Annotated in this window: 50 protein-coding genes and 2 CRISPR repeat arrays (1 of these 52 cut by a window edge); of the genes, 22 read left to right on the top strand and 28 right to left on the bottom strand. The window is 71.6% G+C overall.

From position 1 onward, the window contains the following. Window positions 1–27: 27 nt before the first annotated feature. Window positions 28–594, top strand: coding sequence for a hypothetical protein (locus ACWCWD_RS03800; protein WP_450769992.1), 567 nt, complete (start codon window positions 28–30; stop codon window positions 592–594). Window positions 595–716: 122 nt separating this feature from the next. On the opposite strand, the gene ACWCWD_RS03795 is transcribed toward ACWCWD_RS03800, so the two are convergent. The 5 genes from ACWCWD_RS03795 to ACWCWD_RS03775 all read right to left on the bottom strand — a co-directional run bounded on the left by ACWCWD_RS03795 (window position 717) and on the right by ACWCWD_RS03775 (window position 7,022). Further along, entirely contained in the window at window positions 717–2,009 is a 1,293-nt protein-coding gene (locus tag ACWCWD_RS03795; RefSeq protein WP_450769990.1) for a cation:proton antiporter, read from the bottom strand. Window positions 2,010–2,011: 2 nt separating this feature from the next. Continuing rightward, window positions 2,012–2,482: a cation:proton antiporter regulatory subunit gene (locus ACWCWD_RS03790; protein ID WP_450769988.1), complete on the bottom strand. Its 471-nt coding sequence runs from the start codon at window positions 2,480–2,482 to the stop codon at window positions 2,012–2,014. A 538-nt stretch (window positions 2,483–3,020) separates the two neighbouring features. After that, entirely contained in the window at window positions 3,021–3,722 is a 702-nt protein-coding gene (locus ACWCWD_RS03785) for a tectonin domain-containing protein (protein WP_450769987.1), read from the bottom strand. A 651-nt stretch (window positions 3,723–4,373) separates the two neighbouring features. Beyond that, window positions 4,374–4,541, bottom strand: a complete 168-nt coding sequence (locus ACWCWD_RS03780; protein WP_450769985.1) for a hypothetical protein — start codon at window positions 4,539–4,541, stop codon at window positions 4,374–4,376. 978 nt (window positions 4,542–5,519) lie between these two features. Beyond that, window positions 5,520–7,022, bottom strand: coding sequence for a tetratricopeptide repeat protein (locus ACWCWD_RS03775; RefSeq protein ID WP_450769984.1), 1,503 nt, complete (start codon window positions 7,020–7,022; stop codon window positions 5,520–5,522). 388 nt (window positions 7,023–7,410) lie between these two features. On the opposite strand from ACWCWD_RS03775, the gene ACWCWD_RS03770 reads away from it, so the two are divergent. The 6 genes from ACWCWD_RS03770 (at window position 7,411) to ACWCWD_RS03745 (ending at window position 12,312) form a co-directional block, all read left to right on the top strand. After that, complete coding sequence (locus ACWCWD_RS03770; protein WP_450769982.1) at window positions 7,411–7,803, top strand: hypothetical protein; 393 nt, start codon at window positions 7,411–7,413, stop codon at window positions 7,801–7,803. 231 nt (window positions 7,804–8,034) lie between these two features. Further along, window positions 8,035–8,532 carry a sortase-dependent protein gene (locus ACWCWD_RS03765; RefSeq protein WP_450769980.1) on the top strand — a complete coding sequence of 166 codons (498 nt, stop codon included), beginning with the start codon at window positions 8,035–8,037 and terminating at the stop codon, window positions 8,530–8,532. Continuing rightward, window positions 8,529–9,215, top strand: coding sequence for a class F sortase (locus ACWCWD_RS03760; RefSeq protein ID WP_450769979.1), 687 nt, complete (start codon window positions 8,529–8,531; stop codon window positions 9,213–9,215). The genes ACWCWD_RS03765 and ACWCWD_RS03760 overlap by 4 nt, the downstream gene beginning before the upstream one ends. Continuing rightward, window positions 9,212–9,730 (top strand): RNA polymerase sigma factor, encoded by a 519-nt coding sequence (locus tag ACWCWD_RS03755; RefSeq protein WP_450769978.1) that lies wholly within the window; start codon window positions 9,212–9,214, stop codon window positions 9,728–9,730. The genes ACWCWD_RS03760 and ACWCWD_RS03755 overlap by 4 nt, the downstream gene beginning before the upstream one ends. Next, window positions 9,714–10,340 carry a hypothetical protein gene (locus ACWCWD_RS03750; RefSeq protein WP_450769976.1) on the top strand — a complete coding sequence of 209 codons (627 nt, stop codon included), beginning with the start codon at window positions 9,714–9,716 and terminating at the stop codon, window positions 10,338–10,340. Before ACWCWD_RS03755 ends, ACWCWD_RS03750 begins: the two co-directional genes overlap by 17 nt. Window positions 10,341–10,722: 382 nt before the next feature. Continuing rightward, window positions 10,723–12,312, top strand: a complete 1,590-nt coding sequence (locus ACWCWD_RS03745) for a hypothetical protein (RefSeq protein WP_450769975.1) — start codon at window positions 10,723–10,725, stop codon at window positions 12,310–12,312. Between the two features lie 96 nt (window positions 12,313–12,408). On the opposite strand, the gene ACWCWD_RS03740 is transcribed toward ACWCWD_RS03745, so the two are convergent. The 3 genes from ACWCWD_RS03740 to ACWCWD_RS03730 form a co-directional block, all read right to left on the bottom strand. Further along, window positions 12,409–13,884: a flotillin family protein gene (locus tag ACWCWD_RS03740; RefSeq protein ID WP_450769973.1), complete on the bottom strand. Its 1,476-nt coding sequence runs from the start codon at window positions 13,882–13,884 to the stop codon at window positions 12,409–12,411. Window positions 13,885–13,946: 62 nt separating this feature from the next. Beyond that, window positions 13,947–14,471, bottom strand: coding sequence for a hypothetical protein (locus ACWCWD_RS03735; protein ID WP_450769972.1), 525 nt, complete (start codon window positions 14,469–14,471; stop codon window positions 13,947–13,949). Between the two features lie 343 nt (window positions 14,472–14,814). Further along, on the bottom strand, window positions 14,815–15,300 hold the full coding sequence (locus tag ACWCWD_RS03730; protein ID WP_450769971.1) for a peroxiredoxin: 486 nt from the start codon (window positions 15,298–15,300) through the stop codon (window positions 14,815–14,817). A gap of 190 nt (window positions 15,301–15,490) precedes the next feature. Here ACWCWD_RS03730 and ACWCWD_RS03725 point away from each other — a divergent pair, with 190 nt between their 5' ends. After that, window positions 15,491–16,207: an alpha/beta hydrolase gene (locus tag ACWCWD_RS03725; protein WP_450769969.1), complete on the top strand. Its 717-nt coding sequence runs from the start codon at window positions 15,491–15,493 to the stop codon at window positions 16,205–16,207. A gap of 161 nt (window positions 16,208–16,368) precedes the next feature. Further along, window positions 16,369–18,150, top strand: a complete 1,782-nt coding sequence (locus ACWCWD_RS03720; RefSeq protein ID WP_450770363.1) for a SpoIIE family protein phosphatase — start codon at window positions 16,369–16,371, stop codon at window positions 18,148–18,150. 13 nt (window positions 18,151–18,163) lie between these two features. On the opposite strand, the gene ACWCWD_RS03715 is transcribed toward ACWCWD_RS03720, so the two are convergent. Both ACWCWD_RS03715 and ACWCWD_RS03710 read right to left on the bottom strand, forming a co-directional pair. Further along, on the bottom strand, window positions 18,164–19,018 hold the full coding sequence (locus ACWCWD_RS03715; RefSeq protein WP_450769967.1) for a GNAT family N-acetyltransferase: 855 nt from the start codon (window positions 19,016–19,018) through the stop codon (window positions 18,164–18,166). An 89-nt stretch (window positions 19,019–19,107) separates the two neighbouring features. Next, the gene (locus ACWCWD_RS03710; protein ID WP_450769965.1) at window positions 19,108–19,425 is read right to left on the bottom strand and encodes a hypothetical protein; all 318 of its coding nucleotides are present in this window, start codon (window positions 19,423–19,425) and stop codon (window positions 19,108–19,110) included. 598 nt (window positions 19,426–20,023) lie between these two features. Here ACWCWD_RS03710 and ACWCWD_RS03705 point away from each other — a divergent pair. The 3 genes from ACWCWD_RS03705 to ACWCWD_RS03695 all read left to right on the top strand — a co-directional run bounded on the left by ACWCWD_RS03705 (window position 20,024) and on the right by ACWCWD_RS03695 (window position 22,755). Next, window positions 20,024–20,404 carry a MerR family transcriptional regulator gene (locus ACWCWD_RS03705; RefSeq protein ID WP_450769964.1) on the top strand — a complete coding sequence of 127 codons (381 nt, stop codon included), beginning with the start codon at window positions 20,024–20,026 and terminating at the stop codon, window positions 20,402–20,404. A gap of 279 nt (window positions 20,405–20,683) precedes the next feature. After that, a complete protein-coding gene (locus ACWCWD_RS03700) occupies window positions 20,684–20,887 on the top strand; it encodes a cold-shock protein (protein WP_266706811.1) in 204 nt (67 codons plus the stop codon). Between the two features lie 281 nt (window positions 20,888–21,168). Further along, a complete protein-coding gene (locus tag ACWCWD_RS03695; RefSeq protein ID WP_450769962.1) occupies window positions 21,169–22,755 on the top strand; it encodes a DEAD/DEAH box helicase in 1,587 nt (528 codons plus the stop codon). Between the two features lie 76 nt (window positions 22,756–22,831). On the opposite strand, the gene ACWCWD_RS03690 is transcribed toward ACWCWD_RS03695, so the two are convergent. After that, window positions 22,832–25,123 (bottom strand): MMPL family transporter, encoded by a 2,292-nt coding sequence (locus ACWCWD_RS03690; protein WP_450769961.1) that lies wholly within the window; start codon window positions 25,121–25,123, stop codon window positions 22,832–22,834. A gap of 178 nt (window positions 25,124–25,301) precedes the next feature. Here ACWCWD_RS03690 and ACWCWD_RS03685 point away from each other — a divergent pair, with 178 nt between their 5' ends. From ACWCWD_RS03685 to ACWCWD_RS03670, 4 genes are all read left to right on the top strand, one after another. Next, complete coding sequence (locus ACWCWD_RS03685) at window positions 25,302–26,126, top strand: hypothetical protein (RefSeq protein WP_450770362.1); 825 nt, start codon at window positions 25,302–25,304, stop codon at window positions 26,124–26,126. Window positions 26,127–26,274: 148 nt separating this feature from the next. Beyond that, window positions 26,275–27,786 (top strand): alpha/beta hydrolase, encoded by a 1,512-nt coding sequence (locus ACWCWD_RS03680; RefSeq protein WP_450769959.1) that lies wholly within the window; start codon window positions 26,275–26,277, stop codon window positions 27,784–27,786. 125 nt (window positions 27,787–27,911) lie between these two features. After that, window positions 27,912–29,138 carry a cation:proton antiporter gene (locus ACWCWD_RS03675; protein WP_450769957.1) on the top strand — a complete coding sequence of 409 codons (1,227 nt, stop codon included), beginning with the start codon at window positions 27,912–27,914 and terminating at the stop codon, window positions 29,136–29,138. Window positions 29,139–29,360: 222 nt separating this feature from the next. After that, on the top strand, window positions 29,361–30,164 hold the full coding sequence (locus ACWCWD_RS03670) for a peptidoglycan recognition protein family protein (protein ID WP_450769955.1): 804 nt from the start codon (window positions 29,361–29,363) through the stop codon (window positions 30,162–30,164). 78 nt (window positions 30,165–30,242) lie between these two features. On the opposite strand, the gene ACWCWD_RS03665 is transcribed toward ACWCWD_RS03670, so the two are convergent. The 3 genes from ACWCWD_RS03665 to ACWCWD_RS03655 form a co-directional block, all read right to left on the bottom strand. Continuing rightward, window positions 30,243–30,620 (bottom strand): VOC family protein, encoded by a 378-nt coding sequence (locus ACWCWD_RS03665; RefSeq protein ID WP_450769953.1) that lies wholly within the window; start codon window positions 30,618–30,620, stop codon window positions 30,243–30,245. 84 nt (window positions 30,621–30,704) lie between these two features. Continuing rightward, window positions 30,705–31,070, bottom strand: coding sequence for a PH domain-containing protein (locus ACWCWD_RS03660; RefSeq protein WP_450769951.1), 366 nt, complete (start codon window positions 31,068–31,070; stop codon window positions 30,705–30,707). Window positions 31,071–31,478: 408 nt separating this feature from the next. Continuing rightward, window positions 31,479–31,997: a CRISPR direct-repeat array (repeat unit 29 nt; unit sequence GGGACCATCCCCGCACGCGCGGGGAGCAC). 153 nt (window positions 31,998–32,150) lie between these two features. Continuing rightward, the gene (locus ACWCWD_RS03655) at window positions 32,151–33,515 is read right to left on the bottom strand and encodes an XRE family transcriptional regulator (RefSeq protein ID WP_450769950.1); all 1,365 of its coding nucleotides are present in this window, start codon (window positions 33,513–33,515) and stop codon (window positions 32,151–32,153) included. Between the two features lie 226 nt (window positions 33,516–33,741). Between ACWCWD_RS03655 and ACWCWD_RS03650 the strand changes: the two genes are divergently transcribed. The 3 genes from ACWCWD_RS03650 (at window position 33,742) to ACWCWD_RS03640 (ending at window position 36,668) form a co-directional block, all read left to right on the top strand. Continuing rightward, on the top strand, window positions 33,742–34,194 hold the full coding sequence (locus tag ACWCWD_RS03650; RefSeq protein WP_450769948.1) for an ATP-binding protein: 453 nt from the start codon (window positions 33,742–33,744) through the stop codon (window positions 34,192–34,194). 273 nt (window positions 34,195–34,467) lie between these two features. After that, window positions 34,468–34,683 (top strand): hypothetical protein, encoded by a 216-nt coding sequence (locus ACWCWD_RS03645; RefSeq protein WP_450769946.1) that lies wholly within the window; start codon window positions 34,468–34,470, stop codon window positions 34,681–34,683. 839 nt (window positions 34,684–35,522) lie between these two features. Beyond that, a complete protein-coding gene (locus ACWCWD_RS03640; protein ID WP_450769944.1) occupies window positions 35,523–36,668 on the top strand; it encodes a Fic family protein in 1,146 nt (381 codons plus the stop codon). 37 nt (window positions 36,669–36,705) lie between these two features. On the opposite strand, the gene ACWCWD_RS03635 is transcribed toward ACWCWD_RS03640, so the two are convergent. The 9 genes from ACWCWD_RS03635 to ACWCWD_RS03595 form a co-directional block, all read right to left on the bottom strand. Beyond that, window positions 36,706–38,478 carry an NlpC/P60 family protein gene (locus tag ACWCWD_RS03635; RefSeq protein ID WP_450769942.1) on the bottom strand — a complete coding sequence of 591 codons (1,773 nt, stop codon included), beginning with the start codon at window positions 38,476–38,478 and terminating at the stop codon, window positions 36,706–36,708. Window positions 38,479–38,634: 156 nt separating this feature from the next. After that, window positions 38,635–38,889: a CRISPR direct-repeat array (repeat unit 27 nt; unit sequence GGGACCATCCCCGCACGCGCGGGGAGC). 688 nt (window positions 38,890–39,577) lie between these two features. Beyond that, the gene (locus ACWCWD_RS03630) at window positions 39,578–40,393 is read right to left on the bottom strand and encodes an enoyl-CoA hydratase/isomerase family protein (protein ID WP_450769940.1); all 816 of its coding nucleotides are present in this window, start codon (window positions 40,391–40,393) and stop codon (window positions 39,578–39,580) included. Between the two features lie 4 nt (window positions 40,394–40,397). Continuing rightward, complete coding sequence (locus ACWCWD_RS03625; RefSeq protein ID WP_450770360.1) at window positions 40,398–41,537, bottom strand: cytochrome P450; 1,140 nt, start codon at window positions 41,535–41,537, stop codon at window positions 40,398–40,400. A 244-nt stretch (window positions 41,538–41,781) separates the two neighbouring features. After that, window positions 41,782–43,170, bottom strand: coding sequence for a cytochrome P450 (locus ACWCWD_RS03620; protein ID WP_450769938.1), 1,389 nt, complete (start codon window positions 43,168–43,170; stop codon window positions 41,782–41,784). A 58-nt stretch (window positions 43,171–43,228) separates the two neighbouring features. Next, a complete protein-coding gene (locus ACWCWD_RS03615) occupies window positions 43,229–43,819 on the bottom strand; it encodes a GTP-binding protein (RefSeq protein ID WP_358761401.1) in 591 nt (196 codons plus the stop codon). Further along, window positions 43,794–44,168: a DUF742 domain-containing protein gene (locus ACWCWD_RS03610; protein WP_450769936.1), complete on the bottom strand. Its 375-nt coding sequence runs from the start codon at window positions 44,166–44,168 to the stop codon at window positions 43,794–43,796. The genes ACWCWD_RS03615 and ACWCWD_RS03610 overlap by 26 nt, the downstream gene beginning before the upstream one ends. Continuing rightward, on the bottom strand, window positions 44,165–44,569 hold the full coding sequence (locus ACWCWD_RS03605) for a roadblock/LC7 domain-containing protein (protein ID WP_327176957.1): 405 nt from the start codon (window positions 44,567–44,569) through the stop codon (window positions 44,165–44,167). Before ACWCWD_RS03605 ends, ACWCWD_RS03610 begins: the two co-directional genes overlap by 4 nt. Then, window positions 44,566–45,795 carry an ATP-binding protein gene (locus tag ACWCWD_RS03600; RefSeq protein ID WP_450769934.1) on the bottom strand — a complete coding sequence of 410 codons (1,230 nt, stop codon included), beginning with the start codon at window positions 45,793–45,795 and terminating at the stop codon, window positions 44,566–44,568. The genes ACWCWD_RS03605 and ACWCWD_RS03600 overlap by 4 nt, the downstream gene beginning before the upstream one ends. Before the next feature lie 750 nt (window positions 45,796–46,545). Continuing rightward, the gene (locus ACWCWD_RS03595; protein ID WP_450769933.1) at window positions 46,546–47,346 is read right to left on the bottom strand and encodes a DeoR/GlpR family DNA-binding transcription regulator; all 801 of its coding nucleotides are present in this window, start codon (window positions 47,344–47,346) and stop codon (window positions 46,546–46,548) included. A gap of 362 nt (window positions 47,347–47,708) precedes the next feature. Between ACWCWD_RS03595 and ACWCWD_RS03590 the strand changes: the two genes are divergently transcribed. Together ACWCWD_RS03590 and ACWCWD_RS03585 are read left to right on the top strand one after the other, a co-directional pair. Beyond that, entirely contained in the window at window positions 47,709–48,599 is an 891-nt protein-coding gene (locus tag ACWCWD_RS03590; RefSeq protein WP_450770359.1) for an SIS domain-containing protein, read from the top strand. A 164-nt stretch (window positions 48,600–48,763) separates the two neighbouring features. Next, window positions 48,764–49,678: a class II fructose-bisphosphate aldolase gene (locus ACWCWD_RS03585; protein ID WP_450769931.1), complete on the top strand. Its 915-nt coding sequence runs from the start codon at window positions 48,764–48,766 to the stop codon at window positions 49,676–49,678. Between the two features lie 60 nt (window positions 49,679–49,738). On the opposite strand, the gene ACWCWD_RS03580 is transcribed toward ACWCWD_RS03585, so the two are convergent. From ACWCWD_RS03580 to ACWCWD_RS03560, 5 genes are all read right to left on the bottom strand, one after another. Further along, a complete protein-coding gene (locus ACWCWD_RS03580) occupies window positions 49,739–50,077 on the bottom strand; it encodes a P-II family nitrogen regulator (RefSeq protein ID WP_390958887.1) in 339 nt (112 codons plus the stop codon). Further along, window positions 50,074–51,480, bottom strand: coding sequence for an ammonium transporter (locus ACWCWD_RS03575; RefSeq protein WP_450769929.1), 1,407 nt, complete (start codon window positions 51,478–51,480; stop codon window positions 50,074–50,076). Before ACWCWD_RS03575 ends, ACWCWD_RS03580 begins: the two co-directional genes overlap by 4 nt. A 595-nt stretch (window positions 51,481–52,075) precedes the next feature. After that, complete coding sequence (locus tag ACWCWD_RS03570) at window positions 52,076–53,206, bottom strand: NADH:flavin oxidoreductase (RefSeq protein ID WP_450769928.1); 1,131 nt, start codon at window positions 53,204–53,206, stop codon at window positions 52,076–52,078. 233 nt (window positions 53,207–53,439) lie between these two features. Then, the gene (locus tag ACWCWD_RS03565; protein ID WP_450769926.1) at window positions 53,440–54,666 is read right to left on the bottom strand and encodes a right-handed parallel beta-helix repeat-containing protein; all 1,227 of its coding nucleotides are present in this window, start codon (window positions 54,664–54,666) and stop codon (window positions 53,440–53,442) included. A 383-nt stretch (window positions 54,667–55,049) separates the two neighbouring features. After that, entirely contained in the window at window positions 55,050–55,886 is an 837-nt protein-coding gene (locus tag ACWCWD_RS03560) for a siderophore-interacting protein (RefSeq protein WP_450769925.1), read from the bottom strand. 421 nt (window positions 55,887–56,307) lie between these two features. On the opposite strand from ACWCWD_RS03560, the gene ACWCWD_RS03555 reads away from it, so the two are divergent. After that, on the top strand, window positions 56,308–56,739 hold the 5' end (the start) of the coding sequence (locus ACWCWD_RS03555) for a glycosyl hydrolase family 28-related protein (RefSeq protein ID WP_450769923.1). The gene runs 1,683 nt beyond the window's last position; the window shows 432 of its 2,115 coding nt (coding positions 1–432); the start codon lies at window positions 56,308–56,310; the stop codon falls past the right edge of the window.

Below are 56,739 nucleotides of genomic sequence, written 5' to 3'. Positions count from 1 at the left end.
GGACGCCCTTCCCACGGGAGCAACACCATGGCTTCGGCCCTCCGCACCAAGACCGCCGTCCTCGTCGCCGCCGCAGTCGCGGGCACCCTGCTGCTGACCGGCTGCCAGGGGGACGACTCCGACGGAGGCTCCGACACCGGCGCGAAGGACACGAGCAGCAGCGCCGCCGCCACGCTTCCGGCCGAGACCCCTGCGGCGCAGGAAGCCCCGTCCGCCTCCGCCACCGCCGACAGCACCGGCGGTGGCAGCACCGGCTCGGGCGGGGACGCTTCGGACGGCTCCGGCGACCGGGAGACGGCCATCGAGGGCATCGACCAGGGCAAGGGCGTCAACGGCACCTGGAACGGCAAGGTGCGTTTCCTCGCCCCCGGCAAGTACACGGTGACCGGCTCGGACGGCACCGACCAGCAGTTCTTCGTCTCGGAGGACACGGACATCGAGGGCACCGGCGACATCTGCGGTACGGAGGACGGCCAGGCCGCCATGCCGTGCAGCGAGGAGATGCTGGAGGCCGCGACCAAGGGCGACGGCGTGGACGCCGAGGTCGTCGTCGCGAACGGCATCGCCAAGAGCATCGTCGACGACCACAGCTGACGCGGATCACCGCACGCGGGCCCGCCGCACGCAGAACGATCTCGCACGAAGAACTCCCCGTCCGGAGACAGCCATTGGCTGCGGACGGGGAGTTCTTCGTGCGAGGGGTGGGGGCGAGGGTCTCAGTCGCGGCCCTCGCCGACGGGCTCCGGCGTGAGGTCGTCGTGCGTGGGCCGGGTGGTGGTGGCCGGGGCGGCCTTGCTCGCGCGGGCGCGCGTCCCGGCCCCGGCGCTGGTACCCGTACCCGTACCCGTACGGGTGCCGCGCAGTGCCTTGATCCGGGTGACGGCCGGTTCGGTCCAGCGGGCGGTGAGCGGGCCGAGGATGACCAGGATCAGTACGTACGCGGTGGCGATGGGCCCGATGCGGGGCTCGGTCGCCACGGCCAGACCGGCGATGACGATGGAGAACTCGCCGCGCGCCACGAGCGTGCCGCCCGCCCGCCACCTGCCGCGCGACTTGATGCCGGCGCGACGGGCCGCGTACCAGCCGGTGAAGATCTTGGTCAGCATGGTGACGACGGCGAGCAGCGCGGCCGGGAGCAGGACCGGCGGAATGTCGGCCGGGTTGGTCGAGAGGCCGAAGAAGACGAAGAACACCGCCGCGAAGAGGTCCCGCAGCGGGGTCAGCAGCTTGCGCGCGCCCTCGGCGACCTCGCCGGAGAGCGCGATGCCCACGAGGAACGCGCCGACGGCCGCCGACACCTGGAGCTCCTGCGCCAGCCCGGCGACGAGCACGGTCAGGCCGAGGACGACGAGGAGCAGCATCTCCGGGTTGTCGGAGGAGACGGCCCGGCTGATGATCCGGCCGTGGCGCAGCGCCAGGTAGAGGACGAACCCGACCGTTCCGAGCGCGATCAGCAGCGCGATGCTGCCCCCGGCGAGACCGACTCCGGCGACCATGGCGGTGAGCAGCGGCAGGTACACCGCCATCGCCAGGTCCTCGATGACGAGGACGCCGAGGATGACCGGGGTTTCCCGGTTGCCGAGGCGTCCGAGGTCCGTCATCACCTTGGCGATCACCCCGGACGAGGAGATCCAGGTGACTCCGGCCAGCGCCACGGCCCCGGCGGGACCCCAGCCGAGTATCAGCGCGGCGACGGCGCCGGGGGTCGCGTTGAGGACGAAGTCGACGAGGCCGGAGGGGTACTGGGTCTTGAGGCTCGTGACCAGTTCGGAGGCGCTGTATTCGAGCCCGAGGAGAAGCAGCAGCAGGATCACGCCTATCTCGGCGCCGACCGCGGTGAACTCCTCACTGGCACCGAGCGGCAGCAGCCCGCCCTCGCCGAACGCCAGACCCGCCAGGAGGTAGAGGGGGATCGGCGAGAGGCCTATCCGGCCGGCGAACCGCCCGATGATCCCCAGCCCGAGAATGACGGAGCCGAGCTCCACCAGCAGTGCGGTCATGTCGTGCACGATCAGCCCTCCGCAATGATCTCGGAGAGCGCGTCGACGCCCTCACGGGTACCGACGACGACGAGCGTGTCACCGATGGCCAGCCGGAAGTCGGGTCCCGGCGACGGATGCGCACTGTGCGTCCGCAGCACCGCCACGATCGATGCCCCCGTCCGGGTCCGCGCCTGCGTGTCCCCCAACACCCGCCCGCCGTACGGCGATCGGGACCCGAGCGGGATGTGCTCGGTGACCAGGTCGATGCCCTCGGTCCGTACGGCGTCGATCGGCGCGGGATCGATGAGGTGGGCGAGCGCGGTCGCCTCGTGCGTCGTCAGGGGGACGGTCAGCCGGCACGAATCTGGGTCGTCCTGCTCGTAGAACCCGATGAACCGCCGCCCGTCGTGGTGGACGACGACGGAGATGTGCTGGCCGGACTCGGTGATGAAGTCGTACTGAGCCCCGACTCCGGGCAGCGTGGTGCGGCGGGTTCCCATGGCTTCCTCCCGAGTGGAGCGCCGGTGCGTGCGGCGCCCCTTGTCAGCTCTTGGTGATCTCTTTACCTTTCAACACCTTAACGCGATCCATACGCGTCGTGGGGGGTCGGGGGAGGAGGTGGGGTGGTATGGGGTGCGGGTGTCCCGGGTGTGGTGGACCGGGGTTGGGCGTTGGGGTGTTGGGTCGTTTGTGCGGTTTGTCTGTTATGCCGGAATCGGCGAAGTTGGCCCGGAGGCTTGCTGATGCTGGATGAACCCGCAGGTCGGGAAGGTGCTCCCCGCGCGTGCGAGGGCATGGCTGCTACGTGTACCAGCAGGCCTCAAGCGGCTGGCTTCCTTGGCTTCGCAGTGCTGTGAAGTGGAGGCGAGTAACAGACGTTCGTGGCGGGTGCGGCTTGTCGCTGGTCATGCGGCCGCGCCGGTGCCGGCGGGCCTGGCGGTAGGTGTGGTCGACGGCTTCGCCAGGTATCCGGAGTGAAACAGCTGCGCCCCGTCACCGGGTCCGGTGACGGGGCGCACAGGCTGGGGGCGACTCACCTCACGGCTGGTCGCCGGTGTAGCGGTAGATCTCGGCGTTGGCGTTGACGCCCCAGACGGTGCCGTCGGCGGCCGCGCTGATGTCGGTCAGGCCGCCGGGGACGTTGTGCCAGGGTGTGGCGTCGTCGTTGGTGAACCGGTAGATCTTCCCTTCCGAGTTGACGCCCCAGACGTTGGAACGCGAGCCCGCGGAGATCTTCACCAGGCCGCCGGCGATCTTCTTCCAGTGGCCGGTGGTGCCCTGGTCACCGATGTAGCGGTAGATCTCGGCGTTGGCGTTGACGCCCCAGACGGTGCCGTCGGCGGCCGCGCTGATGTCGGTCAGGCCGCCGGGGACGTTGTGCCAGGGTGTGGCGTCGTCGTTGGTGAACCGGTAGATCCGCCCCTCCGAGTTGACGCCCCAGACGTTGGAACGCGACCCCGCAGAGATCTTCACCAGGCCGCCGGCGATCTTCTTCCAGTGGCCGGTGGTGCCCTGGTCACCGATGTAGCGGTAGATCTCGGCGTTGGCGTTGACGCCCCAGACGGTGCCGTCGGCGGCCGCGCTGATGTCGGTCAGGCCGCCGGGGACGTTGTGCCACGGCGTGGCGTCGTCGTTGGTGAACCGGTAGATCCTCGCGTCCGCGTTGACGCCCCAGACATTGGAGCGCGACCCTGCGGAGATCCCCGTCAGACCACCCGCGATCTTCTTCCAATGAGCCATGTCGACCTCGTTCCACTTGCTCGTGCCGCCTTCAGTGCGAGCTTGAGATTAGGTCCGCCAAATGGGCCAATACTAGGACTGGTCAAACAAAATGATCCGGAAATGGACGTTTGACACTGATCTCTCCTGGCGCCCCTGAACACCGGACCAGCCAGCCGCGGGCATGTTGGCCTGATATGCCGTCCCACCTGCGGGGGATGGACGCAATGACACGGGATGTGCGGAGTCGGATTGCGCCATCTTTTCGCCGACCGGGCATGGTCTACCGAGTCTTCGGCGAGACACCTGAACCCAATCGGAGAGACACCTGAACCCAATGAGACACGGATCGCAGACGCTCACCCATGGTCGGGCCGGGCGGGCTCGGCTGGGTGTCAGGCGCCCGAGGAATGGGACGGCCGGTGCAGCCGGCAGCGTCACCTCTCGCGGCGTCGGAGGGGAGACCCTTCGCACCCTGCTGCCAGGAGCGCTGAGTCTCTTGTCGGCCGGAGCATCGCCGTCGCCGTAGTGGCTCTCGATCTCGCCGAGAAGTGTGGCCGCCGGCTCGGTGCCCGCCTCAGTCGCCTGGCTGATCTGCACCGCTGCCTCGCTCGATGGGGTGCTGTGCCCATGTCCCCATGTCTTGCGGGGCGTTGGTACGGCAGGCAGAGGTCAACAGAGGAAGTCGAGTATCCGGGCGACGAACGACACCATCCGGTACTTCACCTGGTGCCAGTGATTGCAGAACGGACGCGGCAGCCACCACTGGCGTGACGCTACGGGCCGTCTGCACCACCGGCAGACCGGCGGTTCCCTCACCAGTTCGAACGAGACCCCCATGCCGCGACTTTAGCGGCGCTCCCCGCGTGCGGTGCTCGCCTCCTGCAGGGCTCGGCGGCCGACCGCTCAAGCGCTGTCCAGACCCCTTTGCGCCTCCGCTGTCCGGAGAGGGCAGCAGGAACAGTGCGGCGTAAGTGAACGAGAAGTCGGTTTACCGTGTGTCCGCCGAGGAGTCCCGTGGGGCGTTGGCGGGCGCAGGAGTTGCGAGAAGGGGGCTCCTCGCGCGTGCGGGGATGGTCCCGCGATGATCACGTTGGCCATTGCTATCGTCTGGTGCTCCCCGCGCGGGCGGGGATGGTCCCGCCGTGGCCGTCGCGTCCGTCCCGCGCAGTACGTGCTCCCCGCGCGCGGGGATGGTCCCGAGATCGACATGGACGGCAACGTCAACGTGCAGGTGCTCCCCGCGCGCGCGGGGGTGGTCCCGGGAGGATGCGCGGCCAGTCCACGCCGGAGGAGTGCTCCCCGCGCGCGGGGATGTCCTGAGGACCATCCCCGCGCGCGGGGATGGTCCTCAGGAGTACACCGCGTCGGAAGTCCAGACGCAGTGCTCCCCGCGCGCGCCGGGATGGTCCCGTGTTGATGACGATGCGCGCCGCGTCCGTGAAGTGCTCCCCGCGCGCGGGGATGGTCTCAGCTGGTTCGGCCACGCGGGTATCCCGCCTCCGTGCTCCCGGCGCGCGCGGGGATGGTCCCGTTCCGAAGGTGTTCACCATGGCGGTGTACTCGTGCTCCCCGCGCGCGGGGATGGTTCCGCCAAGATGGTTGCCGAACTTGCCGTTGATTCGTGCTTCCCGAGCGCAGGGATGGCCCCAGCCTGTCACCATCGGCGAAGTCGACGGGCCTGCGCTCCCCACGCCCCGTAGGGACGGTCCCCCGTCAGTAACGCGCTCGACCGTGGCCCGCCGCCACGGCCCACCCGCCCAGGGATCACCCGCCCGGGACCACCACCCGCTCACGGACCAACCCACCAGGCCCCCGTCACCCGCCCCCCGCCGTCCCGCCAGAGGCCCCGCCCTCGCTCCCGGCCGACGCTCCCGCTCCTGCCGACACCGACACCCCCGGCCCCGCCCCCGCCCCCGTCATCACGTGGTTCTCCGCGCGGGTCCGTAGCTCCTCCACGCCCGGGACCTTGCGGTACTTGTCCAGGCGGGTGCGCATGTCCTCGGTCGCTTCGGTGACCTTGACGGAGCGGATGCCGTCGGCGCAGTCGAGGAAGTCGGTCCAGGTGGCGAGGGCGGCGTCGAGGTGGCCTCGGCGGAGGTGGATCTGGCCGAGGTCGGCGAGGATGATGGCGCGGCTGCGGCGGCGGTCGATGCCGTGGATCTCCAGGGACTCGTGGAGGTGGCCGGTGGCGCTGTCGAGGTCGCCGAGGCGGGCGAGGATCATGCCGGAGTGGTGGGCCCAGCGGCCGATGCTGAAGTGGGAGGCCCAGGATTCGCCCGGGGCGGCGTCGGGGGTCTGTTCGATGGCGGTCTGGGCGGCGGTGAGGGCCCGGGTGGCGAGGCGGTGGTCGCCGTCGAGGGCGGCGGCGTCGGCGAGGGTGGTCTGGAAGTACGAGACCGCGCGCGGGTCGTCCAGGGACTTCGCGCTGTCGACGCAGCGTTCGGAGAGGCGCAGAGCCATGGCACCGTACCGGGGGCCGAGGTCGATGGCCTGAACGGCGAGGCCGCGCAGGGCGGTTGCCGAGAGCTCGGCTTCGTCGGCGGCGACGGCGAGTCCGTAGGCGTGGGCGTAGTACTGCTGGGCCATGCCCTGGTTGCCCTCGTCCTGTGCCATCCAGCCTGCCAGGTGGACGAGTTGGGAGGTGGCGGCGTACAACTGCCTGCCGATCTCCTCGGTGTAGGTGCCGTCCAGCCAGGGGGCGACGTCCTCGGTGAGGTAGCGGACGGCGAGGTGGCGGGCGTGGCCGCCGCCGAGTTCGGCGGCGGTGTCGCCGAGGGCGCGGGTCATCTGGCGTACGGCGGCCACCTCGCCGGTGCCGACGCGTACGCCGCCGACGCGGCTGGTCCGGCGGGTGACGCTCTCCGGGTCGGGCAGGTTGAGGGCAGCCAGTGCGTGGGCGCCCGAGGCGGCCAGGAAGTTTCGCCGAAGCACGTCGTTCCTCCCCAACTCGACGACTGACGCCACGGTATCGAGGCCCGCAAGGGGGCGGGAGGCGGATCGTTGAGCGGGGACGCCGGGGGTAACGGGCAGGGCAGGTGCGGCCAGTGCGGCGGGGGCGGCGGGGGCGGCGGGGGCGGCCGGACCACCGGGTGCCTGGAGCGGCGGGTTCGTGTCCAGGCCGAGTACGTCGGCGATGTACGGGAGCCAGTAGTCGGGTTTCCGGCGGCCGGCCATCCATCGCCGGACCGACTGGCGGTCGAGGCCGTTCGGGCCGCGCCCCTCGGCGATTCCCAACTCCCGGGCGAGTTTGGACGGCCCCCAGCCACGTGCCGCGCACGCCTGGCGGATCAGCTCGCCGATCTCCTGGGATTCGGGCACCTTGTGCTCACTCCTTCACCAGGGCGGTCCTCCCGGCCTGGCCTACGCGGGACTACATGTGGCCCACAGCCTGGCATCTCCTCACTGTGCGTGTTCAGGAGTTCACTGAACGCCATCCCTCCGGGAGTTCAGATCCACCCTTCGCACCGAAAGAGGTGAGTCCGCAATGAGCTCAGCCAGCGGAACGAGCGGAAACAACGGGACGAGTGGAGCCGGCGCCAACTGCACGGCGAGTGGCAGTGGCAGTGGCAGCGGTGGGTCGGGCGGCGCCGGCAGTCCCGGTGCGGCTCCGGGGCATTGCGCGCCGCCCGGGGCGTGCGGATCGTACGGTGGTACTGCGTACGGGAGTTCGGGCGGGAGTGCGGCCGGGGGAGCCGGGTACGGCGGGGTGACGTACAGCGTCCCCCTGTACGTCGGCGGTCCGTCGAACACGGGTGTTCCGGTCAGCCGGGCGGACCTGGCGGCCGATGTTCAGCTGGCGCTCGACCTCGCGCGGGGGCGGGCGACGGGCGAGGCGGCGGATGCGCTGCGGGCCCGGCTGCGCCGCGCCATCGTCGCGTACGCCCCGCTGGCCGACGCGTACGCCGCCCAGCTCGCGGACTCCCGGGCGCGGGAGATCGTGACGCACATGGTCTGCCACGCGTGGGCCGTCGCGCAGGATCCGGGGCAGGATCCGGCGGTCAACCTCCGGTTGCTGGCGAAGGCGGTGGACCACCTCGCGCGGTACGCGGCGGCGGCACGCCACATGGCCCCGACCGACCTGGATTCGGGGGCTTGCTGACCGGGCCCGACCTGCTGGCCGGGCCGCTGAGCGGCCTTCTGAGCGCTCCGCTGACCGGCCGGCTGACCGTTCTGTCCGACGGAAGGCCGGCCGGCCGCGGCGGCCCGCCCGGAAGGCGTCGAACGACTTTGCCATTGCTTTACAACCCGGGGTGCCGCTGCCTCGTCTCTCCGCACGTTCCGTTTCCCGGCCCGCCCCTTCCGGCGGGCCGATGACGAAGGAGAGCAGTTCATGCGCCGAACCACCATCAGTCTGCTGACGCTTGCCTGCGCCGCCGTACTCGCTACCGGCGCGAGCCCCGCCTTCGCGGACACCGCTGCCCCGGTCGCAGCCCCGGCCGCTGCCCCGGCCGCCGCCCCCGCCGCTGCGCCGGTCGCGGCCGGGACCGAGGCGCCCAGCGCCGCCCCGGCTCCGACGCAGCCTCCGACCGAGGCCCCCAGCGCGGCGCCCAGCGCGGTGCCCGCCGAGGTGGCCGAGGCCGCGCCGACTGCAGCGGCCCAGCCGGTGCCCTCGGAGGCCGGGACGGCGGGTTCGGGCGAGGGGGCGCAGGTCTCCGCCGTACCGTCCGGGGCGCCGAACACCGGAGTCGCCTCCGCCGCCGCGCAGTCGGGCGGCGGGAACGGGGCGCTGGCGGGCGGGGGCATCGCCGCCGTGGTCCTCGGGGCGGGCGCGGCCGTGTTCCTCGTGCGCCGCCGGGGCGCCGGGGCGAATGGGGCGACCGGGGCGTGACCTCGTACTCCAGGCGGGCCTTCGGCGCCGCCGTGCTGGCCTCGCTGCTCGCCGGTTGCGGCGTCGGGAGCGAGGACGGGAACGGGCGCGAGGACGGGGGTGGGGGCAGGGGCGGAGAGACCGGGCGGCCGGAGGCGTCCGCCCCCGCGGCGGCGCCTGCCCGTCGGTCCGAACCGGCCTCCACCGCAACCCCGTTGGCGCGTTCGGTGCCGCTGCGGCTCGAGGTTCCGGCGATCGGGGTGGACACCCCGGTCGTACGGCTCGGGCTCGCGGCGGACGGCACCGTGGAGGTTCCCGCGATCACCGCGCACGACCGGGCGGGCTGGTACGAGCACGGCCCGACCCCCGGCCAGACCGGCCCGGCCGTGCTGCTGGGGCATGTGACGGTCGGGTCGTACGGTGACGGGGTCTTCCGGCACCTCGCGCGACTCCGCGCGGGGGACCGGGTCGTGGTGCGCCTGGAGGATTCGACGGCTGCGGAGTTCGCCGTCTTCGCCACCCGTACGGTGGCGAAGACGGCGTTCCCCACCGAGGAGGTCTACGGCAATGTGGACCGCCCCGAGCTGCGGCTCATCACCTGCGGCGGGGGCCGTGACAGCGACGGCGGCTACCAGGACAACGTGATCGTCTTCGCCGCCCTGGTGCCGAAGGTCCAGGAAACGTCCGACTCGGGAGATCGGTGAAGCGGGCCCGCGAGAGAAGCGACCGGCGAGGCCGGCAGGCGCAGGCGGCGTCCGAGCTGTTCGCCGTGCTCTACCCGGCCCTCGCCGGGTGGTGCCGCCGTCTCGTGGACGACGACGGGACGGCGCACGAGATCGCCTCGGAGGCGTTCACGCGGCTCTGGGCGCGCTGGACGAAGGTCGAGGAGCCGCGCGGGTACCTGTACGTCACCGCGGCCAACCTCGTACGGGACCACTGGCGTTCGCTGGAGCGTGAGCGCCGGGCCGTACGGCGGGTGGTGACCGAGGAGGTCGTCGGCGGGCATGCCGAGCCGGCCGACCCCTCGGTGCGGATGCTGGTGCAGTCGTTGCCCGAACGCCTGCGCGTGCCGATCCTGTTGCATTACTACGCGGACATGCCGATCCGGGAGGTGTCCGCGCTGACCGGGCGGAAGGAAGGGACCGTCAAGGCCGATCTCCACGCGGCCCGTGAACTGCTCCGCGCCCACCTGAGGAGAAGCCTTGACCACTCGCGCTGACGAGGAGCCGGAGTTCGGCGCCGACGACCCGCTCGCCGTCATCCTGCGGCCCGGCCACGACCGCCTCGCCCCGCCCCCGGGCCGGTACGAGGAGCTCCGCCGGGGCGCCGCCGGCCGGAGGTACCGCAGGGGCGCCGCCGTGGTCGGCATGGCCTGCGCGGTGGCCGGACTCGCGGTGCTGCCGTTCCGGCTCGCGGCCGGGCCGGGCGCACCGGCGATGCCCGCGTCCCCGGTGGCCCCCGCGTCGACGGGTTCCGGGTCGACGGGTTCCGGGTCGACCGGACCGGGGCCCGCCGCGTCGCCGACCCCCGGGGCGACGGGCGTCCCGCAGGAGGTGCCGTCCCCGGCGCCGACCGGACCGGCCGTGACCGGGGAGTCGGGCGCTCCCGAGCCTGCGACCGAGGCCCCTTCCACGGCTGTGCCCGAGCCCACGGCCCCGGTGCCGTCGGACGTCTCCGGGGCGGGCGGCTCCGGTGCGGGCGGTTCCGGTGCGGCGCGGGCCGTCCCGTCCGCCTCCGCGGCCGGGCCGACGCCGACCTCCGTCCCGTCGGGAGCGTCCGCCGTGCCGAACTCGACGGTGACGCCCACCAGGACCGCGTCCGGAGGCTGAAACGCGCCTGGTTCAGGGTGCGTTCGCGATGCGTTCGCGAGGCGTGCGCGGCACGTGCGCGTCACGCTCACGAAGAGGGGTGATAGCTCGAACTGATGAGCCGTCCGATACCGCATACCAAGCGGCAGTTGGGGTGTATGGACGCGCACGGGTGGTACTCCCGCATTCATGTGCAGAGGCATGTTTCGGGCGTTGTACCGTGATCGCGTCATCACGCTCCGTGCGCCTCCGTACGCGTGGGGCGGCCCCCGGTGGTGTGACAGCACCGATGCCGAGGGCCTTCACCACGAGTGGAAGGAAGTCCACGGCGATGCTTTGGCATGCTATCTCTCCGGTGTCGGACACCGAGCGACGTTCGAAGGCACTGGTGCGCTCGCGCCGCATGAACAGTGACGCGAAGATCATCCTGTTGTACGTGGAGAGCCTCCCGGCCGAGCAGCTCACCGGGTTGATGGGCCCGCTCTGGGACTACGCGCGTGCGGCGGGAGTCGAGACCGGTCCGTACAAGAAGGCCAAGAAGTTCCTGCAGCGCGAGGGTCATCTCCACCAGTGGTCCTACCAGTTCGGCCCCGGACGGTGGGCGACCGCGCAGCTCCTGTCGAACGCGCCGATCACTTCGCAGGAGGCGAAGGCGGTCTGGGCGAGCCGGGAGCAGGAGACGGTCTGGTCCGGAGAGGGACCGTGGGACGGGGCGGGCGGCGGCTCGCACCGTGGGCCGGGCAGGCGGTCGAGCTGGGGACCGGGCTGGGGACCGGCCGGGGACGTGGCGCCCTGGGGTGCATCGCCGCAGGTCGCGCCGAGTGACGTAGGTCCGGCCGTCGGTCGGCGGGGAGGGCGGCGGGACGGCGGCTACCTACCTGACGGACAACTTACGGCGCACTCATCCCACCTACCTACCTGCGTAGGTGAGGTTTCGAACAGCGAACGAGCGGCGTTCGAGGTCCAGTTCGAATGGGGCCCGCTGCTGGCGGACGAGGACGACAGTGGCTTCTGGGCGGAGCCGCCGGAGTGGCTGGTCGAGCAGGACCCGGTGGGCACCCGGGCGACTCCGCCGGTTGCCGGTCCCGCTGCGGACCCCACTGCCTGTCCCGTACCCGCTGGCGGTTCCGTACCCGCTGGCCGTCCCGTACCCGAAAGCGGCCGCGTACCCGAACGCGTTCCCGTTCCCGTTCCCGTCAACGCCACCGTTCCCGTCACCGGTCCCGTTCCCGCCGCCGCGTCCGTCGCGACGGACGCGGGGGAGGAGCCGGAGATGGGCTGGACCTCCCACATGGTGCTGGCCGAGGAGGTGCTGCTCTCCTTGGGCAAGGAGTCGAGGCAGCTGCGTCTCGGGGTGCCCGAGGCGCGCAGGCTGGTGGACAAGGCGGCGGAGTGGCTGCGGCGCGGTGTGTCGGCCGCCGACATGCGGTACGTGCTGAGTTCGCGGCTGCCGGTGAAGGGGGTGAGGACGCCCGTCGGGTTCCTGTGGAACCGACTGGTGGAGGGGATGCCGCCGGAACCGGGCCGCAGGCGCGCCGTGACGGCGGTCGAGCCGGGTGCTTCGCGCCCCCAGGGGGTGGACCGGACCGGTGTGGACGGCACCGCGTACGTGGACCTCAACCGGACCGCGGACCTCGACCGGATCGCGGACCTGTCCCGGGAGGCGGTCGCGCAGGTGCCGCTGGTGGAGTGCGAGGGGCCCGGAGACGTGCACATGTTCCGCGCGCACGAGAACCACACGAAGTGCGGTGACTGCCGACAGGACGAGGCGTTCCGGCTGTGGGCGGCCAAGCAGGCGACGGCGGCGCGGGACCGGGGCGAGGTGCTGACCGGGGACGGCAAGGGCGGCTGGCGCGACCGCCTCGCCGCCATCGCCGCCGAACAGGAGGAAGAGGCCGCGCAGGAGGCCGCGCAGGCGGCCGCGCAGCCGGGCGCGGAGCCAGGCGCGGAGACGGGCCGACAGGCTGCCGCCGCTCCCGATTCCGTCGGCTGAACCCGGCCCGCCCCGCCCCCGCCCCCGTACGCCGTGAGGCCGCCCACGCACTCGGCGTGGACGGCCCCGGGCTTCGGGAAGCAGAAGCAGGCTGCCTCAGTCGGTGACCTCGATCTTCCCGTCGATCTTCGCCGTCGTCGGTGCGCCCTCGGCGGCGGGAGCGGCGGGAGTGGCGACCTCGGCGGACGCGGCGGGGGCGCTCGTCCGCGAGGCGGTGAGGCTCTTGAGCAGCGAGCCCAGGTCGACGCCGGTGGTGGAGGTGAGCAACTCCATGCCCTGCGCGACGTTGTCGGTGACGGTACGGGCCAACTGGCTTGCGCCGTCCGTGGAGATGACCGTCAGTTTGTCGATCGCGCTGAGCGGCTCGGCCGCCTTGGCGACGACTTGGGGCAGGACCTCCACCAGCATCTGGAGGACGGCCGCGTCGCCGTACTGCGCGAAGGCGTCGGCCTTCTTCTGCATGGCCTCGGCCTCCGCCGCACCACGGGCGGCGATGGCGGCGGCCTGGGCCTCGCCCTCGATGCGTACCGCCGCGGCGAGCGCCGAACGCTGGAGCTTCTCGCCCTCACCGGTGAGCCGGGCGCGGTCGGCGGTGGCTTCCGCCTCCTTGACCTGGGCGATGCGGCGGGCCTCGGCCTCCTGCTCGGCCTGGTACCGGGCGGCGTCGGCGGGCTTGCGGACGCGGGTGTCGAGCTCGCGGTCGGTCAGCGCCGCCTGGCGCGCGGCGACCTTCTCCTGCTCCTGGAGCACCTCCTGCTGACGGGCGGCCTCGGCGAGCGGGCCCGCCGCGTTGGCCTTGGCGGCCGCCACCTCGGTCTCCACCCGGATCTCCGCCTGCTTCAGGTAGAACGTCCGCTCGGCGATGGCGACGTCCTCGGCCGCCTTCAGCCGGGCCTGCTCGGAGGTCCGCCGCGAGTTCGCCTCGGCGATGTCCGCCTCCTGCTTGGCGCGGGCGGCCTCCGGCCGGCCCAGGTCCTCCAGGTAGGTGCCCTCGGTGGTGATGTCGTGGATCTGGAACGCGTCCAGGATCAGCCCCTGGCCGGAGAGGCTGGCCTCGGCCTCCTCGGCGACCTGACTGGCGAAGGCGGCCCGGTCGCGGATGATGTCCTCGACCGACATCCGGCCGACGATCGCGCGCAGCGAACCCGACAGGACCTCCTGCGTGAAGCCCGCGATCCCCGCCTGCTGGCGCAGGAACCGCTGGGCGGAGGCGCGGATCGCGTCCTCGCTGCCGCCGACCTTGACGATCGCGACGCCTTCGAGGTTGGCCTTCACCCCGCGCAGGGTGACGGCCCCGCGCACCTTGACCGGGATCTGCCGGCTGGAGAGGTCGAGGGTGTACCGCTGCTGCACGAACGGCACCACGAAGACGCCGCCGCCGACCACGACCTTCTGGCCGGTGTTGTCGATGCTTGTCTGGCCGGTGACCGGGTCCGTGTGCTTCTTGCCCCGGCGGCCGGTGATGATGAACGCCTCGCTGGGACCCGCGACCTTGTAGCGGGTCACGACGGCGAGGCCGAGAAGAACGAACAGTACGACGATGCCGATGACGGCTATGACCACTGGACTCATGCGGTGATGCCCCCCTGGACCGCTGCCCGCGTGGGCGGCGGATTGTTCAACGACCGTATGTTTTAAGGTCGTTCCACCGGGCGCACGGTGACCGAGGAGGAGGACAAGGTGGCCTCGACCCAGATCTCGGTGCCCTGCGCGACGGGTGCGGCGCTTTTCGCCGCGTACTTCACGGTGTGCCCGGCGAGGCGCACCAGCACCTCGCCGTAGCCGTCCGCCGGGATCGCGGTGACGACGGAACCGGTGGTGCCGATCAGGTCGTCGCCGCGCGGCGCGGGGTCCGTCCGGTCCTGCATCAGCGCCCGGCTGAACCTCAGGGTCAGCCAGGCCGCGACCAGTCCCGCCAGGCCCCCGCTCGCGAGGGCCACGGCCAGGCCCACGTCGGTGGTCCCCTGCACGATCGCCCCGCCGAAGCCGAGCATCGAGAGGAATCCGGCGATCACGGGGAGCGAGAGCAGGCCGTCGAAGAGGCCGTTGAGCAGGCCCCCGAAGAGGCCGCCGAAGATGCCTTCCAGGATGCCGTCGAAGAGCAACGACAGGGCGAGCAGGGCGAGTCCCGCCGCACCGAGTGCGAGGAGAAGCGTCACGTCGTACCCCCTTGAGCTGTTCGGGCCCCCCGGCCCCGCTCCATGGCGAACCGGACGGCTGGAACCGGCCGGCGAACCGACCGGAGGGTCTCATGGGCCGGGGCCCACCGTCACTGCCGGGAACCGGCAGACTTCGGACGATCTTGATGCCGGAAACTGCCGTCCGTTGGGGTGGACGACCGCGCCGCACGGCTGGTTCCGCGCCGGGACGCTCCCGGCGGCACGCGCGTCGCCGCGTACGCGGCCGCCGTCGCCGACGGCCGCGTCACCCGCATGTCGGTGGTCCGCCACCCGGAGGAAGCCGCGGCCGTGGCTGGACGGTGTCCGGGAGTCCCCAAGGACCTCAGACGGGGGCGATCTCGGCGAGCTGGGCGGCCAGGGTGTCGACGGACTGGAAGGTCGCGCCGACCAACGCCACGTGCTTCCACCGCAGTACGCCGTCGGGTCCGATGAGGAACACCGAGCGGCGCACCCCGATACCGGGTGCTGCCACCCCGTACTGCCGGGCCACCGCCCGGTCCGCGTCGACCAGCAGCGGCATCCGCAGCCCCCGGACCCGGGCGAAGTTCTCGTGACTGTCCACACCCTGTGGACTGATTCCCCAGACGTCCGCCCCGAGCCCCTCGAAGACCTCCAGGCCCGAGGAGTACGAGCAGAGCTGCCGGGTGCAGACGGTCGTGTTGTCGCCCGGGTAGAAGGCCAGGATCAGGGCGCGCCCCGGCGCGTCCGCCCGGACGTAGTCGCGCCGTACGAACTCCTCACCCACGAGCGCGCCGCCGGAAAGAGTGAACTCCGGTGCGGGGGCGCCGATCTGAGGGCCTGATGCCATGATGTCTCCTTCGTTCGGGGAATGTTCCCGGCGAGGTGCCCGCCAGGAGGACGTTCCTACGAGAATGTGCCCAGGTGCTCGGCACGAGCATGCTCCTCGTAAGGGCGAACCGTTCCACGACCAGTCCACGACCAGTCCACGACCAGCCCACGAACCGGTACACGACCGGTCCGCGACCCAGGAGGTGTGCGTGGCCCCGCAGATGCCCTCGGCGGCGGTGCTCGTCCTGCACGGCGGCCGGGCCCAGGGGACCGGACCGCCCCCGCCCGGTCTGCTCAACCTGCCCGGCCTCCGGATGTGGCCGTTCATCCGGTCCCTCGTCCGGGCGACGGTCGACCACGGGACCGGGGGAGCGGCGGGCCCCGTACTCGTACGCGGCGTGCGGTACGGCCACCGGGGGTGGAACGGCGAGCGCGACGACGCCTTCCACGACGCGGTGCACGCCCTCGACGTGCTCCAGGACGAGGCCGGGGACCTGCCGGTGATCCTGCTCGGCCACTCCATGGGCGCCCGCGCCGCCCTGCGCGCCGGCGGACACCCGCTGGTACGCGGGGTCGTCGGCCTCGCCCCCTGGTGCCCGCCCGGCGACCCGGTCACCCAGCTGTCCGGCCGTGACGTGGTGCTGCTGCACAGCACCCGCGACGGCGTCACCAGCCCGCAGGCGACCCAGTCCCTCGTCACCCGTGCCCGTCGCGCCGGAGCCCGTACCTGCCTGATCACCATGCGGAACAGCGACCACGCGATGATCCGCCGCGCCTCCGCCTGGCACCGCACCACGACCGAGCTCGTCACCGGCCTGCTCGGGCTGACCCCGGTGCCCTGGCCGGTCGCCGAGGTGCTGCGGCTCCCCGCAGGCGCGGAGGCGACAGCCGGAACGCTGGACTTCGACGGGCTCCCCGCACGCTGAACCCCCCCGGGGTGCCGTCCGTCCCCCGGATGCGGGGCCCCCGGGCGCGGCAGAGGATGGGGTTCCGGCAGGTCACGAGCGAGCGGGCGGGCCGACCAGGGCGACGACGGCGACGGCGGGAGGTTCCGGTGCAGGGCAGATCCGACGAGGAACCGCCGCCCGTGCGCCCGGACGCTTCAGCTCCCGGCGCCGGTGCCGCCGTCCCCCCGGTCGACCTGGCAGCCGTCGCCGCCTTCGCCGACGGCTCCCCCGCCGGGATCGCCGCCTTCGACACCCGCCTGCGGTACGTCTACGTGAACCCGGCGCTGGAGGAGTTCAACGGCCTCCCCGCCGCCGCCCACCTCGGCCGTACGGTCCAGGAAGTGCTGCCCCACCTCGATGCGCGTGACCACGTCATGCGGCTGGTGCTCCTCGACGGAGTGCCCCGCGTCTCCGTCACCCAGGGCCAGTCCTGGGGCATCTCCCTCCACGACGAGCGCTACTGGCAGGCCGCGTACCACCGGCTGGAGCAGAACGGCGAACCGGTCGGGGTCGTCGCGATCCTGCTGGAGATGAGCGAGGTCAAGAACGAGGAGCGGCAGCTGGCCCGAGCCCGTAGGCACCTCAGCCTCCTCGCGACCGCCGCCGTCAACATCGGCACCACGCTCGACATGGACACCACCTGCCAGGAACTCGCCCGGTTCGTCGTCCCCGCCCTCGCCGACTTCGCGGCCGTGGACGTCTTCCCGCCCGAGGTCGGGCACACCGTCCGGCAGGCACCGGCCGGGATCCTGCGGATGCGGCGCGCCGGGTACGCCGCCGCCCCTCCCCACGAAGAGGGGGCGGCGCTCTTCACCCACGCGGGTGAGTACATCGACTTCGAGGAGGACGCGGTCGTCTCCCAGTGCCTGGCGACCGGCCGTCCCCTCGCCAGGGATCTGGGCGACGCCAACGAGTACGGCCGCGCCGGGGCCACCGCCGAGATGATCGCCGCCTACCGGGCCTCCGGACTGCGCTCCGCCCTGGCCGTCCCGCTGGCCTCCCGGGGGGTGTCGGTCGGGGTGCTGAGCCTGGTCCGGTCGGAACGGTCGAGCCCCTTCGACGACGAGGACATCCTCGTCGCGAGCGAACTCGCCAACCGGGCCGCGACCGACCTCGACCACGCCCGCCGCTACGACCGCGAGCACACCATCGCCCGGGAGCTCCAGGCGTCCCTGCTCTCCGAACCCCGGGGCGCCCACCCGCACGTGGAGGTCGCCACCCGCTACCTGCCCGCCGACCGGGGCGCGGTGGTCGGCGGCGACTGGTTCGACGTCGTACCGCTGCGCGACGGCCGCCACCTCAAGGCCATGGGCGACGTCATGGGCCACGGCGTCGAGGCGGCCGTCGCGATGAGCCACTACCGCTCGCTGCTGCGGATGCTCGCGGGGGAGGACCTGCCCCCGCACCGCATCCTGGAACAGCTCGACGCGATGGTGCAGCGCTCCGGCGTGGACCGGGCCGCCACCTGCCTGCTCGCCGTCGTCGACCGCTACAACGGGTGGTGCGAAGTGGCGAGCGCGGGCCATCTGCCGCCCGTCTTCATCGACCCGGACGCACAGCGGTCCCGAGTGATCCCCGTGCGGCCCGGCCCACCGCTCGGCATGGGCTTCGGCGGCTACCGCACCCAGGTGGTGCCCTGCCGCCCCGGAACGGTCCTCTTCATGTACACCGACGGGCTGGTGGAGCGCCGGGGCGAGGACATCGACGTCTCCCTCCAGCGGCTCACCACCCTGACCATGCCGGAGAGCGGGGATCTGGAGGACCTGCTCGACCAGGTCCTGGACCGGTTCGGGGCGGACGCCGACGACGACATCGCCGTGCTCGCCTCCCGCATCCGGGAGGACGTCGGCATCGACCACCTCATGGACGGCCCCCGCCCTCCCTCCGGACCCCGCCTGATCCAGGGCGGCGGCACTCCCTGAAGCGGGACACCGGTCAGCCCAGCTCCAGACTGGTGAGCCCGTAGACCCCGCCCCGGTCGAACTCCGGAACCGGCCCCGCGTACATCCGGGACGTCCCGAACGCAGGCCGCAGCCCCAGCTGCTCCGCGAGCCGCACCCCCACCGGGTTGATGTCGGGCACGTCCACCGCCACCGGCACCCCGGGCACGGTGGCCGCGAGGGCGCCGAGCAGCGCCGCCGCCACGTCCGGCGAAGGCGCGTAGAGCGGACCGACCCGGGCGGCGGCACGGCACGCCCGCACCACCCCGAACCCCTCGACCGCGCCGTCCTCCTCCCGCACCACCGCGAGCGCGGTGCGACGCGGCGCGGTGATCCACGCCGCGAGGAAGGCGTCACGCGGCGCCGGGAAGAACCGCCGGTCGTACGCCGCCAGCCGGTCGAACGGCACCGAGCGGGCATCCACCAGCCGCAGCCCCGGCGGAAGCCGCGCCCCGGCTGCCGGGAACCCCTCGTACCGCGCGTTGCTCCACTCCGTACGGAAGCCGGACCTGCGGTAGTTGGCCTGTTGGTCGGGCACCCCGTCGAGCCCGATGGTGCGCCCGCTCAGGCGTGCCGTACCGGCCCGCCAGGTGCGCAGCCCGTAGCCCTGTCCGCGCAGGTGGGGGCGGGTGAGGTAGAAGCCGAGGAAGGCGTAGCCGGTGCCGTAGCGCACGACCGACACCGAGGTGACGGGCTCCCCGTCGAGCCGGCCGATGAGGAAGCCGCAGGGATCGGCGGTGAAGAACGGGCCCTCGTCGGCGAGGCCCGGGTTCCAGCCCTCCTCGTGGGCCCAGGCCGCCAGGGTGGGCATGTCGTCGGCGCTCGCGGTGGTGATCTCGAAGGTGGACACGGACCAGTCGTACCCCGGACGGGCGGGCACACCGGGGCGGCTTCGCGGGATTACGGCCCCGATGAGCCCGACGCGCCCCGGAAACTGCCCTAAGGAGTGGCGTGCGCGGACGGCGGTTTACGCCGCAGCTGGCGCACCACGATGGCCACCGAGGTGATCATCGGCAGCAGACCCGCCACGGAGTCCGCGGCGAGCAACTTGTCGGCCCGCCCGGTGGTGCGGCGTACCCGCTTCACCGCGCGGACCACGGCGAGGCTGCCGGTACCGACCTTGAGCAGCAGGCGCACCTTCGACGGACCCGACGCCGCCTGCTCCCCGGACTCCTCGAAGCCGCCGGAGTCGGATTGCTCGTGCCTGCTGCCGTGCTTCCCGGACTTCAGGGCCTTGTGGGACCTCTTTCCGGACATCTCGCGTCCTTCCTGTGGCACCGGCCCGGACCCGTCGCGCGCGGCCCGGAGTCGTACCCGTTCCACGTAACCGGCCTTGCGGACGGCCCGCAAACGCAGCCCGCCCCGCCCGCTTCCGGTGCGCCTCCGGCCTGGTGGCAGGCGCTCGGACGCCTCTGACGTGCGGTGATCCCGGCCGCGTGGCGGTCGTCAAGTCGCCCTCGGCGGGGCCGGGTTAGGGGCCGGAACATGACGTAGCCCCTCACGACGGGGGATGCGTGAAGGGCTACGTGTGCATTATGGCCCCGCCCCGCCCTTGGCGACAACTGACCGGTAGGTCAGCTCACTTCGACCGGTCGATCGGTCGTCCGGTGTGCCGGGCGGGAGCGGTGGGGCCCGTGGAGGGTGGTTGCGCGAGTAACCCCGTACGGCCCAACGGGTGCGTGCAGGGGGCACGCGGGCGGCGGAGAAAGCCTCGCTCCACGAGACGGGAAAAACTGTCGCGGCTACGATAGAGCTGACTGATCTGGACACAAGTGTTCTGGGACCCGCAGGTGTCCCCGGGGAGCGGACAGGCCGCCTCCCGGGTCTCGCCCCAGGTGGTCCCGGAAGAGGTGCTATGCCCCCGGAAGCCACACAGCACGTCGTCGACCGTCTGGACGACGACGACTACCCCGCGTACACGATGGGGAGGGCCGCCGAGATGATCGGCGCGACACCCGCCTTCCTGCGGGCGCTCGGAGACGCCCGGCTGATCACGCCCCTGCGGTCCGAGGGCGGCCACCGCCGCTACTCCCGCTATCAGCTCCGCATCGCGGCCCGTGCCCGGGAGCTGGTGGACAGCGGAACACCGGTCGAGGCGGCCTGCCGGATCGTGATCCTGGAGGACCAGCTCGAAGAAGCGCTCCGCCTCAACGAAGAGCTGCGCGCGGCCCGGGGCGGGCGCCGCCCCGACGGGCCCGGCGGGTCCCAGGGCCCCGAGGGTGCCGGCGACTCCTGAATATCTGCCCCCGCCGAGGCAGATTTACGGACAATGCGCGAGGAGAATTTATGGCGCCCCGGGCGGAACGTAATTACGTACCGCCCTCTTTTGCTTGCATCGTGCTACGGTTGTTGTAGTTGCAGTTGTGGTTCCCAAGAACTTCACGCGCTCTTGCCGGTCGTACACCGGTGGGTGCGGTTTTGTATTTCCGGTATTCATCCCGGACGGGGTAATCATCACGGCGACGTTGGATACGCACAGTGCGTGTCCGCGGGTTATGCCCCCAAGGAGACTGACATGGCTACTGGAACCGTGAAGTGGTTCAACTCGGAAAAGGGCTTCGGCTTCATCGAGCAGGACGGTGGCGGCGCTGACGTCTTCGCCCACTACTCGAACATCGCCGCCCAGGGCTTCCGCGAGCTGCAGGAGGGCCAGAAGGTGAACTTCGACATCACCCAGGGCCAGAAGGGCCCGCAGGCCGAGAACATCACTCCTGCCTGATCTCGCGCAGACGTTCCACGCAGCTGGGGCCCGCACCTTGGGGTGCGGGCCCCGGCTCGTTGGCGTTTCCGGCCGTGCGGGATGATGTCCCTGGGGGCCGGATTTCTTATTCGCCTGTTCATCCGGCGTTTCTTGTTCTTCGACAGGAGTTCCGCTCCCGGTTCTCCTGTTTTCCGTATTTGTCCCGTTCATCGGCTCGTTCTTGCGATTCTGGGCGCCCTTTCGGTCGCCGCTCTTCACAGAGAATCCCTCGATACGTGCCCATCGAGGAAAGGTTCTCCATGAACCGCGATCGCACGCCCCGCTCGAACGACAGGTTTTCCCGCACCCGATCCGGTGGTTCCTCCTCCGGCGGCTCCGGTTTCGGAGGCGGCCCGAGGTATTCCGGCGGGGGCCGTCCCGGCGGCTCCGGCGGCGGACCGCGCCGCTCCGGCGGCCAGGGCAGCCGCAGGCCCGCGGGCAAGAGCGAGTTCGCCCTGCCCGTCACGATCAACCCGGGCCTCCCGGCGGTCGAGACCTTCGACGCGATGGAGCTGCCCGCGCCCCTGAAGGCGACCCTCGTCGCCGAGGGCGTCACCGTGCCGTTCCCGATCCAGGCGGCCACCCTCCCCAACTCGCTCGCCGGACGCGACGTCCTCGGCCGCGGCCGCACCGGTTCCGGCAAGACGCTGGCCTTCGGCCTCGCCCTGCTGGCCCGTACGGAAGGCCGCCGGGCGGACGCCCGCCGGCCGCTCGCCCTGGTCCTCGTCCCCACCCGTGAGCTGGCGCAGCAGGTGACCGACGCGCTCACCCCGTACGCCCGGTCGCTGAAGCTGCGGCTCGCCACCGTCGTCGGCGGCATGTCGATCGGCCGGCAGGCCAGCGCGCTGCGCGGCGGTGCCGAGGTCGTCGTCGCCACGCCGGGACGGCTCAAGGACCTCATCGAGCGCGGCGACTGCAAGCTGGACCGGGTCACCATCACGGTCCTCGACGAGGCCGACCAGATGGCCGACATGGGCTTCATGCCGCAGGTCACCGAGCTGCTCGACCAGGTGAACCCGGAGGGGCAGCGGATGCTCTTCTCGGCGACCCTCGACAAGAACGTCGACCTGCTGGTCCGGCGCTACCTGCACGACCCGGTCGTGCACTCCGTCGACCCGGCCGCCGGTGCCGTCACCACGATGGAGCACCACGTGCTCTACGTGCAGGGCGCCGACAAGTACGCCACCACCACGGAGATCGCCGCCCGCGAAGGCCGCGTGATCATGTTCCTGGACACCAAGCACGCCGTGGACCGGCTCACCGACCACCTGCTGGCCAGCGGTGTCCGCGCCGCCGCGCTGCACGGCGGCAAGTCGCAGCCGCAGCGCACCCGCACCCTGGAGCGCTTCAAGACCGGGCACGTCACCGTGCTGGTCGCCACGAACGTCGCGGCGCGCGGCATCCACGTCGACAACCTCGACCTCGTGGTGAACGTCGACCCGCCGAGCGACCACAAGGACTACCTGCACCGGGGCGGCCGTACCGCGCGCGCCGGCGAGTCCGGCAGCGTCGTCACGCTGGTGCTGCCCAACCAGCGCCGCGAGATGACCCGCCTGATGCAGGACGCCGGCATCACCCCGCAGGTCGCCCAGGTCCGGTCCGGCGAGGCCGAGCTGAGCCGGATCACCGGCGCCCGGACCCCGTCCGGTGTCCCGGTCACCATCAGCAGCCCGCCGTCCGAGCGGCCCAAGTCCTCCGGCAAGTCCCGCGGCGGTGCCTTCATGGGCCGCGGCCGCGGTCCGGGCGCCGGTGCCCGCTCGGGCTCCGGCCGGGGCCGCCGTACCGACCTGCCGACGCCCGAGGCGCGCGCCGCCGCCGCGGTGCGCCGCGCCAACCGCGCCGCGTAACCCGTACAGCGGGACAAGCGCCCCCGTCCCCGGTCTTCGCGACCGGTGGGCGGGGGCGCCGTCGTACGTACCGCCGTCAGGGCTTCCGGGCGGGCGCCGCGTCCGTGGCCGTGCCCTCCGCGTCCACGTGCGGCAGCAGGCGGTCCAGCCACCGGGGCGTCCACCAGGCGGCCCGGCCCAGCAGCGTCATCACGGCGGGCACCAGCAGCAGCCGTACGACCGTCGCGTCGATGAGCACGCTGGCGGCGAGGCCCAGGCCCAGCATCTTCACCACGATGTTGTCGCTGATCAGGAACGCCGCGAAGACGCTCACCATGATCAGCGCCGCGCAGGTGATGACCCGGGCGGTGATCTCCAGCGCGTGCGCCACGCTGCCCCGGGGATCCCCGGTGCGCAGCCAGGCCTCGTGGATGCGGGAGAGCAGGAAGATCTCGTAGTCCATGCTCAGCCCGAAGACGATCGCGAACATCATCATCGGGACGTAGCTCTCGATCGGCACGTCGCCCGACACACCGAGCGCCGGACCGCCCCAGCCCCACTGGAAGACGGCGACCACCACCCCGTACGAGGCGGCGATCGACAGCACGTTGAGCACCGCCGCCTTCACCGCGACGAGCAGCCCCCGGAAGACCACCAGGATCACCAGGAACGCCAGCCCGACGACGACCAGGATGATCAGCGGCAGACGGCTGGAGACGATGTCCAGGAAGTCCACCTGGGCGGCGGTCGTGCCGGTGACGTACGTCTGCGCCTGGTAGCCCGCCACGGCCTTCGGCAGCACGGTGTCGGTGAGGTCGTTGGTGAGGGCGGTGGTCCGCTCGTCCTGCGGGGCGGCGACGGAGTACGCGGTCGCGGTCAGCACGTCCCCGTCCGAGGTGGCGGTGAGCTGCGTGATCTTCGCGGCGTCGGTCACCCCGGTGAGGGCCTGCTGCGCCTGCGAGGAGAGCGCCGCCCGGTCCGCCTGCGACACGTCGCTCTGGTCGATCACCAGGGTCAGCGGGCCGTTGGAGCCGGGTCCGAACGCGGACGACATCAGGTCGTACGCCCGCCGGTCGGTGAACGACTTCGGGTCGGCGCCGTCGCCGATGTGCCCCAACTGGATGAAGAACAGCGGGAACGCCAGCACCGCCAGCACCACCACCCCGCCCACCAGGAACCACCACGGCCGCCGCTCCACCCGCTCCGCGTACCGGTGCCAGCCGCCGTGCGCGGTCTCGCCCGGCGCCGCGTCCGTCTCGGCGATCGGCCTGCGCACCCGGACCCGGTCGATGTGCCGGCCGATCAGCCCGAGCAGGGCGGGTACGAGGGTCAGCGCGCCGATCACCGCGGTGACCACGGTGACCGCCGCCGCGAGCCCCAGCTTCCCGATGAAACCGATGCCGGACACCCAGAGCCCGGAGAGCGCGATGATCACCGTGCACCCGGAGAGCAGCACCGCCCGCCCGCTGGTCGCGGCGGCGTTCCCGGCGGCGGTGGCCGGATCCTCGCCGTCCATGAGGTTCTGCCGGTGCCGGGTCACCAGGAAGAGCGCGTAGTCGATGCCGACCCCGATGCCGATCATCGTGGCGAGCGTCGGAGACACCGTGGCGAACGTCCACAAGGACGCCAGCAGCCCCAGCAGCGCCAGCCCGCACACCGCGCAGAACAACGCCGTGACCAGCGGGAGGAGCGCGGCGAGCAGGCTGCCGAAGCCGATCAGGAGGACGAGGATCGCCACGCCGAACCCGATCGCCTCGCTGGTGCGGTCGTCGGCCTCGGGGCGCGCCAGCTCGCCGAGCGGACCCCCGTACTCCACCTGCACCCCGGCCGAACGCAGCGGCTGCACCGCCTGGTCCACCCCGTGCAGGTAACCCGAACCGAGCGTCGAGGGCTGCACGCTGAAACGGACCGTGATGTACGCCGTCTTCCCGTCCGTGGAGAGCGGCCCCGTGTTCGGCGTCCCGGTGAGCGGCGGGGTCGGCTGGGTACCGGGCGGCGGCAGCGGGTTCTGCGCGGAGAGGACGTCCGGCAGCTTTTCGAGACTGCCGACCGCCGAGGAGACCTGGCCGGAGAAGTCGGTGAGGGGCTTGTCCGCGTCGTGCAGGACGATCTGGCTGCTGTACCCCCCGGCGGACGGCGCGTGCGCCTTGAGGACGTCCAGCCCGTCCTGGGACTGCGTGCCGGGGAGCGAGAAGTCGTCGGAGTAGTCACCGCCGTACGCGTGGACCAGCGCCTGGAGCCCCGCCAGCGCCACCACCCACACCACCAGCACGATCACGAAGTGCCGGGCGCACCACGACCCGAGACGGCGCAGCCCCCCGGTCGGGCGCCGCGCCCCGCCCTCGCGGCGCGGGGCCGGAACGGACTTCGCGGCCGGTGACGACGGCATGGGACCTCCCGATGGCCTCCTGGACGGCACTCCAAGGCGCTTCATTCAATGCGTGTTCGGACGGGGAGGCACGCGGGGGCGGGGGGAACGGGTGACGGCGGGGCGGGGGCTGTCGCAGTGTGACGGAGCGGGCTACTCGGTGGAGCCTGTTCAGCGCGTCATCTACGGTCGGTCCGTGATGATCAAGAAGAGCGCCACCCGCAGCCTCGGCGTCCCTGCCTCCGAGGCACGGTTGCGCTTCGGGACGGAACTGCACGACAGCGGCGGGCCGCGCCGCCGCTTGCTGATGGTCGACGACAAGCCCGCCTTCGAGCTCAGCTTCTACTGCGGAACCTGCCCGTTGCTGTTCCGCCGGCTGGAAGGCGCGACGGAGAAGCTGTCCCTGGAGAGCGTGCAGGAGCGGCTCGCGGCCGCACTGGACGATCCGGACGACGGCGGCGTGATCGACGCGTTCGGCGCGCTGCTGCCGGAGGGCGAGTACCTTCCGCTGCTCCTCGACGTGGAACCCACGCTGGTCATCCCCGGCGGAGACGGTGACTACTTCAGTGGCGAGCAGGTCACGACGTGGGGCGTCGACCAGTTCTGGGGCCTCCCGGAGTACCCGCACACCCCGTACTACCGGACCTTCGAGACCCCGGTCGACGAGGACGCCCACCTCTACGAGTTCATCGTGCCCATGGTCCCCCCGACCTGGAACGAGAGGGACCGGGTCGAGGAGTACGCCGCGCTCATGGAGCGGGGAACGACCCCCACGGCGGTGGCCGTCTCCACGCTGGACGTGTGCCGGCCCGCCCTCGGCCTGGCGGACGACCCGTCCGCTCACTGGGGCCTGACCCACTTCCTCCTCGACGGCCACCACAAGGCCGAGGCCGCCGCCGCGGCCCGGCGGCCACTGCGGCTCCTCTCCCTGCTGGCCCTGGGAGAGAGCCTGGCCGAAGCGGACGACAGCGCCCGCCTGCCCGCTCTGCGCGCCCAGCCCCGATCGGCCCGCAGGACCGCGTAGCCGACGCGGCTCCGGCCGGCCACGGTGCTCAGTGGCCGACCGGAGCGCTCGGCCACCGTAAGGGGGGCCACCCGGCGGGGGCTTGCCCCACCCCGGGTCTCCCGGCTGCCGGATGGGTGTGCGGCGCCCCGTCAACCACCCTTCTGCCATGGCTACTTACCGGAACAACGCACGGTCGGCCGCAATCCTCGCCGCCGCCCTCGCGGTGACCCTGACCGCCGCCGTCACCCCCTCGGCCCAGGCCGCCGCCCGCCCCGCCCGCACCGCCTCCCCCACCCTGGAGTGGCGGCCCTGCACCGGCGGGCTCGCCGGACAGGAGTGCGCGGACCTCCCCGTACCCCTGGACTACGCCCGCCCGGACGGCCCCACCCTCACCCTGGCCGTCTCCCGCCTGCGCACCGACCGGCCCGGCGCCCGGCGCGGCACGCTGATGGTGATCCCCGGCGGGCCCGGCAGCTCGGGCGTCCAGCGGCTGACGCAGAAGGGCGCGGCCCTGCGGGAGTCCACCGAGGGCCGCTACGACCTGGTCTCCCTCGACCCGCGCGGGGTCGGCGGCTCCACCAAGGCCGGCTGCGGACTCGCCGAGGACGACCGCATGCTCACGGCCCTGCGGTCCTGGCCCGCCGCCGACGGCTCGATCGACGAGAACATCGCCCGGTCCCGGCGTACCGCCGAAGCCTGCGCGCGCAACGGCGGCGAGGTGCTCCGCAGCTTCACCAGCGCCAACCAGGTCCGCGACCTCGACCGGTTCCGGCAGGCCCTCGGCGAACGGAAGGTCTCGGCGTGGGGCGTCTCGTACGGCACCTACATCGGGGCCCAGTACGCGCAGGCCCACCCCGAGCGGGTCGACCGGCTGGTGCTCGACAGCAGCGGCGACCCCGATCCGGCACGCGTCGAGCGCGGATGGCTGGCGAACATGGCGCGCGGCGCCGCCGACCGCTTCCCCGACTTCGCCGCATGGGCCTCCGACCCGGCCCGCGAGACGGACGGGCTGCGGCTCGCCGAACGCCCCGAGGACGTCGGCCCGCTGCTCCTGGACCTCGCCGCCCGCCTGGACCGCTCCCCCCGGGAGTCCAGCGTCCCGGGCGCCCCGCTCACCGGGAACGGGCTGCGCCAGACGCTCCAAAACGCCCTGTACTCCGACACCGCGTTCGCCGGGTTCGCCGCGCTGGTGCGGTCGGTGGAGAACCCGGCGGCCGTCCCCGTACTGCCGCCGGAGCTGGTCCACCCGCTGCCGGACCAGGACGCGGCGCTGATGGTCGCGGTCATCTGCAACGACGTGCGGTGGCCCGCCGACACCGACGCGTACCGCGAGGAAGCCGCCGCCGACCGGGAGCGGTACCCGCTGACCGCGGGGATGCCCGCCAACATCACCCCCTGCTCGTTCTGGCAGAACCCGCCGGCCGACGAGCCGGCCGCGCTCACCCACGACGGTCCCTCGAACATCCTGATGATCCAGAGCCTCCGCGACCCCGCCACCCCGTACAGCGGCGCCCTGAAGATGCGCGCCGCGCTCGGCGCGAAGGCCCGCCTGGTCACCGTCGAGCACGGCGGCCACGGGATGTACCTCGGCAACGGCAACGCCTGCGGCGACCGGACCGTGAACACCTTCCTCACCACGGGACGGCGACCGGCGCGGGACACGTACTGCGCGGACTGAGGCCTCAAGGGCTCCCGTGGGCGGGGACGGCGCACCTGCGGACCCGCGGACCCGCGGACTCACGGGTCTACCGGGGCGCGTGTCCGTCCCCCGCCCGGGCGGCGGGCTCTTGCAGGATGCGAACGGTGGACAACCCCGGCACCCTCATCCTGATCATGGCCATGGCCGCCCTGGCACCGCTGCTCGCCGCCTCCGTCTCGCGGCTGCTCTCCGTACCCGTGGTGATCTTCGAGATCCTGCTGGGCATCCTGATCGGCCCGGACGTTCTCGACTGGGCCCACCACGACCAGGTGATCGACGCCCTCTCCGACCTGGGCCTGTCGATGCTGATCTTCCTGGCCGGGTACGAGATCCGGTTCGCGGACGTCGGCGGCCCGGTGCTGCGGCGGGCGGGCGGCGCCTGGGTGGTCTCGCTCGCCCTCGGGCTCGGCATCTCCCTGGCGATCAACGGCGGCGACCTCGCCCGGAGCCTGGTCATCGGCACCGCCCTCACCAGCACCGCGCTCGGAGCCGTCCTGCCGATCCTGCGCGACTCGGGGCGGCTGGAAGGCCGGTTCGGGATGGTGGTCACCGGGTTCTGCGCGGTCGGCGAGTTCGGCCCGATCATCGCGATGGCCCTGCTCTTCAGCGGGCGCAGCCCGGGAGCGGCGAGCGTGGTGCTGGCCCTGTTCGCCGTGGTGACGGCCGGCGCCGTCTGGTGGGCGTCCCGGCCCCGGCCGCCCTGGTTCGGCCGCCTCGTCGCCGGAACCCTGCACAGCAGCGCCCAGTTCGCGGTCCGCTACGTGATGCTGCTGCTCGCCGCGATGCTCGGCCTCTCCGAACTCTTCGGCCTGGACACCCTCCTCGGCGCCTTCGCCGCGGGCATGCTGACCCGGATCATCCTCACGGGCGCGGTGCCCGAGAGCAGCGGGACGATCCTCTCCAAGATCGAAGCCATCGGCTTCGGATTCCTCGTACCGTTCTTCTACGTCGTCACCGGCATCGACTTCGACCTGCGGGCCCTCCTCGACGGCGGACGCCCCCTGGCCCTCCTCCCCGCCTTCCTGCTCCTCTTCCTGCTGGTGCGCGGCGGCCCCGTGTTCGCGCTCGCCCCGGCCGACCTCTCCTCGGGCCCGGAGCGCGGCGCGCTCGCCCTGTACGCGGCGACCTGCCTCCCGCTCGTCGTCGCGATCACCACCATCGGCCTCGACGAGAAGGTGATCGATACGGGCGAGGGCGCGGCGCTGGTCGGCGCCGCGATGGTCTCCGTCCTGGTGTTCCCGCTGCTGGCGCCGTGGGTCCTGGCCCGGAGGGAGGGGCCGGGCGCGGGGGCCGGGGGAGCCCGGGCGGAGCGGGGCGGGGAGGCGTGGTGAGGGGCGTGGCGAGGGGAGTGGCGAAGGGGCGTGGTGAGGGAGGCGGGGGTGGGCCTCGCGACCCGTTCCCCGTACAACCGCGCAGGTCACCGGGGGCGGGCGGTCCCTGTGTCGACTCCGCTGCCGACTCCGGTGCCGACTCCGGTGCCGACTCCGGTGCGCGACTTCACCCGGTTGCCCGGCTCTCCTGCGAAGTCCGGCGCGGCGACGCAGGGTGGACCCATGTGGTCCCGCCGATTGGCCGCAGGAGCCGTACTCCTGACGCTGGCCTTCCTGATACTCCGGGACGGTCCCGCGGTGCATGCTCCCTCCTCGGAGCGCGCCGCGGCCGTCGCCCCGGAGCGGATACGGGTGCCCGCCGAACCCCGGATCGTCAGCCGCGCCGCCTGGCACGCCGACGAAACGATCGTGAAGGAGAAGGCGCAGTACACCGGGGCAGCCCGGGCCGTCTTCATCCACCACACGAACAACGGCAACCGGTACGACTGCGCCGACGCCCCCGAGATGCTGCGGGCCGTGCAGTCCGACCACGTCAACGACGAGGGCTGGGACGACATCGGCTACAACTTCGTCGTCGACCGCTGCGGCACCATCTACGAAGGCCGCGCGGGCGGCGTCACCCGCTCGGTGCGCGGCGCCCACACCAAGGGCTTCAACGCCGACACCGTAGGCATAGCCGCCCTCGGCACCTTCACCGACCCGAACACCCCCGTACCGCAGCCCATGCTGGACGCCATCGAGCGCATCGCCGCCTGGAAACTGCGCCCCGGCACCGACCCGCGCGGCATGGTCACCCTCGTCTCCACCAACAGCGAGAGCCTCTACCCCAAGGGCAACTCCGCCGACCTGAACGTCATTTCGGGCCACCGCGACAGTTACGGCACCGACTGCCCCGGCGACGCGCTGTACGCCAAACTCCCCGAAATCCGCGAGAAGACCGCCGCCCTCCGCAAGGCCGCCAGCGGCAGCGCGGACCTCCTCCCGGCGAAGACCCAGGCGACACGGAAGCGAACAGCGGGTCGGTGAGCGGCACTTGCTGCTTCTCTCAGCCTTTCGCCCGCTCCTCCGCGTCCTTCAGCTCTTCGCCCGCTCCTCCGCGTCTTTTCAGTTCTTCGCCCGCTCCTCCGCGCTGCGCTCGACGCACAGCTCGTTGCCCTCCGGATCGTGCAACGTCACCCACCCCGCACCGCCCGGCTTCCGGTGGTCCTCGTGGAGCGTGGCCCCGAGACCGATCAACCGGGCCACCTCCTCGTCCCGGGTACGGTCCTGCGGCTGGAGGTCGAGGTGCAGCCGGTTCTTCACCGACTTCCGGTCCTCGACCGCGATGAACAGCAACGCGTGCGGCCCCGCCGCGACCGACGCCTCGGGGTCCCCCGGAAAGTCGTCCTCGGCGAGCTTGCCGCCCAGGACGGCGGCCCAGAAACTCGCGAGGGCGTGCGGATCGGCGCAGTCGACGGTGATGTGGCGAATCGCAGAAGTCATGGGCCTCACCCGATCACGGGGGAGGGCCGGTGCGCAGGGGTTTGTTACGTGCGGTTCGGGTGCGGGGATCGTTCGGCCGGCCGCTCAGCGCGCCACGAACTGCGTGAGAATCGCCTGCACTTCGTAGATGTCGACGCCCTTCGTGAAGGTCTTCTGGATCGGCGCCGGCATCCCCGAGATCCAGATCTTCAACTCCGCGTCCAGATCGAACGTCCCGGCCGTCTCCACCGAGAAGTGCGTGATGCTGCGGTACGGGACGGAGTGGTACTCCACCTTCTTCCCCGTGATCCCCTGCTTGTCGACCAGCAGCAGCCGGCGGTCGGTGAACAGGATGGTGTCCCTGATCAGCAGATACGCCGCCTGGATCTGTTCGCCTGGGCCCATGAGGCGGGCGTAGTCCTGCTGCGCGGTGGCGGGGTTGACGGTGTGGGCGTTGCCGAAGAAGGCCATGGGGGTCCCGGGGTGGTGGTGTTGGTGGTGGGTGCGGGGCGTGGTGGCGGTGGTGCGTGGCGTGGTGGCGGTGCCAGATGGTGGTGCCGGGGAAGTGGGCGGATCGGGTTCGGCGGTCGGTCGTTCCTATGGTTGCCCGGATCGGGTGGGTGATCCCCGGACGACATGAATCCGTTCGCGGGGGGCGTGCGGGGGAGCACCACTACTTCGGCTTCTACGAGTACGGCATGGAGGGGCCATCCCCGCACGCGCGGGGAGCATTCCGCGCTAACGGAGGGGCCGACCGAAGACACGGGACCATCCCCGCACGCGCGGGAGCACCCGCAGTATTACGCCGTAATGGTCGGCCACCTGCTCCCCGTACGCGCGGGGAGCACGCGATCAGGGGCCGGACCAAGGTGGGAAGGCTGGGACCATCCCCGCACGCGCGGTGAGCACCGCACGGCGGCGGCGTCGGTGATGGTGCAGGCGGGACCATCCCCGCACGCGCGGGGAGCACCAGACCGTGCGGGCCGCGGGCGGCGACCCTGCGGGACCATCCCCGCACGCGCGGGGAGCACCGACAGTTTCGCGTCGCCCGTGACCCCGGTCGAGGGACCATCCCCGCACGCGCGGGGAGCACGCCTGCCCCTTCGGGTCCATCGCCAAGAGGTCGGGACCATCCCCGCACGCGTGGGGAGCACGCCTGCCCCTTCGGGTCCATCGCCAAGAGGTCGGGACCATCCCCGCACGCGCGGGGAGCACAACCGGTCGACGGGCGTCCGGGTGTCGGGCAGGGGACCATCCCCGCACGCGCGGGGAGCACGGACGGTTGCCCTCTCGGCGCTCGGAGCCCCGGGGACCATCCCCGCACGCGCGGGGAGCACCTTCCGGACTTCAACAGCCCGGGAGCCGTCAAGGGACCATCCCCGCACGCGCGGGGAGCACTCTTCCTGACCTGCGGTTCTACCTCGGCAAGGCACCGGATTCGACCAACTTCACCGACTCGGACATTTCACCCTCCGTGTAAGCATCCACCGCGAATGTCAAGTCAACCTCAACAGAGCGGACTTCCGCCGGGGAACCGCGCGTGTGGGCGCCTCACCGGATCGCTGTGGTGGCCACGGACGGTGCGGAGTGTGGTGAGGACGCGCAGTTCGATCGCGGGCGCAGTGGGAATGCCTCCACGCTCCACGCGGCGGTGTGCTCGGCCCACGACTGGGCGGACGTGCTGCGGGGGGCGGTTGAACGTAGCGCGGCATCGAACTTCTGGAGCATGCGTGAGACGCGTGGGTGACGGAGGGCCACCTCGACGGGGATCTGCATCGCGCTGGCCGTAGCGGCGTCGGCCGCGCCCTGCCCTAGCTGGGCGTGCGCGAGGCGTGCGAAGTTGATGGCTCGGTCCCGCCCGGCAAAGACGGGGAGCAGGGTCAGGCTCCGGTGCCCGTGTGACTCGGCCTGTCCAAAGGCGCCAAGGCGTAGGTAGGCGGAGAGCGAAAGCGTTTCGAGTTCGGCTCCGCTGAGAACGCCGGCCATCCAGATCGGACGAGCGAGATTCAGATCGGCGCGTTCGAGCGCATCCTGAGCGCAGCCGAGAGCGTGCCGTACTGCCGCGGAGTCGCCGATGAGACCGAGAGTGGATGCCTGGCGGGCGTGGCCCAGGCAGGCGAACAAGGAGTCTCGGCGTGCGAGGTTGAGGTTGCGGGCCACGTCGTTCGCCGCCAGGGCGTCGGTCGCGCGGCCCATGTGGCGGTACAGGGTGCCCGCGTGGCTCCAGATGCGGAACTTGATTGCCTGGTCACCTGACATCTCGGCGAGAGCCTGAGCCTCGCGCATGTGGGCCTTGGCCACATCGAAACGCCGACCGTCGATTGCCGCCCACATCGCCGACGAACGGAAGGCGGCCGCGGAAGCGTAGAGACTATTGCGTACCCGCTGGGTGGCACTGCCCACCTTCTGGAGAGCGAGTGCTTCGTCGGCGAGCGCAGCGGCTCGATGCTCGGTTGCGAGTCGACTGCCGTTGCGGTGGTCACTCGTGACGATTTCGGTGAAGCGCCTATTGAGCCGGTTGACGTCGCTCATGCCGATTCGCTGCGGTGATGGTGTGCCGGACGCGGCTGTCGCCACGGCTACTGCTGCGATACCGCCCACGAGACTGCGGCGCTTCACGCCGGGCTCGCTCTCGTGTTGCCGTGGTGATGCAGGGGAGGGCGAATGCTGCCCCCGGGGTACGAATCCCAAGGCCACGGCGGGTAATGCAGTGACGTCCTCAAGCGCTCTGCGCGTTGCTGACTTCGGCCAGGTGACGCGGCCTGCCTTCCACGCTCGAACCGATGCTCCGTCGAGCCCGCCCGAGCGGCCGGTCAGTCGCCCGATGGCCAGGTTGACGGCATCGGCAAGGGCGTTGGAGCTGTAGCCGTGCTCGGTCATCCATGTCTCAAGGACTTTGTTACGGATGGCGTCCATGGGCGCACGGTAGCCCGCGCACAATCCCATCGGCAGGTAAAGAGGCGGCCAAAACGCCCTATGCAGGTCTGCTGAGCGGGGCTTTAACGCCCTAACCGTGTCGCGGCGCAATGGAGTTGCCTTGGGTTCGGCCACCTCTTGCGAGCGGCTGTTGACTGCTTGACTGGCCCCGTAGATGCCACGTGTGGGCGAGTCGAGCGCCGAGACCACACAAAGGCTCCAGCCCATGCCATTGCCGCTTCCCCAAAGGTCCGTTGAGGTTGTGCCCGTCGACCGGGCCACGTACAGCGAGGTTCTTCCGTGCCGGCAGTCCACGGCCGATACCGGCCGCAGGGTCGTCCGGGACGTCCTCGCCATATGGAATCTCGACGCCCTCGTCGACCGGGCCGAGCTGATCATCACGGAGCTGATCGCGAACGCCTCTCGGCACACCCTGTGCCCCGAGATCCGTCTCGTCGTCGAACGACCGGGGGCGTCATGCGTACGGGTCGGGATCGTGGACGAGGAACCGTCGCGCCTGCCGAGGCTCGGCCACGCGGGCGACGAGGACGAGTCGGGCCGCGGGCTGCTCCTCATCAACGCCGTCGCCGACCGCTGGGGCTGTGACATCCAGGGCACGGGCAGACGCCCGCAGCGCAAAGAGGTATGGGCCGAGCTTCGCACGCAGGAGGAGAATTGAGAACCCCATCCCGGTTACGGCGCTCACGGGCCCTAGGGTACCGTCGCGGCCTGCCGCTCCCACCCGCTGCGGCGAACCGCGAGACGCCGGTGGCGTGCGGGTTGCTCCCCGAGGGGGTGACCACCCGATGAGTACACCCGCCACGCCGGACACCGACGGCGACCGGGCTTACCGGGTGTGGCTCCTGCATACGGCAGGGTGCGCACGGTGTCGAACCAGCGCCACCTGCCCCGTCTCGGTCCGGCTGGGACGTGTCTGGAAGGCGGTGCGGCGATGACGTTCCCCCGAATCTGCGTCGACTGCGACCGGTCCATCACGGGCGACTTCATCGTCGCCTCCGAAGGCTTCAGCGCCTCCGGGGCCCGCGAGGACATGTACGCCCACGCCCCGGACGACCCGGCCTGCACCGCGCGGACGGCCGCGCGGGGTCTGCTCCACTGGGCGCTCGACGCCGAGCCGATGGCTCCTCGGGGGCGGCTGCGGCGCTGAGTTGATGGGTGTTGGTGCGGTGGTGGTCGTCCCCGCATGCGCGGGGAGCACAGGCTCTGCGTGGTGACGACCACCGGCAGGTCGGGACCATCCCCGCACGCGCGGGGAGCACCTTTCGGCGTCCCCGGCGGCTCCTGTGTCCACGGGACCACCCCCGCACGCGCGGGGAGCACGGAGGCAGCATGAGCACCCTCACCATCCCCTCGGGACCATCCCCGCACGCGCGGGGAGCACGCATATGCCAATGCGCCCCCACTTCAGCCTCAGGGACCATCCCCGCACGCGCGGGGAGCACGCGAGCTTGCCCTGCGCCTTGTTGAGCTTTCCGGGACCATCCCCGCACGCGCGGGGAGCACGGGTGCCCAGCCTTCGCGTTGGAGTCCCACAGGGGACCATCCCCGCACGCGCGGGGAGCACGTCGCCAGGCCCTCGGGGGCCAGGCGCCACCGGGGACCATCCCCGCACGCGCGGGGAGCACTCTTCCTGACCTGGGGCTTTACCGCGCCGACGCGCTGGATTCGACCAACTTCACCGATTCCGGCATTTGCTGCATTTCCCTCATTTCTGCCTTCTGTGTCCAGCTCAACCGTCCGCCAGCGTCCCCTCCTCACATGGGGTCGGACGGGGTGCGCCACGATTCAACTTGGCTCAGTGCGGACCGCATTGCCCAGTCTCGCCCATGAGGAGTGGCGTGTCCCTGCACAGCGGACATCTTCGGTGCGATGCGATTGAAGCGGCGGCCACACGAGAATCGGCCGTCCGCAGCGTGTGAGTCTGAGCCTGGATCTGACCATGGAGGCGCGACCGCCCCAACGACGGTCAGTAGCGATCATTGCCTCATGCTGCACGCGCTCCCTTCGCTCACCCCGGCCGACGAGCGGGTTCTCGCCGGTGTCGCCGACATGCGTACCGAGCTGCGTCATGAGGTGCTTCAGGCGCCGGCGAGGATGAGCCGCGACCTCCGCCGTGCCCTCACCGCCTCCGCGATCGCCGCGTCCAACACCATCGAGGGGTTCCGGGTCGATGTGCGGGACGTGGCCGACCTCATGGACGGGGAGCGCGAGGGGATCGACGCGAGCGAGGACGACAAGGCGGAGACGCTCGCGTACCAGCAGACGATGACGTACATCCAGTCGCTCCACGACGTGGAGGACTTCTCGTACAGCAAGGGGCTGCTCAACGCCTTGCACTGGATGTTGCAGGGGCACCGGCACACCGCGCAGAGGCCGGCGGGGCAGTGGCGTCGTAAGCCGATCTGGATCAGCGCGGCCGGTGACCCGCTCCGTACCGAGTACGAGGGGCCGCACGAGGATCTGCTTCCGGGGCTCACCGGGGAGCTGGTCGACTGGCTCAATGAGGGGGATCTCGACGCCGATCCCCTGGTGCGTGCGGCCATTGCGCACCTGAACCTGGTGAAGATCCATCCGTGGGTGGACGGGAACGGGCGGATGTCGCGCAGTCTGCAGACACTCGTCATCGGGCGGGAGCGGGTTCTCGCGCCCGAGTTCTCGTCCATCGAGGAGTGGCTCGGTATGCCGGAGAACACCTGGGAGTACTACCGGGTGCTCCGTGAGGTTGGAGGGCCCGTCCATTCGCCGGAGCGGGACACCGGCCCGTGGATCAGGTTCAACCTGCGGGCGTATCACGAGCAGGCTCAGCGCGTACGGCACCGTGTCCGGCGGTCCGCCGATGTCTGGATCCTCCTCGACCGGCACGCCGGGAGCCTGGGCGTCAGTGAGAGGCAGGTCGGGGCTCTGCACGAGGTGGCGATGGCGGGGCGGGTGCGCCGTGCCCGTTACGAGCAGAGCGAGGGGCTGAACTCCCAGCAGGCCACCCGGGACATCCAGGCGCTGGTCAAGGCAGGCGTCCTGGCGGCGGTCGGGCAGACCAAGGGGCGGCATTACGTGGCCGGTGAGCGGTTCCCGGTCGATGTTCTCGATGCCGCTCGGCGGCGTCACACCATCCGGGACCCGTACGGCGACTGAGGCGTCCCGCCGCAGCCCGTGCGGGTCCCGGCCCGGGTCAGATGCGGTGGACCGTGTGGAGCTTCGTCGCGTAGGTGCCGGTGCCGTCGAGGAGGGAGGCGCCGCCCAGGTCGGACATGGTGGGGCCGTTGGCGGTCTTGCGGCTGGAGAGGAAGCGGCGCTTGCCGTTGGTGTCCGTACCGAGGTGGATGCCGACGTGGTCGACGGTGGCGGTCACCGTGTCGTCGCCGGAGTCGGCGTTGAAGAGGAGCAGGTCGCCGGGCTGGAGCTGGATTGCGGCGGGCGGGTTCGTGCCGTCCGTCCGGTCGATCCGGGTGCCGGGGGTGTCGTCGGCCATGTGACGGGACTGGCGCGGGATGCGGGTTTTGGAGGTGTCCTCGCCCGCTGCCAGGTGGATGCCCAGGTGGTAGCCGTAGACCATGCGTACGTACCCGGAGCAGTCGAGGTTGCCGGCCTGCTTCGTGGAGGGGCCCGTCCAGGTGCCGTCGGGGAAGGTCCAGCCGGTGTTCATGTACTCGTGGAAGTCCGCGCCCTCGTAGCGGTAGCCCTGCGGGTCCAGGTAGCCGTAGCCGGCCTCGCCCATGACCTGCTTGCCCGTCGCCGGGGTGGTGGCCGTGGTCACGGCGGGGGCTCCCGGGAGGAAGGCGGCGGCGTGGGCCAGGACGTCGGGGGCGGGGGAGCCCGCCCAGCCGCGGATCGTCTGCTCCAGGGCGGGGGTCCAGGTGCCGTCGAAGGGCTCGGGGAGGACGCGTACCCAGGTGTCGTGGGTGACGGTCGGCGGCTGCTGCCAGGTCGCGGCGTCGATCTGGAAGCGGCTCACCGCGAGGGTAACGGGGAGGTTGGTGCAGCCCTGGTTGGCCAGGGCGCGCAGACCCACCCGGCCCGTGGTGAAGGTGGTGTCCGTGACGTCCGCAGTCCAGGCGGTGGGCTCGGTGGCGGCCGTTCGCCAGGCCTTGGCCCGGATGCGGGTGCCCTCGCGCAGGACTCGTATCGTCCAGTCGGTGCCGGCCGGTACTCCGGTGGCGAGGGTGGTGGCGGTGGCCAGCTGGGTGACCGTGTCCGCGACCTCCTTCTCCACGCGCAGTTCGACGGTGCCCGTGGTCAGGAAGGACAGCCTGGCGCGGTAGTTGTTGTGGGTGTCCTGGTAGCCGAAGGACAGGGCGTACGAACACGCCTGGCCGGTGGGCACCTTGTCGAAGCGGGCGGTCGCGCGGACGTCGACGTCGGTGACCGCGTCGTCCCGCAGGGTGGCGTGGCGGCTCGCGTAGTCGGTGGTGAGCGCGAGGGTGGCGGTGCCCGGGACGACCGCGTAGTCGGTGTCGACGGGGCCCAGCGTGGACCAACTGCCCCCGGCGGGCGAGGTTCCCCAGTACGCGCGGTCCGCGACCGGCAGGGTCTGGTCGGGGAGGGTGCGCCGGAAGTCGTCCACGAAGGGGCGCTTGTTCTCGGTGAAGGTGCGTTCGGGGCCGGTGAGGACGGCGGTGCGCGCGCCCTTGGTCAGGACGGCGACGCGACGGGAACCACAGGTGATCTCCAGGCGCTCGGGGGTGCCCGGCAGCACGCTCGTGGTGAGGGTGCCGAGGGAGACGGCGGTGTAGTAGGCGGGGTCGAGCGGGCCGAGGGTGACGGAGGACCGGGGCGAGGTGAGGGAGACGGCGACCGCCGTCGCGGCCGACGTGGCCTCGGTGGGCGCAGCGGCCTCGGGCATCGATGTTCTGGGCGAGGCGGTGGCAGCCGTTGTGCCGAGAGGGACGGAGGCGGCGGCACCGGCGAGAGCGGCAAGCATGGTGCGGCGGGAGGTGGGTGACATGCGGCCATGATCTTATGAGCGCCCACGCCGAGGAACGGGGCGGCGGCGCCGGAGTCGTCGGCCTCGGCGCGGGGATCCGCGCTCCGCATCGGGTCTGTCCCCGCACTCGTGTGTGGGGACGCACATCCTCCTCGGTCTTCGCCATCCTGATTCCTCGGGACCATCCCCGCACGCGCGGGGAGCACAACGGAAAGCGAGCTGCCCCGGTACTACGCCCGGGACCATCCCCGCACGTGCGGGGAGCACTTGTGGCAGAAGGTGCACCTCAAGGGAAGCAGGGGACCATCCCCGCACGCGCGGGGAGCACAACGGAAAGCAAGCTGCCCCGGTACTACGCCCGGGACCATCCCCGCACGCGCGGGGAGCGCTGCCTCAGACCAAGACTGGACCATCGCCGCACGCGCGGGGAGCGTCTGCCGCAAATGATCGTTTTGTGGGGGTGTGGAGATTCGGCAAACGCACAGTTGTGCGCATGGCAGAGCTCGGCCGCCCCTTAAGGGAAGCAGGTTGAGGTCCAGCCCGTGCCCACGGTGAGGGCACTCTCGTTCCAGTCCGTGAAATGCCTCCAGTCGGATTACACCTCCGCAGGGGCGAGCCCGGACTTGAGTTAGGGGTCACGAGTGTCAGTGAACGACGTACCAGTTTCTCGCAGTCAGCGTCCGCTTGAGGTTCTCGCAGTGCTGTTAGGTTCCGCCACCGTGGGCTTGGTGGTCGGTGGAGCCCTGTACGGGGCGCGAAGCCCTCTGTCGGACGTACTGGTGGGTGGGGGAAGCGCGGGCTTTGCCTTGTGTGGCCTCGGCCTTCAGGCGCTCGCATACATCAGGGCCCTCTCCTGAGACCATGAGATGGGCTTCGCGCTTGGCGGGTCTTGCGAGGTGAATGCCCAGAGGCTCGGCAGCCCGTATGCCGTCTGAAGTGTCTTCACGCGACGAGCACCGCCCACGGACATGTGCGGCGGAAAACGCATGGACGGCAGAAGGCGGACTGGGGTGTGGCGAACCGGAGCGCCGAGCGTGTCGGTCAGATCCATGTGCGTAGGGCCGAGGTGCTTCTTGGGAGCATTTCTCCCGTGGGTGGCTGGTACCGCCTGGGCCACGGCCTACCGCGCCCGGGCCTCCCGTGAGCCGCTGTTGCGGGCGTAGTGGTGGGCGGCGGCGACCGAGGCCATGAGTTCGGCGTCCAGGAGGGACGGGTCGGCCAGGCGGGTCGGGGCCGCGTAGGAGGCGAAGAGGGCCTTGGTCACGCGGAGGGCCGACTCGGGGCGGCGGACGATCGGCTTGGTCCATTCGGCGACGGCCCGGTCGAGTTCGGCCTCGGGCGCGACCTTCTGGAGGACCGAGAGTTCGTACGCCTCCTGGGCGTCGAAGACGCGGCCGGTGAGTATCAGTTCGCGGGCGCGGGCGGCGCCGATCTCGTTGATCAGGCGGGGGAGCACGCCGCCCCAGGCGGTGGGCAGGCCGAGGGCGAGTTCGGGGAGGCGGAAGGTGGTGGTGTCCGCGCCGACGCGCAGGTCGCAGGCGAGGGCGAGCGCCAGGCCGGCGCCGATGACCTTGCCCTGGACGCGGGCGACGGTGACCGCGGGGCAGCCGGTGAGGGCTTCGCAGACGCGGCGGGCCTTGTCGCCGGCGATCCGGATGCCGCTCCCGGTGGGGTCCTCGTCGAGCCAGTCCGCGAACTCGTTGCGGTCGCCGCCGAGGCTGAAGTCGGGTCCGGCGCCGCTCAGGACGAGGACGCGTACCTCCGGGTCCGGTACGGCGAGGACGGTCAGCAGGTCGTCGAGCATCGCCTCGGTGACCGTGTTGCCCTCGGCGGCGCGGTCCAGTTCGACGCGGAGTACGGGGCCTTCGCGCAGCGTGCGTACGGTGCCGGTGCGGCGGCCGTAGGGCGAGAGGAATTCGGAGAGCGGGAGTTTCATGTCGTCACATTCGATTCGTCACGCCGAGAGAGGTCACGCGTCGGAAGACCATCCGTGAGGCGTACGTGGCAGGGGTGGAGACCCGGATGTCCGGGAAGCGGTCGAGGAGTTGGACGAGGAGCGAGCGGGCCTCCAGGCGGGCGAGGGCCGCGCCGAGGCAGTAGTGGACGCCGCCGCCGAAGGTGAGGTGGTTGCCCCGGCGCCCGATGTCGAAGGTGAGAGGGTCCTCGTTGCGGCGCGGATCATGGTTGGCTGCCCCGTACATGACATGCACCATGGCGTCCTTGGGGATCGTGACGCCCGCCAGCTCGGTGTCCTCGGCGGCGACCCGGGTGTTGATGGCGATCGGCGGGTCGTAGCGGAGGACCTCCTCCAGCGCGTCGTCGACCAGCTCCGGGTGGGCGCGCAGCTCCGCCCAGCGCGCGGGGTCGCCGGCCAGCAGGGACACGGCGGAGGAGAGCAGGGTGGCGGTGGTCTCCAGGGAGGCGATGGTGACGAACATGGTGAGCCGGTAGAGGATCTCGTCGGCCGTCTCCCGGTCCGGTTCCATGGCGTCCCAGGTGTGGATCCACCCGGTGAGGACGTCGTGGCGGGGGTGGTCGCGGCGCTCCTGGACCAGCTGGGTGAAGTACTTCCGCAGGTGCGCGGTGGCGTCGGCGGAGATGGCCAGCTCGCTGCGGTTCGGCAGCAACTCCTGGGCGTGCACCTGGTTGTGGGTGATCTCCAGGATGTGGTCGTAATCCTCGGCGGGGATACCGAGCCAGCCGCCGATGGTGGAGATGGGGAGCCGGTCGCTCACCAGGGAGACGAAGTCGGCCTCGCCGCCGCCTTCGAGCGCCCCGGCCAGGTCGTCGAGCAGCCCTCGGACGTGCTCCTCGACCTGCGGGGTGAGCCGCTCGATCGTCGACCGGTCGAAGAGGTTGCCGAGACTGCGCCGCTGGCAGGTGTGTTCCGGGGCGTTGAGGCGCGCGAGGGTCTTGGTCATCTCCTGGGTGGCGACGGCGTCCCAGCGCCCGGAGTCCTCCTGGCGTTCCTGCCAGGCGAAGTCGGGCGCCAGCCAGCCGCGTCCCCGGAGCACCTGGTTCGCGGAGTCGAAGCCGGTGACGAAGTACCCGCCCCAGGGGGCGGGGACGACGTCACCCATGGCCCGCAATTCGGCGAGCAGGGAGAAGGGATTCGCCTGCCCGTCCGGTGATTTGAGTGTGCGCAGAAGGGTGACCAGGGCCCGGCGGTCGACGACGGGCTTGGTTATGCCACTTTTCGCACTCACGGAGAGTTCCTTGTCCTGGGCATCCGGTTACCGCCCAGAACCTACCCGCGGGCATGTCCCGCTCATGCGCCGATCTTTGTTGGCCATGTCACAGGTATATGCCTCAGGAATGGTCAATTCATACGCGGAAGACGTCGAGGAAGGAGCTCCACCAACCCTTGTTCTTCTTCGGCGCGTCGGCCGCGTGGTGACGGGGCGTCACCTGAGGCGTCTCGGTGGAAGTCCTTGCGGACGCGGTGACCTGATGGTGCGTCATGCCGTGTCGGGCCGCGGTGGGGGTGAAGACCACCGGCAGGGAGACCAGCGCGCGGTGGAACGGCCCCGGCCGCCACTCGACGGCCGTCGGGTGCACCGCGAGAGCGATGTCCGGTACGGAGTTGAGCACCTTCTCGATGGCGGTGAGGGCGATCAACTGGGCCGGGGACTTCGCCGGGCACACGTGCGGTCCGGCGCCCCAGGCGAGGTGGGCGCCCTTCGCCATGGTCTCGCGGGCGGCGTTGAGGTCCGGGTCGCTGTTGGCGGCGGCGAAGCTGATCAGTACGGGCGTACCCGCCTTGAGGATCATGCCGTTCAGGTCGACGTCCTGAACGGGGAAGTGCGTCGCGTAGTTGGCGATCGGCGGGTTGTTCCAGAGCACCCCGTCGATGGCGTCCTCCACGAGGAGCCCGCCGCCGCGGTGGCCGCCCCCGTCCGCGTCGCCCGACAACATGGCGAGCAGCGCGTTGGCGATCAGGTTGCGCTCCGGCTCGACGCCCGCACCCATCAGCACGACGAGCTGGTCCTTGAGCTCCTCGTCGCTGAGCCCGGCCGGGTGCTGGATGAGCCAGGAGGTGATGTCCTCGCCGGGCTGACGCCGCTTGAGGGAGACGAGCTCCATCAGGCATTCCGTCAGGCGGGCGTTGGCGTTCAGCACGTCCTCACCGTCGAAGATGGCGGACATGTCACGGGTCAGCCGGTCACCGATGTCGCCGGGGCAGCCGAAGAGCTGGTTGAAGAGCAGCAGCGGCAGCAGCTTCGCGTAGTCGCCGAGGAGGTCGGCGCTGCCCCGCTCGATGAACTGGTCGATCAGGTAGTCGCCGATGCGCTCCACGTCCCGCCGCAGCCGGCTGGGGTTCAGCCGGGCGAGGCTCTCGGTGACGGCCTTGCGCAGCCGCAGGTGCTCGGTGCCGTCCGTGAAGAGGCAGTTGGGCCGGTACGCCATCATCGGCAGCACCGGGCTGTCGAGCGGGACCTGTCCCTCGCGCAGCGCGGTCCACCGCCGTGAGTCGCGCGCGAAGAGCGACGGGTTCTGGAGGACCCGGAGCGCCGCCTCGTGCTCGACCACCAGGGTGGCTTCCACGCCGGGAGCCAGCTCGATCGGTGCCGCGGCTCCGTGGGCGCGCAGCGCCTCGTACACGCGATGCGGATCGGCCGCGAACTCAGGGCCGTAGAGCGACGTCTGCCGCCCCTGGTGCATCGGGCACCCGGAGGGGGCGCCGTGCGGGTTGGCTCCCGGCGACGGGTCCATGTCTCTTCCTCGGTGTGAAGGCGGGCCGGAACCGGCCCGTGGGGGGTGGGGCTAAGGGTCAGGCGACGCGGGCGAGCAGGTGCTGCACCAGCGTGATCAGGGCCTGTGCGGACGACTTCTGGTCACGCGCGTCGCAGTGGATCACCGGGGTGTCCGGCAGCAGGTCGAGCGCCTCGCGGAGCTCGTCCTCGCTGTGCTGCGTGGCGGGGTCGAAGCTGTTCACGGCGACCGCGTACTCCAGGCCGTACCGTTCGACCAGGTCGATCACCGGGAAGGTGTCGGCGAGCCGGCCCGGGTCGATCAGCAGCAGAGCGCCGAGCGACCCGCGCGCCATGTCCTCCCAGAGCTGCACGAACCGCTGCTGGCCCGGGGTGCCGAACAGGTACAGCACCAGTTCGTCGCTGAGCGTCAGGCGGCCGAAGTCCAGGGCGACCGTCGTGGTCTCCTTGCCGGGAGCGCTCCGCAGGTCGTCCAGGTGGGCGGCGGCCTGAGTCATCCGCTCCTCGGTGCGCAGCGGAGTGATCTCGGAGAGCGTGCCGATGAGCGTGGTCTTGCCCACGGCGAAGTGTCCGACGACGAGGATCTTCGCCGCGCGCTGGACCGCGTCCGGCACATAGATGTTCTCAGCCGAAGCGGACGTGGAGTCCATGCAACACCTCTTCGAGGATCTTCCGGTCGACGAGTTGGGCGGCGGGCGGGGCCTTGCGCCGGATCAGGTGGCCCTGTTCCGCTAAATCCTGGAGCAGCAGCCGGGCCACCCCTACGGGCTGCTGGAGGTGGCCGGCCACCTCCGCGACCGAGAGGTAGCCGCCGGAACAGAGCTCCCAGATCGCCCTGACCTCGGGACCCGCCTGCGTGGGCATCTCCCGGTCCGGGGCGATGGTGACGAGCGTGACGAGGGAGAGTGCATCCGCGTCGGGCAGACCGCGCCCGCCGGTGATGACGTACGAGCGGACGAATCCGCTGGAGACGGCCTCTTCCTCGCCCCGGGCCGTCATGCGTCGCTTCCCGCCGTCTGGCGAGGAGGTGTGCTCATCGCCTTCCCGACCGCTCCGACCTGCTGCTGCATGCGGAACGACATGGCTTCCATGTCCACGTCGGCGGCCGCCGCCGCAGCCAGATAGGCGCCGCTGCCGGCGGCTATGAGGAAGATCCAGCCGTCCTCGTACTCCAGCAGCGTCTGCCGCCACTGGCCGGGCGCGCGGGTGCCGATGAAGGGGGCGACGGCCCGGCTCAGCGACTGCATCGAGCTCATGGCGGCGGCGACCGTCTCGGCGTCGTCACGGCCGATGTCGGCCGAACTGGCCAGCAGCAGGCCGTCGGCGGACACGAGGATGGCGTGTCGGGCGCCGGGTACTTGGAGCACGTCGTCGAGTACCCACGACAGGTCGGGATTCACTGGTTCTCGGTTCCTTCCATCGTCGTGTCACGTCCGGACCGCGTGCCCCGCTGGAACGCGCCGAGCCGGGAGGCCGTCTCGTGGTTGCTGCGTATCGGAGCCGGTTCGGCCGCCGCCGTGGGCAGGACGGAGACCGGGCTCTGACGGCGGCGCTTGGGCAGACCGCCGGCGGTGGTGGCCGGCGGCGCGACGGGCGCGAAGGGCTCCTGCCGTACGGCGTCGGGGAACAGCGGAGTCGGGGCGGTCGGGGCCGTACGCGCCGGGAGCGACGGCACGGACGGCGCCGAGGTCTCCCGGGTGACCGGCACGGGGATCGGCGGCACGTCGCCGGTCAGCAGCTCGTCGGGGAGCAGAACCACCGCGCGTACACCTCCGTAGGGGGATACGGAGTCCACCGAAACCCTGAACCCGTAGCGGGCGGCCAGCAGGCCGGAGACGGCGAACCCGAACTGAGGGGGGATGCCCAGGCTGGAGACGGTGATCTCCGCACGAGGGTCGAGAAGGGCGCCCGCGCGGTCCTTCTCCTCCTGGCCCATGCCGAGACCGGCGTCGTCCACGATGAGGCAGACGCCCGAGGGCACGGCCTGGATGTTGATCTCGACCGGGGTGCCCGGGGCGGAGTAGTTGGTGGCGTTGGCCATCAGCTCGGCGAGGACCACGGCGACCGGCTCGACGGCCTTGCTGACCACCGAGAAGTTCACCTGCCCGTTGATCCGGACCCGGTCGAAGTGCCGGATACGGCCCTGGGCGCTGCGGGCCACGTCGAAGACGGAGGCGACGGTCTCGCGGCGGCCGAGCCAGCCACCGCAGAGCACGGCGATGCCCTGTGCCCGGCGGCCGAACTGGCTGTTGGCGTGGTCGATCGCCATGAGGTCGGCGAGGATCTGCGGGTCGTCGCCGTACTTCGTCTGAGCCTTCTCGATGACGACCTGCTGCTGGTCGGCGAGGCCCTGGAGGGTACGCACGGCCGCCTTGAGGACGGCCTTGGTCTCCTCCTCGGCGTCCTTGCGGACATCGGCCAGCTCCGCGGCGTGCCGATGCAGGAGGCCGGTCTGTGCGGCCTGCCACTCGTCACGCTGCCGCCACAGGCCCTCGCGCTCGGTTCTGAGCTCGTTGGTCTGCCTGCGCAGCCTGATATTGGTTTTACGAGCCCGCAACACGGCGCCAACGGCGACCAGTGCTACGACCATCAGTGCCCAGAGGACAGCGTCCTGTGGAAATGTCATGAGACTCACTTCAAGTGCCATGGCTACGGATACGGCTTGACGCCCCCGTGCCTGCCGCATTCCCTGGCTCAACGAGCCCTGGACCGCGCCATGCAGGGAATGCCCCTCCGAAGTCGGGGCCGAGGTTGTCACCCCTTGCGGAGCGCCCCCTATACGCCATCAGCCCACTGGAAGTCAGTTGATCTTACATGGGTGGCATATGTAAGTGTGAATTGCTGACCGCCAGTTGCGCGGTCTCGACCGATTATGCGCATTTATGATCCACCGTCATATGCGCGCGGAGTGCGGGGGGATGTCCGTTCGCGGCAGTGAGCGGTGAGGTGGTGACACGTGCGTCCATGGCGCGCGGGCGTCGGCGCGACTGCGCTGCGGGGTGCGGGAGATGGCCATTCGATGGCGTGCGTGGCGGTACGGGGGGCGGCGCGGTGAGGTGGTGTGGAGTGTGGGGATCGTGCGGGGATGCCGTGGGGATCATGGGGGCGTGCGGCGGGCCGCTTTGCGGGGGTGGTGCGGGGATGGTGCGGGGGGATTTGGGGCGTTGCGGGGCCGCGTGGGGTGGTGCGGGGTGGTGTGGGGTGGTGTGGCGGGGCTGCGTGGGGTGGTGCGGGGTGGTGTGGGGTGGTGAGGCGGGGCCGCGTGGGGTGAGGCGGGGCTGCGTGGGGTGGTGTTGCCGGTCTATGGGGCCGCGTGCGGCGGGGCGGGGTGCCGGGATGCGCGCGCGTTCGGGGCTCGGCGCGGGCCGGATGAGGTTCAGACGGCGATGACGGTCACGCCCGCTTCGCGGAACCCGGCCGCTGTCTCGTCGTCGATGGCGGTATCGGTCACCAGCACGTCGATCCGCCGCAGTTCGCAGACCCGGGCGAAGGCCCGGCGGCCGATCTTCGAGGAGTCGGCCGCCACGATCACCCGCTGAGCGCGCTCGGCCAGCAGCCGGTTGACGGCCGCCTCGCCCTCGTGGTGGACGTACGCGCCCTCCCGGACGTCGATCGCGTTGACGCCCAGTACGGCGACGTCGAGCGTGATCTCCTCCAACACCCCGCTCGCCAACGGCCCGGTGAGCTCGTACGACTGGGGGCGCGCGACTCCGCCGGTCACCACCATCTTGATCTGCGGCCGGATCACCAGCTCGTTCGCGATGTTCAGGGCGTTGGTCACCACGGTCAGCGCGGGCGGTGCGCTGCTGCCGGCCGCGCTGTCGCCGCCGATGTCCGTACGTACCGAGAGGCCGCGCGCGACCTCGGTGACCGTCGTGCCGCCGGTCAGGCCCACCACGCCGCCCGCCGGCACCAGGTCGGCCACGGCGCGGCCGATGCGCTGCTTCTCCGAGGCGTGACGCGCCGTCTTGTACCGCAGCGGGAGTTCGTACGAGACCCCGTGCGCGACCGCGCCACCCCGGGTCCGGGTGAGCATCTGCTGCTCCGCGAGCTGGTCCAGGTCCCGGCGGATGGTCGCGGCCGACACCTCCAGGGTCGACGCGGCCTCCTCCACCTCCACCCGGCCGTGCGCGGCGAGCAGTTCCAGCAGGGCGTTCCACCGGGCGTCCCTGGACACAGGCGCTCTCCTCGGATGTGTGTGGCGTACGGGGTCTGGCGTGCGGGGTGCATGGCGTGCGTGGTGCGTGGTGTTCGGGGCGTGCGTGGTGCGGGACGTGCGGTGTGTGCGTGGTGCGGGGCGTGCGGGTTCCGGGCCGCCCTCGGGGGCGAAAACCGGACAGACGCAAGCCTGACACGAGCAGAGGAAATGATCGAACGATGAAAGAAGTATGGGGTTGGATGCTTGAAAATGCTCGATAGAAGCCGCTAGCGTGCAAGAACGAGCATGCGGGGCTTGGGTGTGCCCGCCTCTCGGGTGGCGCGTGCAGGACCGCCGCAGGCCGAGCATCCCTCCCTCTGTCAGGAGCGCACTCCGTGACCGTGACCTTCGTCGAAGCCGAGATCGCCAGTCAGCCCGCCTGCTGGCGCCGAGCCGCCGAGCTGGCGTCCACGCAGGCCAAGGCCGCCCTCCCCGCCCACGGTGAACGCATCGCCGTCGTGGGCTGCGGCACCTCCTACTACATGGCGCAGGCTTACGCGGCGCTGCGCGAGAGCAACGGACTCGGCGAGACGGACGCCTTCGCCGCCTCCGAGTTCCCCTTCGGCCGTCGCTACGACCGGGTCGTCGCCCTCACCCGCTCCGGCACCACCACCGAGGTACTGGAACTGCTCGGCCGGCTGCACGGCACCACCCGTACCGTCGTCGTCACGGCCGTACCCAGCGCCGAGGTCCGGGCGGTCTCCGACGACATCGTCGAACTCGGCTTCGCGGACGAGGAGTCCGTGGTGCAGACGCGGTTCGCCACCACCGCGCTCACCCTCTTCCGCGCCCATCTGGGGCTGCACACCGACGCCGTGGTGACCGATGCCGAAACGGCTCTCTCGGAGCCGCTGCCCGAGGGCCTGGTCGAGGCCACCCAGCTCTCCTTCCTCGGCCGGGGCTGGACGGTGGGCCTCGCCAACGAGGCCGCGCTGAAGATGAAGGAAGCCTCGCTGGCCTGGACCGAGTCCTACCCGGCGATGGAGTACCGCCACGGTCCGATCAGCATCGCCACGGACACCACGGCGACCTGGATGTTCGGACCCGCGCCCGCCGGTCTCGCCGAGCAGCTGCGCGCCACCGGAGCCCGGTGGGTGGAGAGCAGCCTGGACCCGCTGGCCGACCTGATCCGCGTCCAGCGGCTCGCCGTCGCCCGCGCGACCGCCTCCGGCCTCGACCCCGACCGGCCGCGTCACCTGACGCGCTCGGTCGTCCTCCAGGAAATCGTGTAGGCCAGGCGCCCGCGCCTTCCGGCCTCGCGTCGCTCCCTCTGCCCGGTGGGCCCGGTGTGCCTCCTGACCCACCGTGCCCGTCGTGCCCGCAGTCCTCGCCGTTCTTGCCGTTCCCCGCAGTCCCTGCCGTACTCCTCGTTCGACACCGTTCTGGAGACACGCACATGACCCTCGCAGCCACCGGTGACCTGGTCGCCGCAGCCGCCTCCGAGCACCGGGCCGTCGCGGCCTTCAACGTCATCACCCTGGAACACGCCGAGGCGATCGTCGAAGGCGCCGAGCGGGCGGGCTCGCCGGTCATCCTCCAGATCAGCGAGAACGCGGTGAAGTTCCACCACGGCCGCCCCGTCCCGCTGGCCCGCGCCGCCGCCGAGACGGCCCGGTCGGCCGGGGTGCCCGTGGCGCTCCACCTGGACCACGTCCACAGCGTCCCGCTGCTCCACCAGGCCGCCGAGTGCGGGTTCAGCTCGGTGATGTTCGACGCCTCCCGGCTGCCGTACGAGGAGAACGTGGCGGCCACCCGGTCCGCCGTGCTCTGGGCCCACCGGAACGGGCTGTGGGTGGAGGCGGAGCTCGGTCAGGTGGGCGGCAAGAACGGCGAGGCGCCGCTCGACGCCCATACCCCGGGCGCCCGGACGGACCCGGACGAGGCGCGCGCGTACGTGGCGGCCACCGGTGTCGACGCCCTCGCGGTGGCCGTCGGCAGCTCCCACGCCATGACCGTCCGCACGGCGCGCCTCGACCACGGTCTGCTGGGGCGGCTGGGCGAGGCGCTGGACCTCCCGCTGGTGCTCCACGGCTCCTCGGGCGTACCCGACGCGGAGCTGCGTCGGGCCGTCACCGGCGGCATCTCGAAGATCAACGTCGGCACCGCCCTGAACACCGCGATGACCGGCGCGGTCCGGGCCCACCTCGCCGACGATCCCCGGGCCGTGGACCCGCGCGGCTACCTCGGTCTCGGCCGCACGGCGATGAGCCGCACGGTCACCGCCTTCATCGGCGTCCTCGACGGGACCGTGGTGCCCGTCGATCCGGGTGTCCCCGCTGCCCCTGTCGTCGCGCAGGCTCGGGCCCACTGACCCGTAGCGCCGGCGTACGGAGCGTGGCGGGGCACCGGCGCCGGGGTCACCTCATGCGGGTCATATCGCGTCGGGGCCGCGCTCCCCGGTACGGACGCGTACGACGGTCTCCACCGGGACGGCCCACACCTTGCCGTCGCCGACCTTGCCGGTCCGGGCCGCGCGGACGACGGCGTCGATGACCGCGTCCGCGTCGGCGTCCTCCACGAGGACCTCGATGCGGATCTTGGGCACCAGGTCCACGCGGTACTCGGCGCCCCGGTACACCTCGGTGTGGCCGCGCTGGCGTCCGTACCCGCTGGCCTCCGTGACGGTCAGGCCCTGCACACCGAGCTCCTGGAGGACGGTCTTCACCTCGTCGAGGCGGTGCGGCTTCACAACCGCGGTGATGAGCTTCATGAGGGCGGAGTCCTGTCCTTGGTGGGCGGGTTCGCGTGGCCGCCGGGCGCTTGGGCGACGTGCGAGTGGCCGCCGTGCGACTGGCCGCCGTGCGCGTGAGCGCCGTGCGGATGGGTGCCCGGGACGTGCGCCTGCGGGGAGGCGAGGCCCTGGACGCCGTGATCGTAGGCGCTCTCCGCGTGCACCGTCCGGTCCAGCCCGGCGAGTTCGTCGTCGCCGGAGGCGCGCAGCCCCATCGACCGGTCGATCGCCTTGGCCACCCCGTACGTCATGAGGAAGGTGTACGCGGACACGACCAGCACCGCCACCGCCTGCTTCAGGAGCAGGGCGAGTCCTCCGCCGTGGAGAAGTCCCTCCGGGCCGCCGGTCATCGAGGCGGTGGCGAACACCCCGATGAGCAGGGTGCCGACGACGCCCCCGACGAAGTGGACGCCCACCACGTCGAGCGAATCGTCGAAGTCGAACCGGAACTTCCAGGCCACCGCGTACGAACACACCACGCCCGCCGCCAGGCCGACCCCCGCACCGCCCAGCACCCCGACCGTGCCCGACGCGGGCGTGATCGCCACCAGCCCGGCGACCGCCCCCGACGCCGCACCGAAGGTGGTCGGGTGACCGTCGCGCTTCTGCTCGACGAAGAGCCAGCCGAGCAGACCGGTCGAGCCGGCGACGAGGGTGTTGAGGACCGCGGCCGCCGCCAAGCCGTCCGCGTGCAGGGCCGAACCGCCGTTGAAGCCCAGCCAGCCGAACCAGAGGAGTCCGGCACCGAGCATCACCATCGGCAGGTTGTGCGGGCGCATGGCTTCCTTCTTGAAGCCGATGCGCGGTCCCAGCACCAGCGCGAGCGCCAGCCCCGAAGCCCCGCAGGCGATCTCCACCACGAGGCCCCCGGCGAAGTCCAGCGCGCCGAGCGTCCGCGTGATCCACCCGCCCGGGCCCCAGACCCAGTGCGCGACCGGAACGTATACGAGGAGGGCCCATACAGGTACGAACACCACCCAGGCCGCGAACCGCATGCGGTCCGCGACCGCCCCGCTGATCAGCGATGCCGCGAGGATCGCGAAGGTCAGGTGGAAGGTGCCGAACAGCAGGGTGGGGACGCCGCCGGTCAGGGTGTCGGGGCCGATGTCGGCGAGCCCCAGGTGGTCGAAGCCGCCTATGAGCCCGGCGAAGGAGTCGCCGTCGAAGACGAGGGTGTAGCCGGCGACCAGCCAGACGACCGTGACCAGAGCGATCGCCACGAAGCTCATCATCAGCATGTTCAGGACGCTCTTGGCGCGGACCATGCCGCCGTAGAACAGGGCGAGCCCAGGAGTCATCAGCAGGACGAGTGCGGTGGCGGCGAGCAGCCAGGCGGTATCGCCCGTGTCGAGACCTGCCGCGGCAAGGGGAGCAGGGGTCACCAGGGGGCCCTCCTCGGGGCGGCGTGGGGTTCCGGCGAAGGAGAGGGTCGCGGGCGCGCGTTACGTACGGAGCACGCGGGGGTTTCCGGCGCATTTCATTGCCCGAGGGTGACGTAAGGAACAACGCCCGGTGCGGGGCGCGGGGACGGCGGGTGGTCGGGGTGCCCGGCCGCGAGAGAGCCCAGTGCCCGGCGGTCGGGGCGGAGTTGGGCGTGAGTGAACCGGTGGGGTGCGCGTCGGTGGGGTGCGCGTCGGAGCGGGGCGCACTAGTGGGGTGAGCGTGAGTGTTGTGTGCGGCAGTGCTGTGCGGGTGACTGCTGTGCGCGTGACTGTGGTGAGCGGCACTGCCGTGGCGACCGAGGACGGGCGGCTGCTGATGCCGTGGCCGGCCGAGAGGATCGAGTCGAAGGATGTCATGCGTTCGACTATCCGCCGGACGCCGGCGATTGCCCTCAGCCCGTGGGTTGAACTCGGGTGGATCTTGGGTGGAACAGAGGGAGCCCTCCGGGTGGAGCCGGGGGTAGACCCCTGGGTGGAGACGGTCAACGCCCCGGCTCCACCCGAGTTCAACCCCGGCTCCACCCTCGGCCCACCGTCAGCGCAGCGACTTCAGCATCTCCGCGTTGAACGGGGCGATGTCCTCGGTCCGCCCCACCAGCGTCTTCGCCGCCCACTCGGGGTCGGCGATCAGGGCGCGGCCGACCGCCACCATGTCGAACTCGTCGCGCTCGATCCGGTCGAGCAGCTGCTCGATGCCGGTGACCGGAGAGCCCAGGCCCCGGAAGGCGTTGAAGAACTCCCCGTCCAGGCCGACCGACCCGACGGTGATCGTCGGCAGGCCGCTGATCTTCTTCACCCAGCCGGCGAGGTTCAGGTCGGAGCCCTCGAACTCCGGCAGCCAGTAGCGGCGGGTGGACGCGTGGAAGACGTCCACCCCAGCCTCGGCCAGCGGCGTGATCAGGGCGCCCAGTTCCTCGGGGGTCTCCGCGAGCTTCGCGTCGTACGCGTCCGACTTCCACTGGGACAGGCGGAAGATGAGGGGGAAGGAGTCGGAGACGGCCGCCCGGCAGGCCGCCACGATCTCCGCGGCGAAACGGGTGCGCGCGACGAGGTCGCCGCCGTAGGCATCCGTACGGCGGTTGCTGCCCGACCAGAGGAACTGGTCGATGAGGTAGCCGTGGGCGCCGTGCAGCTCGACACCGTCGAAGCCGAGGCGCTCGGCCGCCGCGGCCGCGTCGGCGAAGGCCGTGATCACGTCGTCGAGGTCCTGCTGCGTCATGGCGCGCCCCTTGGGCTCGCCCGTGAGGGAGATGCCCGACGGGCCGACCGGCTCGGCGTCGGTGTACGGCGGGGCGCCTTCGGTGCGGGTCACGCCCACGTGCCACAGCTGGGGAACGATCGCGCCGCCCTCGCGGTGTACGGCGTCGACGACATCGGCCCAGCCGGCGAACGCGTCCTCACCGTGGAAGCGCGGCACCCGGCCGCTGGTCCCGGCAGAGGGGTGATCGACGTAGGTGCCCTCGGTGATGATCAGCCCCACCCCGCCGGCGGCGCGGCGGGCGTAGTACTCCGCCACGTCCTGGCCCGGGACACCGCCCGGGGAGAACGAGCGGGTCATGGGCGCCATGGCGATCCGGTTGCGCGAGGTCAGCCCGCGCACGGTGAACGGGCGCGAGAGGGCTTCCGCCGCGCGGTGGGCTCCGGGGAGGGCATTCACATCGGTCACGTCGAGTCCTCTTCGTCGGGGGTGTCGGTACCCCCGTTCTCAACACCCGTCCACCCCTGACGCTTCCCGGTCCCACCCCTTGTGGCGGAGCTCTCCCCCGGCGTCCGGCCCCCGCGCTGCACCGGCACCGGCGGGGCCACGGACACGGTGGCAGCGACGCCGACCGTGAGCTGCGGCGCCCCCGCCCCCACCGCTTCACAGTCGGTGGGGGCGGGGGCGCCCGGGCGGGTCGGTCAGGGCGTGACCCGGTTGCCGCCGAAGGTCACCACGAGGCTGCCGTCCGAGGCGAGGGACCAGCCCAGGGCGCCGCTGTACGCGGAGCACCGGGAGCCGTTCGTACCGGACCAGAACTGGTTCGAGCTGTCGGCGTCCCCGATGGTCTTGTCGTTCGACCCGTCGTCGCTGCGGCAGGAGGTGTTGCCGCGGAAGACCGAAGTGCCGCCGTCGAAGCTGAAGTTGCGCTCGCCGTTGTCGATGCTGACGTTGTCGGAGAGCGCGATCGTGCCGAGGTTCCGGTTGTAGGTGAACCCGTGTTTGCCGTTGTCGTACGCGATGCTGCGCCGGACGACGTGGTCTACGGGGATGTCGTTGCCGCCGAGCTTGTACCCGTTCCGGTCGCCGTTCGAGTTCACGGTGCCGTCGCTGAGGGTGCCGTTGCCGTACGAGAGCGAGTCCTCGATGGTCACCGGGCCGATGGGACCCGTGTCGGTCTTCGTGTAGAGGTCCCAGCCGTCGTCGATGTTGTTGTGGGACACCGCGTACCGGAAGACGTTGCCGGGGCCGACCGTCAGCTTCGCCGCGAAGCCGTCGGCGTCCTCGCCGTCCGAGTCGGCGTTGTCGTGCGACTCCGCGCTCAGGATCAGGTTGTCGGACGGCCACTCGTCCTCGGGGGTGTCGGACGCGATCCGGGAGAGCTGGAGCCCCGAGTCGCGGTTGAAGCGGGTCACGGTGTGCTCGACGACGTTGTGGCTGCCGCCGACGAAGATGCCGTTGTCACCTGCGTGTTCGACCGTGATGCCGTCGAGGTGCCAGTACGAGGCGTTCAGCGCGAGGCCCCGGTTGGTGGTGTCCTCGGTCTGTGCGGAGAAGTTCAGCACCGGGGACTCGCCCGGGTAGGCGGCGAGGGTGGTGAGGGCGCTCGCCGTGCCGTCGTGGCCCTGCGGGATGGTGACCGTCTGGGCGGGCGTGTAGGTCCCGCCGCGCAGGTAGATGGTCCCGCCGGCCGTGACGCGGGAGATGGCCGAGGTCAGGGTCGTGGGGGCCGACTGTGTGCCCGCCGCGCCGTCGGTGCCGCCCGGCGCCACGTACAGCGCGTCGGCGGCGAGGGCGGAGGTGGTGCTCGCCCCGGCGCCGAGGGGTAAGGCGGTGGGGAGGGCGGCGCCTTGCGCGGTGGGGCCGGAGAGCGCGACCACCGTCCCGGCGAGCACGCCGACGCTTGCGATCAGGGGCTTCCATTGCATGGTTCGTCTCCAGGGTGTCCGGCCCGCCGCGATGGGGGAGTGGCGGGGCCGTGGGGGGAGGAACAGGGATGAACCGGTGCTGCCGTGTGGCAGCACGATGGTTCGGGTACCTGAACCGGTGGGTGACCGGGGTGCCGGTTCAAGCGGAGCAATCGCCTCCATCGGACAGTAAGTGGATGCCATGTACACGTCAATAGACGTGTACATGATTACCGTCTATGAATGTGAACTCCGCGCGCCGTTGTGGGGGTACGTCGGCCACCGCCGGGACGGGCAGCGGCGCGGGCCGCACGGATCACACCGTGCGGCCCGCGTGCCGGTTCCTGGACGCGTGCCGGTTCCTGCCCGCTTGCAGGTCCCCGCCCGCGTGCTGCTCCCCGTGCTCAGGCGGCGACGCGCGCGACGCGCTCCGCCCGCTCGCTCTTCCAGAAGCCCGAGAAGGTGATCCGGTCCTTCGGCAGGCCCGCGCGGACGAGGTGGCGGCGGCCCTCGGTGGCGAGGGTGGACTCGCCGACGACGAAGGCGTACCCGGCCGCGTCCACGGTGTCGTGGCGGCGGAGCTCCTCCAGGGCGGCGGCGCCGGGCACCGCGGTCGCGTCGTCGCGGACGACCCAGGTCACGGAGACGCCGACGGGTGCGTCGAGCGGGCGGCGGTCCTCGGCGAGCGGAATCTCCTGGATGACCCGTCCCACGGTGTCGCGCGGGAGCGAACGGAGGATGCCGGCCGTCGACGGCAGGCCGCTCTCGTCCGCGACCACCAGTACCTCGGTGGCGTCGTCCGGACGGTCGAAGATGCCGCCCTGGTCCAGCAGGGCGACCGGGTCGCCGGGGCGGGCCGCGCACGCCCAGATCGCCGCGCCGCCCTCGGGCTCGCCCCCGGGGCCGCAGTGCACCACGAAGTCGATGTCCATCTCGGCCGCCCCGGGCCGGAAGTCGGCCACGGTGTAGTTGGCGCAGTGCGGCCGTACGTCCTCGGGGAGGGCGTAGTACGGGTCCCACCAGCGCTTCGCACCGGCGAGCTCCGGCATGACGAACTCTTCCTGGTGCGGCCGGCGCAGGAAGAGCCGGAACCAGTGGTCGTACCCCCGCCAGGGGAAGTCGCCGAGGTTGGCACCGGTGATCGTCACCCGCTGCATCGACGGGGAGAAGCGCACGCTGCGGACCACTTCGCCGCGGAACAGAACGGGATGCTTCGGCATGAGCCTGGGGGTTTTCGCCACGAAGGAAGGTTAGCCTAAGTTAACTCGTCGTCAACAGGTGGGCGGGGCGTTTTCCTGCACCGGGCGCCCGCCTCCGCCCGCGCCGGGAGCCCGCCTCCGCCCGCGCCCGGGGCCTACCTCGGCCCGCGCCCGGCGCGCGCCTCGGCTCACCCTCCGGTGCCCCCGCCCGCTCCCGCCATCTGCAACGAACCATCAAAGTGCTGCAAAAAATCAATGGCACAGTGCCTGTTGAACGAGAACAGGTAGGAAAACCTCACGCACGAGCCTTGTGGCGCCCCCCGTCGGGTCCCTACTGTCGCCTCACCTCACGACGCCCGAACCGCCTCGAACGTCCAGGGCGGTTCGCGCCCACCACACGAGAATCGAGCTGGCGATGGCACGGATGGCACGGAGCAGTGGACGAAGGGCGGGACGGAGAGCCGTGGCGGCCGTCGCCGCCGCCGCGGGGATCTGCCTCGGTCTCGGCGGCGGCACGGCCGCCCAGGCGGACGCCCCCGGCGCCCGTACCGGTACGGCCCAGTCCGGTACGGCCCATACCGGTACGGCTTCATCCGGAACGGCCCGCGCCGGTACGGCCGGAACGGCGGCCCCCGTGGTGACCCGGGCCGCACTGGACCCGGCGCTGGTCGCAGGGGCCGGCGCGGACCTCGGGACGGCCGAGCAGGAGGCGGAGAACGCCGTCACCGACGGCCGTGTCATCGGCCCCGACCGGCGCGCGTACACCCTCCCGGCGGAGGCGTCCGGGCGGCGGGCGGTGACCCTGGAGCCGGGCCAGTACGTCGAGTTCACGCTGCCGAGCGCCGCCAACGCGGTCACCGTGCGGTACAGCATCCCGGACGCACCGGGCGGCGGC

The organism is Streptomyces sp. NPDC001493 (genome assembly GCF_053597235.1).
The sequence above is the reverse complement of the archived record's forward strand: the minus strand, read 5'-3'. Positions and strand labels throughout refer to the sequence as shown.

Excerpts from the sequence above, each read along its gene's own strand:
- ACWCWD_RS03800 (WP_450769992.1), top strand. The coding sequence starts at position 28 with ATGGCTTCGGCCCTCCGCACCAAGACCGCCGTCCTCGTCGCCGCCGCA.
- ACWCWD_RS03790 (WP_450769988.1), bottom strand. The coding sequence starts at position 2,482 with ATGGGAACCCGCCGCACCACGCTGCCCGGAGTCGGGGCTCAGTACGAC.
- ACWCWD_RS03785 (WP_450769987.1), bottom strand. The coding sequence starts at position 3,722 with ATGGCTCATTGGAAGAAGATCGCGGGTGGTCTGACGGGGATCTCCGCA.
- ACWCWD_RS03780 (WP_450769985.1), bottom strand. The coding sequence starts at position 4,541 with ATGGGGGTCTCGTTCGAACTGGTGAGGGAACCGCCGGTCTGCCGGTGG.
- ACWCWD_RS03765 (WP_450769980.1), top strand. The coding sequence starts at position 8,035 with ATGCGCCGAACCACCATCAGTCTGCTGACGCTTGCCTGCGCCGCCGTA.
- ACWCWD_RS03745 (WP_450769975.1), top strand. The coding sequence starts at position 10,723 with ATGAACAGTGACGCGAAGATCATCCTGTTGTACGTGGAGAGCCTCCCG.
- ACWCWD_RS03740 (WP_450769973.1), bottom strand. The coding sequence starts at position 13,884 with ATGAGTCCAGTGGTCATAGCCGTCATCGGCATCGTCGTACTGTTCGTT.
- ACWCWD_RS03730 (WP_450769971.1), bottom strand. The coding sequence starts at position 15,300 with ATGGCATCAGGCCCTCAGATCGGCGCCCCCGCACCGGAGTTCACTCTT.
- ACWCWD_RS03710 (WP_450769965.1), bottom strand. The coding sequence starts at position 19,425 with ATGTCCGGAAAGAGGTCCCACAAGGCCCTGAAGTCCGGGAAGCACGGC.
- ACWCWD_RS03705 (WP_450769964.1), top strand. The coding sequence starts at position 20,024 with ATGCCCCCGGAAGCCACACAGCACGTCGTCGACCGTCTGGACGACGAC.
- ACWCWD_RS03700 (WP_266706811.1), top strand. The coding sequence starts at position 20,684 with ATGGCTACTGGAACCGTGAAGTGGTTCAACTCGGAAAAGGGCTTCGGC.
- ACWCWD_RS03695 (WP_450769962.1), top strand. The coding sequence starts at position 21,169 with ATGAACCGCGATCGCACGCCCCGCTCGAACGACAGGTTTTCCCGCACC.
- ACWCWD_RS03690 (WP_450769961.1), bottom strand. The coding sequence starts at position 25,123 with ATGCCGTCGTCACCGGCCGCGAAGTCCGTTCCGGCCCCGCGCCGCGAG.
- ACWCWD_RS03685 (WP_450770362.1), top strand. The coding sequence starts at position 25,302 with ATGATCAAGAAGAGCGCCACCCGCAGCCTCGGCGTCCCTGCCTCCGAG.
- ACWCWD_RS03680 (WP_450769959.1), top strand. The coding sequence starts at position 26,275 with ATGGCTACTTACCGGAACAACGCACGGTCGGCCGCAATCCTCGCCGCC.
- ACWCWD_RS03670 (WP_450769955.1), top strand. The coding sequence starts at position 29,361 with ATGTGGTCCCGCCGATTGGCCGCAGGAGCCGTACTCCTGACGCTGGCC.
- ACWCWD_RS03665 (WP_450769953.1), bottom strand. The coding sequence starts at position 30,620 with ATGACTTCTGCGATTCGCCACATCACCGTCGACTGCGCCGATCCGCAC.
- ACWCWD_RS03660 (WP_450769951.1), bottom strand. The coding sequence starts at position 31,070 with ATGGCCTTCTTCGGCAACGCCCACACCGTCAACCCCGCCACCGCGCAG.
- ACWCWD_RS03655 (WP_450769950.1), bottom strand. The coding sequence starts at position 33,515 with ATGGACGCCATCCGTAACAAAGTCCTTGAGACATGGATGACCGAGCAC.
- ACWCWD_RS03650 (WP_450769948.1), top strand. The coding sequence starts at position 33,742 with ATGCCATTGCCGCTTCCCCAAAGGTCCGTTGAGGTTGTGCCCGTCGAC.
- ACWCWD_RS03645 (WP_450769946.1), top strand. The coding sequence starts at position 34,468 with ATGACGTTCCCCCGAATCTGCGTCGACTGCGACCGGTCCATCACGGGC.
- ACWCWD_RS03640 (WP_450769944.1), top strand. The coding sequence starts at position 35,523 with ATGCTGCACGCGCTCCCTTCGCTCACCCCGGCCGACGAGCGGGTTCTC.
- ACWCWD_RS03635 (WP_450769942.1), bottom strand. The coding sequence starts at position 38,478 with ATGTCACCCACCTCCCGCCGCACCATGCTTGCCGCTCTCGCCGGTGCC.
- ACWCWD_RS03630 (WP_450769940.1), bottom strand. The coding sequence starts at position 40,393 with ATGAAACTCCCGCTCTCCGAATTCCTCTCGCCCTACGGCCGCCGCACC.
- ACWCWD_RS03625 (WP_450770360.1), bottom strand. The coding sequence starts at position 41,537 with ATGGGTGACGTCGTCCCCGCCCCCTGGGGCGGGTACTTCGTCACCGGC.
- ACWCWD_RS03620 (WP_450769938.1), bottom strand. The coding sequence starts at position 43,170 with ATGGACCCGTCGCCGGGAGCCAACCCGCACGGCGCCCCCTCCGGGTGC.
- ACWCWD_RS03615 (WP_358761401.1), bottom strand. The coding sequence starts at position 43,819 with ATGGACTCCACGTCCGCTTCGGCTGAGAACATCTATGTGCCGGACGCG.
- ACWCWD_RS03610 (WP_450769936.1), bottom strand. The coding sequence starts at position 44,168 with ATGACGGCCCGGGGCGAGGAAGAGGCCGTCTCCAGCGGATTCGTCCGC.
- ACWCWD_RS03600 (WP_450769934.1), bottom strand. The coding sequence starts at position 45,795 with ATGACATTTCCACAGGACGCTGTCCTCTGGGCACTGATGGTCGTAGCA.
- ACWCWD_RS03585 (WP_450769931.1), top strand. The coding sequence starts at position 48,764 with ATGACCCTCGCAGCCACCGGTGACCTGGTCGCCGCAGCCGCCTCCGAG.
- ACWCWD_RS03580 (WP_390958887.1), bottom strand. The coding sequence starts at position 50,077 with ATGAAGCTCATCACCGCGGTTGTGAAGCCGCACCGCCTCGACGAGGTG.
- ACWCWD_RS03565 (WP_450769926.1), bottom strand. The coding sequence starts at position 54,666 with ATGCAATGGAAGCCCCTGATCGCAAGCGTCGGCGTGCTCGCCGGGACG.